The organism is Mesorhizobium sp. M0816 (genome assembly GCF_040320005.1).
Classification (GTDB): domain Bacteria; phylum Pseudomonadota; class Alphaproteobacteria; order Rhizobiales; family Rhizobiaceae; genus Mesorhizobium.
The window spans coordinates 275201-331062 of sequence record NZ_JAMYOT010000003.1 but is presented as its reverse complement, the minus strand read 5'-3'; the positions used below and the strand labels follow the sequence as shown (position 1 = coordinate 331062).

Genomic DNA, 55862 nt, shown 5'->3' with positions numbered 1-55862 from the left:
AAGCGATGGGCGGCAAGAAGACCAAGTTGCGCAAGACGACCGTCAAGGAGTCCTACGGGCTGTTGATCAGCGACGAGTCCGACAAGCTGCTCGATCAGGACGAAGTGGTGCGCAGGGCACTCGAATCGACCGAGAATGACGGCATTGTCTTCCTTGACGAGATCGACAAGATCGCCTCGCGCGAAGGCGGCATCGGTGCCGGTGTTTCGCGTGAAGGTGTGCAGCGCGACCTGCTGCCGCTGGTCGAAGGCACCACGGTTGCGACCAAATACGGACCGGTGAAGACCGACCACATCCTGTTCATCGCCTCGGGTGCGTTCCACGTCGCTAAGCCCTCCGATCTGCTGCCGGAATTGCAGGGCCGCCTGCCGATCCGCGTCGAGCTGCGGGCGCTGGAGAAGGGCGATTTCGTCCGCATCCTCACCGAGACCGAAGCCAGCCTGATCAAGCAGTATATCGCGCTGATGAAGACCGAAGGCGTCGATCTGGTCTTCACCGACGACGCCATCGATTCGTTGGCCGGCATCGCCGTGGACCTCAACGCCAGCGTCGAGAATATTGGCGCCAGGCGGCTGCAGACGGTGATGGAACGGGTGCTGGACGATATCTCCTATGACGCGCCGGACCGCAACGGCACCTCGGTGACCATCGATGCCGCCTATGTCGAGAAGCATGTCGGCGACCTCTCCAGAAACACGGACTTGTCGCGTTTCATCCTGTAGGAGACGCTTCATTCTCGAAGAGGGTCGGGGAATTGCTCCCGGCCTCCCCAATTTGGCCCAGCATTCCCGATGTGTGGCCAAATGGAAGCATCCGGCAAGCTTTCGTCCCGTCGGGTGCAGGCGTCTCTCGACTCCCGGTGGAGCATTACCTAGTTTGCCGGCGACTATTTGGGCGGCGGCGCATGAAAAAACTGATCCTCGTCATTTTGGGGCTGACGCTGGCGGCAGCCATGTTCGCCGCGCAAGCGGCAACGATGGTGCCGCCGGGCAACCGCAACACCGAGCAGCCCGACATACCGGGCGCTTCGAGCCGGCGCACCCAGGCGACCAACACCACCTTCCAGGCGAAATACCGCAAAGTCTTTGCGCTGCTCCAGAACGATGCCGAGCTGCGCGGTAAGATCAAGCAGGCAGCCGCGGCCTATGACATCGACCCAATGCATATCGTTGGAGCCATCGTCGGCGAGCATACCTATAATGTCGATGCCTATGACCGGCTGCAGACCTATTACGTCAAGGCGATCTCGTATCTGTCGAGTAAGCTCTCCTTTGCCTATGATGGCGAGGACATCACCGATTTCGTGCAACGGCCGCAATTTGCGAAATGCGCAGGGAAGTCCGACAGCTACGATCTGTGGGAGTGCCGCGAACAGGTGTGGAACCGGTCGTTCCGCGGCAAAACCGTCAACGGCGAGAGCTTTCCCAACGACCGCTTCGGCGCCACTTTCTTCCAGCCTTATTATGCCGGCCAGACTTTTGGCCTTGGCCAGCTCAATCCGCTGACGGCACTGCAGATGAGCGATCTCGTGCACAAGGTTTCCGGCCTGCCGGAACTCGACGTCGGTGACCCCAATGCGGTCTACAAGACGATCATGGACCCTGACCTGACACTGCCTTATGTCGCGGCGACGATAAGGAAGTCGATCGACGCCTATAGAAGCATTGCCGGCTTCGACATCTCAGGCAATCCCGGCATCACGTCGACGCTCTACAATGTCGGCAACCCCGAACAGCGCGCCTATGCGCTCAAGGCCGAGAACGACAAGCGCCGCGCTGCGGGCGAGCCGGAAAAACTGCCCGAGGAAAATTACTATGGCTGGCTGGTCAACGACAAGCTGCCGGAGCTGAAGGCGCTGTTCTAGCCGAACGCGCTCGGCCAATTATCCACGCGGCGGATCAAGCCGCCAGCAGCGACTTTAACTTGATGGTCTGCGAGCCTAGCGCTTCCGGCGCCGGCCTTGCCTGCTTCGCAATCAGCATCTCGGCCAGCCTTATGTCGCGGGCGACCGCGTTGCCGGGGCCGATGCCGCTTGCCGCAACCAGCCTGCCGTCCTCGGCGAGGTGGAACAGGATGAAGGCGCCGTCGCCGAGGTCGCGGCGCACGATGCTGCGGCCTTCGTCCGACAGGCCGGCGATCTGCAAGGTCAGGCCGTACTGATCCGACCAGAACCACGGCACCGCCGCATGGGACTCGCCGGCGCCAAGCATATTCCTGGCGGCAAGCGCGCCCTGCTCCTGTGCATTGCGCCAGGCTTCCAGCCGCACGCGCCGGCCGCCATAGACGGCGAGCGGAAACGAACAGCAATCGCCGGCGGCAAAGATATCCCGGTCGCTGGTGCGAAGCTCGGCGTCGACGGCGATACCATTGTCGACGGTCAGCCCCGCCTCCGCGGCAAGTCCGGTCACCGGCACGGCGCCGATGCCGATCACGGCAAGATCGGCGACAATGTCGTGTCCACCGGCGAGCGCGATGCGCACTTCGGCGCCATCATCGGCAATGGCGGCGATGCCCTCGCCGCACAGGATTTTCACGCCTTCGGCTTCATGCGCCTGATGGATGACCTCAGCGATCTCGGCCGGCACGCCGCGCATCAAGATGCGCGGCTGCGCCTCGATAACTGTGACCGCCGCACCCAGTCTGCGTGCCGCCGCGGCAAGCTCAAGCCCGATGAAGCCGCCGCCAATGATGGCGATGCGATTTCCGGCGCTGAGATGGGCGCGAATGGCCAGCGCGTCGTTGAAGGTCCGGAGGTAGACGCAGCGCCCGCCAAGGCCCGGCATCGGCAGCTTGCGCGGCACCGAACCGGTCGCCAGCAGGAGCTTGTCGTAGGCCAGGACGGAACCGTCCGAGAGGCGCACGACATGCGCCTCTCGGACGATCGCCACCGCCTGGACCGAATGGATATGCCTGATCGATCTTTCGGCCAGGACCGCCTCACTGGCGATCGCCTTGAGCAGGGGCGCGTCGGCGACCATCGCGTCTTTCGACAGCGGCGGCCGCTCATAGGGAAGATGCGGCTCGTCGCCGACCAGCGTCACCGGGCCATCATAGCCGAGCTCGCGCAGCGCAAGGGCGGCGCGCCCGCCGCATTCGCCGGCGCCAATGATGACCATTCCCTTCGTCATCATCAACCAATCCGGACAAGGACTTTGCCGGCGTCGACTTTGACCGGATAAGTTCTTAGATCGACGCAGACCGGCGCGCCCCTGGCAGCCCCTGTCTTGTAGTTGAAGCGGCCATTGTGCTTCGGGCACTCGATGATGTCGTCCATGACCAGCCCGTCGGCCAGATGCACCTTCTCATGCGTGCAAAGCCCGTCGGTGGCGAAATACTCGTCGTCGGGGCTGCGATAGATGGCAAAGGTGCGGCCGCCATGGTCGAAGCGCATCACGTCCTCTTCGTCGATGTCCTCGGCGTCACAGGCCTCGACCCAGTCGCTCATCTACGGCTCCCCCAATACTTGGCACCCTCGGCATGGGCTTGTCATTCGGCAGCCACCGCAGCGGTAGCGTTGTCGTTGTGGAAGTCCTCGCGATAGGGCCTCGCCGTCGGCGGCAGTTCGCGCTTGATGAAATAATCCTCATTGCGCAGCTGGCGCAGGAAAGCCGGTATCATCTCGCGGTAGCCGGCCAGGATGGACGATGTCGGCGTCGGCAGATCGTGCTTGATCAGTTCGTGCAGCCTGGGCAGCGCGTGATAGGGCACCATGGGAAACATGTGATGCTCGACATGGTAGTTCATGTTCCAGTAGATGAAGCGGCTTATCGGGTTCATGTAGACGGTGCGGCTGTTGAGCCGGTGATCGGTGACGTTTTCAGCCAGGCCGCCATGCTGCAGCAGGCCGACCATGACATGGTGCCAGGCACCGTAAAGCCTGGGCAGACCGACCAGCATCAGCGGCAGGAACGAGCCGGTATAGAGCGCCAGCGCAATGGTCGCGGCATAGATTGTCGTCCAGATGCGGGCAATGCGAATTGCCTTCGGCTGCTCCTGGTCGGGAATGAACGTTCTTTCGGCCGGACTGACGATACCGGCTGCATTGCGCAGCATGTCGCTCATCGCATGCCAGGCGTCGAGAATGCCGACGAAGTTGAGCACCACGCGCAGCAGATCGGGCGGACGCATCACCGAGATCTCCGGATCGCGGCCGACGATGATGGTATCGGTATGATGGCGCGTGTGGCTCCAGCGCCAGGTCACCGGGTTGCGCATGATCATGAAGCAGGCGACCTGATAGACCACGTCGTTCATCCACTGCGTCCTGAAAGCGGTGCCGTGGCCGCATTCGTGCCAGCGTGAATCGGTGGAGGAACCGTAGAGGACGCCGTAGACGAAGAAGAACGGCACGCACCACCAGCTGCCCCAGAACCAGGCGGCGCCGGCGCCGCTGAGGATCATGGCGCCGAGCCAGACGATGGTATCGCGGATCGCCGGGCCGTCGGAGCGCTGCATCAGCTCCTTCATCTGCTTGCGCGGCACGTCGGTGTGATACCACTCGGCCGCCGCCAGCCCGCTCTCGACGGCAAGCTTCGCGTCGCGGCCGATCAGGCTATAGTCGCGTCGGGACGCCGCTGCGGAGCTCGTATTCCCGGTTCGGAGTCCAATATCCACCATAGCGGAGGCCTCGATCATATTCGGTCAGCGTTCAAAATAACGCCGAGCCCTGATAGGCTCAATATCACAAAGATAGTTTCTATCATTTTCCATCAGAATGGTGTAAAAGGGCCAAACAGTGGAATGAGGCAGCGATGGCGAAACGGCCGACGATCACCGACCTGGCGCGCATTTCGGGGGTCAGCGTTGCCACCGTCGACCGGGTGCTGAACAACCGCTTGCCGGTGCGCGAGGAAACCGCGCGCCGCGTCTATGAGGCCGCGACCAGCATCGGCTATCACGCAGCCGGATTGATCAAGCAGCGGATGCGCCATGAATTGCCCGAATACCGGCTCGGGTTCCTGCTGTTGAGACGGGAGGACGTCTTCTACAGTGAATTTGCCCGCGAGCTTGAACTGGCGGTATCGCAGTCGCCGCGCTTTCGCGGCGTGGCCACCATCGACTTCGCCGCTTCGCTGGCGCCGGACGAGATCGTCGAGCGGATGCGCAAGCTGGCCGCCAAATCCAGGGCCGTCGCCCTGGTCGGGCCTGATCACCCGACGCTGACGGTCGCCGTCGAGGCTCTCAAAGCCAATGGCGTACCGGTGTTCTCCCTGCTTTCCGACTTTGCGTCCGGTATTCGCGAGGGCTATGTTGGCCTGGACAATCGCAAGGTCGGCCGCACCGCTGCCTGGATGATCTCGAAGGCCGCGAAGAGACCTGGCAAGGTTGCCCTCTTCGTCGGCAGCCATCGCTTCCATGGCCATGAGCTTCGCGAGATCGGTTTTCGCTCCTTCTTTCGCGAGCAGGCGCCGGAATTCACTCTCCTCGAGACGTTGGTCAATCTGGAAGCGAACCAGATCACGCATGATGCAATGATCGAGCTTCTGGCCCGCCACCCTGATCTCGCCGGTTGCTATGTCGCCGGTGGCGGCATGGAAGGCGCGATCTCGGCGCTGAGGGAGGCAAAGCCGGCTGAGATGCCGGCGGTCGTCTGCAACGAGATCACGCCCGACTCCCGCGCGGCGCTGGCAGATAATTTCCTGACCATGGTGATCTCGACGCCACTGGCGGCGCTTTGCCGCGAGCTTGTCGGGCTGATGGCGCATGCCATCGAGACCGGCGCTGCGAATGCGCCGGGCCAGACCTTTCTGCCCTTCGACATTTATCTGCCGGAAAACATCTGACGTCGCGGTCATCGGCGGCAGACATGATGTAATCTATCAGAACGCTTTCAGGCCTGGCTTGCGTTAGCGTCCGTCTAAAAGCGCTCGAAATGCCGAAAATCCATTCCTCATGGCGAAATCTCGCTTGACGCCCAAGCGAAATGGAATAAATATTTCACCAACTGAGAATTTTGGTTCTTTCGTTCCGGAAGATCTGTTTCAGGCAAATGCCTCCGGAACTAAAAATGGCAATCGGGAGAGAATTCCCTGCGAGATCGGGGATTCCGGGTAGATCGGTGCAGCCGGACACCAATGTGGAGGAGAAATAAAATGAAAAAACTGCTTTTGGGCGTCGCGTTCGCGGCGCTGATGAGTTCGTCCGCCTTTGCTGCCAAGATCGGCGTGTCGATGGCGTTGTTCGACGACAATTTTCTCACAGTGCTGCGCAACGGCATGATTGAACAGGCCAAGGGCATGGACGGCGTCGAGCTGCAGGTGGAGGATGCGCAGAACGACGTCGCCAAGCAACTCGACCAGATCAAGAACTTCGCCGCCTCAGGCGTCGACGCCATCATCGTCAACCCGGTCGACACCTCGGCGACTCAGGCGATGTCGGACGCAGCCGCCGCTGCCAAGATTCCACTGGTCTATGTCAATCGCGAGCCGGTCAACGTCGACACGCTGCCCGAAAACCAGGCCTTCGTCGCCTCGAACGAAGCCGATTCCGGCACGCTCGAGACCAAGGAGGTCTGCCGCCTGTTCAAGGAGGCCGGCAAGACTGAAGCCAACGTCTATGTGATCATGGGCGAGCTGTCGAATCAGGCAGCGGTGCAGCGCACCAAGGACATTGACGACGTGATCGCCACGCCGGAGTGCAGCTTCATCAAGATCATCGACAAGCAGACGTCGAACTGGAAGCGCGAAGAAGCGCAGAACCTGATGACCAACTGGCTGTCGACCGGCAAGCCGTTCGACGGCGTCATCGCCAATAATGACGAAAGCGCCATCGGCGCCATCCAGGCGATGAAGGCCGCCAACATCGACATGAAGTCGGTTGTCGTCGGCGGGGTCGACGCTACCCAGGATGCGCTTGCCGCGATGCAGGCGGGCGACCTCGATGCGACGGTGTTCCAGGACGCGGCCGGCCAGGGTGCCGGCGCGCTTGACGCAGCGCTCAAGCTGGCGAAGGGCGAGAAGGTCGAGCACAAGGTCTACATCCCGTTCCAGCTGGTCACGCCGGCAAATATCGACAAGTTCCTGAAGAAGAACTGAGGCGGACCTGTCCGATACGGAGCGGCGCGCCAAGGTAAGACAGCGCCGCTCCGCTTTTTCCCTCTCGGCCTGAACAGCGCCGAGTGGAGACCGTGGCTGACGGAGGAAGCACGATTGGCACAGACATCTCACGGCGTCGGCGGGCTCAGCTATGATGCGAAGCGGCGCGCATGGCCGGCCGAATTCAACGTCTTCCTGGCGCTCGTCATCCTGGTCGGCGCTTTCGAGCTGATCGGCCGGGTTTTCCTGGGCGACAGCTTCCTGTTCAACACCCGCGACAATATCGATGCGATCTTCAACGAAGCGCGCCTGCAGATCATCATCCTGCAGGTGTCGATAGTCGGCATCATTGCCATCGGCGTGACGCAGGTGATCATTACCGGCGGCATCGACCTGTCCTCAGGTTCGATCGTCGGCGCCACGGCGATGATAGCCATGAGCTTCGCCCAGGTGGCGACCGTCAATGGCAACCCGAACCCGAAGGCGATGTTCATCGCGCAGGGCTGGACCGACCTGCCGGTGATCGTGCCCGTGCTGGTCGCGATCGGCTGCGGCCTGCTGGCCGGCCTGGTCAACGGCGCTTTGATCGCCTACACGCGCATCCCGCCGTTCATCGCCACGCTCGGCATGATGGTCACCGCGCGCGGCATCGCCAAATGGTGGTCAAAGGGGCAGCCGATCTCGTTTCCGACCGAGAGTTTCGCCGCCATTGGCAAGGGGCTGATGCCGGTCATCATTTTCATATCGCTCGCAGTGCTGTTCCAGCTGATCCTGAGTTACACCAAATATGGCAAGCACTGCTATGCAATCGGCTCCAATGAGGACGCCGCGCGCATGTCCGGCATCAACATCGCCAACCACAAGATCCTCGTCTACGTCATTGCCGGCGTCCTCGCCGCGCTCGCCGCCGTGGTGCTGAGCTCCAAGAATCTCACCGCCCAGGCCGGCATGGGTGTAATGTACGAGCTCGACGCGATCGCCATGGCGGTTATCGGCGGCGTCTCGCTGTCGGGCGGCCGCGGTTCGATTATCGGGACAGTGATCGGCTCGCTGATCTTCGGCGTCATCATCTCCGGCTTCACCTTTCTGCGCCTCGACGCCTATTATCAGGAGATGGTCAAAGGCGTGATCATCGTCGGCGCAGTCGTACTCGACCAGTGGCGCCAACGCCTGCGGGCGATGAGGGCTTGATCATGTCAGACATCGTCCTGAAGACCGAAAACCTGACCAAGTATTATGGCGGCGTCCATGCGCTGGAGGGTGCCAACTTCGAGCTGCGCAAGGGCGAGCATGTCGCCATCATGGGCGACAACGGCGCTGGCAAATCGACCTTCGTACGCCAGATCACCGGCGTCGAGCAGCGCACCAGCGGCAGGATGTGGTTCGACGGCAAGGAAGTGAATTTTGCCGGCCCCATCGAAGCCCGCGAGGCGGGCATCGAGACGGTGTTCCAGAACCTGGCGCTCGCCGACGACCTCGACGTGCCGTCGAACCTGTTCCTCGGCCGCGAGCGGGTGCTTTTCAATCTCGGGCCCTTCTCGATCCTCGATCGCAAGTTCATGCGCAAGGCGACCGAGGCAGCCTTGGTCCGGACAGCGGTCAAGATCCCCAATCTTTCCAATACTATCCGCCACATGTCGGGCGGCCAGCGCCAGTGCGTAGCAATTGCCAGAACCGCGACCTTTGCTTCCAAGCTCATCATCATGGATGAGCCGACGGCGGCACTCGGCGTGCAGGAGACGATGCAGGTCGAAAACATCATCCGCACGCTGAAGGAGAATGGCGAACCGCTGATCCTGATCTCTCACAACATGCGCCAGGTGTTCGACCTGGTCGACCGCATCGTCGTTTTCCGGCGCGGCCGCATCGTCGCCAATTTGCGCAAGCAGGACACCGACGGCAACGATATCGTCTCCTACATCACCGGCGCCAAGACCGGGCAGGCGGAACTTGCGGCGTAACGGCCAACGCCGAGCACAGGCGCTGACACGCCCTCCCTTCCGAACCATCCTCAAAGGAAAACTCTTCATGCCTCTTCGCTTTGCTCTTCTCGGTGCCGGCCGTATCGGCAAGGTCCATGCTCGCGCCGTCGGTTCCAATCCTGAGGCCAGGCTGGTCGCAGTTGCCGACGCCTTCGAGAAGGCGGCGACCGATCTGGCCTCTGCCTATGGCGCCGAAGTGCGCAGCATCGATGCCATCGAGAAGGCCGGCGATATCGATGCGGTCGTCATCTGCACGCCGACCGATACCCATGCCGATCTGATCGAACGCTTCGCCAAAGCGGGTAAAGCGATTTTCTGCGAAAAGCCGATCGACCTCGACGCCGCCAGGGTGGAACGTTGCCTGGCCGTCGTCGACAAGGCCGGCGCCACCCTGATGGTCGGCTTCAACCGCCGCTTCGATCCGCATTTTGCCGCCGTGCGCAAGGCGATCGACGACGGCGCCATCGGCACTGTCGAAATGGTGACAATCACCTCGCGCGATCCCGGCCCGCCGCCGCTCGACTATATCGGCCGCTCGGGCGGCATCTTCCGCGACATGACCATTCATGATTTCGACATGGCGCGCTTCCTGCTCGGCGAGGAGCCGGTGGCGGTCAGCGCGCATGCTTCGGTGCTGGTCGACAAGAAGATCGGCGAGGCCGGCGACTTCGACAGCGTCAGCGTCATCCTCGAAACTGCCTCCGGCAAGCAATGCGTTATCTCCAACTCACGCCGCGCCACCTACGGCTACGACCAGCGCATCGAGGTGCATGGCTCGAAAGGCATGATTGCGGCCGAGAACCAGCGGCCGGTGTCGATCGAACTGGCCAATGAGAAAGGCTATACGCGGCCGCCGCTGCACGATTTCTTCATGACCCGTTATCTCGACGCCTATGCCAACGAGATCGCTGCCTTCATCGCGGCAGCGACGTCAGGCAAGAAGGCGGCGCCGAGCGGCAAGGACGGGCTGGTGGCGCTCAGGCTGGCGGATGCGGCGCTGAAATCGGCCAAGAAAGGCAAGACCGTCCGCCTCGACAAAACAATCTGACTATCAAGCACAGGAGCAAGGCGATGAACGGTTCAGCCGGTCGCAATTCCGAAACACGCGCCATCGTCACCGGCGGCGCACAAGGCATCGGCTTTGCCGTCGCCGAAGCGCTGGCCGATGAGGGCTGCCGGGCGCTGGCGCTGATCGGCCGCTCGCAGGAGAAGGGCGACAAGGCTGTCGCCATCCTCAAGGGGGCAGGCGTCGATGCCATCTTCATCAGCGCCGACGTCTCAAAAGTGGCCGACTGCAAGCGTGCGGTCGAAACGGCGATTGGCCATTTTGGTACCGTCAACGCGCTGGTCAACGCCGCTGCCACCTCGGCTCGCGGCTCGCTGGTCGAGACCTCCGAGGATCTGTTCGACCAGATATTCCAGACCAATGTGCGCGGCCCGTTTTTCCTGATGCAGGGCGTGGTGGCGCATTTGCTGGCGCGCCAGGTACCGGGCTCGATCGTCAACGTGCTGTCGATGTCGGCGCATTGCGGCCAGTCGTTCCTGGCGCCCTATTCGTCGAGCAAGGGAGCGCTGGCGACACTCACCAAGAATGTCGCCAATGCCTATCGCGGCAATCGCATCCGCTGCAATGCGGTGCTGCCCGGCTGGATGGACACCGAGGGCGAGGCGATCGTGCAGAAGAAATGGCACGACGCGCCGGAGGACTGGTTGGAGAAGGCCGAAGCCGCGCAGCCGATGGGCCAATTGGTGAAACCGGCGCAGCTTGCCCGGTTGATCAGCTATATGATCAGCCCGCAGTCCGGCGTCATGACCGGGTCGCTGGTCGACTACGATCAGAGCATCGCCGGGGCGTCACCGGAATAACGCCGGCAAGTCTAGCGGAACGCCGCCCATCACTTCGTCATCCACGGGCAGAGCAAGGAGCGCAGCGACGCGGCGCAGACCCGAGGATCCATGCCGTGACATCTAGGCGTCGCTACAATGCAGAATTTAGTTCCGCAGCACTCCTTGGCCAAGGCAACGGCATGGATCCCAGGGTCTCCGCGACGGAGCTCCGCTCCTGCTTCGCCCTGGGATGACGAAGTTCGGGGGGCTTCAGCCAATCGCGAATGGGCTGGAGTAAACCTCCTCCTCACCAGGCACGTGACAAGCGCATCCGCATCGACTATATCAGCCCTCATGATCAACCTGACCGCCACATATTGGTACTTTATGAGCTCGCTGGCGGCGGGAGGATTGCGCTCGATCTGAAGATTGCAGCAATAACATCCGAACAGCCGCCAGACCTGGCGGCTTTTTTGTTTCAGCCGGCAGGTCTCCCAATCAGGAGCAGAAGCCGTGTTGACGACCACAGACGATCTTCGGGTCAAGGAAATCAGAGAACTGAGCACACCCGACGAGGTGATGCGGGAAATACCGCGCACGCTGACGGCGACGCGCACCGTTGCCGCATCACGCAATGCCATCCACGCCGTGCTGACCGGCGCCGACGATCGGCTGGTGGTCGTCGTCGGCCCCTGTTCGATCCACGACCCGGCCGCCGCCGTAGACTATGCCAGCCGTTTGGCATCGCTGCGTGAAAGCCTGTCGGACCGGCTGGAGATCGTGATGCGGGTTTATTTCGAGAAACCGCGCACGACGGTCGGCTGGAAGGGCCTGATCAACGATCCCGACCTCGACGGCAGCTTCAACATCGACAAGGGGTTGCGGATGGCCCGCAACGTGCTCTCCGCCGTCAACAATCTCGGCCTTCCGGCGGCCACCGAATTCCTCGACATGGCCACCCCGCAATATATTGCCGACCTCGTCGCCTGGGGCGCGATCGGCGCACGCACGACAGAGAGCCAGATCCATCGCGAGCTGGCGTCAGGCCTGTCCTGCCCGGTCGGCTTCAAGAACGGCACCGACGGCAATCTGCGGATTGCCGCCGAAGCGGTGAAGTCCGCCGCCCAGCCGCATCATTTCATGGCGGTGACAAAGGGCGGGCGCAGCGCCATCGCGACGACCACCGGCAACGAGGACTGCCACGTCATCCTGCGCGGCGGTATTGTGCCGAATTATGACGCGGCAAGCATTGCTGCTGCCTGCGCTGAGCTCGGCCGGATCGGCGTGGCGCCGCGGCTGATGATCGATGTCAGCCACGCCAACAGCAGCAAGAAGCCGGGAAACCAGCCGCTGGTGGCGGCTGACATGGCGGGCCAGATCGCGGCGGGCGACGAGCGCATCGTCGGCATCATGATCGAGAGCAACCTCGTCGCCGGCCGGCAGGACGTCGTGCCCGGCAAGCCGCTCGTCTATGGCCAGAGCATCACCGATGGCTGCATCGACTGGGCAACCACCGAGACGGTGCTTTACGGCCTTGCCGACGCCGTCGAGCGGCGCCGGTCGGCGAGACGTGCCATGATCGCCGATCGCCCGGGAGCCGCCTGAGGCAGCCAATGCCGGCCCTGTCCCTTCTCCCCTTGTGGGAGAAGGTGGATCGGCGCGCAGGGCCGAGCCGGATGAGGGGTGCCGGAAGGATCTCGGCGTGAAAATTTGAGGGATTTGAAGCGCTTATTTCTTTGCTGTAGCGATCCGTCCAACACCCCTCATCCGACCGAGCTTCGCTCGGCCACCTTCTCCCACAAGGGGAGAAGGGGCTTACTACCGCACCTCCATCCAGCGCTGTTCCGCGAACGAGCGCGCCATCGCGTGCACCGTGCGCTCGATCTCCAGGCCTTCGTCGAAATCGATGATCCGCGCCGGCTTGCCGGCAAGCCGCGTCAACAGCTCCCGGCATTCGATGATCTTGAGATCATTAAAGCCAAGGCCGTGACCGGGCGCCGGCAGGAAGGCGTCATAAGGCTTATGATGCGGCGCCACCAGGATGGTGCGGTAGCCTTGCTCGGTCGGCCGGTCGGCCGTCAGATAGAGTTGGAACTCATTCATCCGCTCCTGGTCGTACAGGATCGAGCCCTTCGAGCCAAAAATCTGGATGGCGATCCGGCCTTTGCGGCCCCAAGCCGAACGGTTGACCAGCAGCGTGCCGGCGATGCCGTTTTCGAGATGCATCAGGATGCTGGCGATGTCGTAGGTCTCGACCGCGCGGCGCCCGCCCGAGGCGACGCGGCGGTCGGCATAGGGTTTGGCCATGTCGCACATGACGCGGGCAACGCGGCCGAACAGTACGGCGATGAGCGACAGCGGGTGCACGGCGAAATCGTCGAGCGCGCCGTAGCCGGACGCCGCCTCGTGCTTCCAGAAGAACAGCGCCTCCGGATCGGCCATGAAGTCCTCGTCCATCTCGATACGCAGATGGTTGACCTCGCCGATGATCTTCTCGTCGAGCAGCGCGCCGATATGGCGGATCGCTGGGTTCTGAATATAGTTATAGCCGAGCGCGGCCACCTTGCCGGACTTTTGGGCCGCCGCAGCCATTGCTTGCGCCTCGGCGAAGCTCGGCGCCATCGGTTTTTCACACCACAGATGCTTGCCGGCTTCGAGGATGGCGATGGCCATTTCCGGGTGGAACTGGTTCGGCGTGGTCAGCGAGATGACATCGACTTCCGGGTCGTCGACGACAGCGCGCCAATCGCCGGAGGCCTTGGCGAAGCCGAATTCGCTGGCACGGCGTTTGGCAAGATCCTCGTTGACCTCGCCCAGATGGACCAGCCTTGGCTTGGCCACTTCGGGAAAGACGGTGCCGACCGCGTTCCAGGCAATGGCGTGGCACTTGCCCATGAAACCCGTGCCGATAAGACCTACCCCGACCATCCGCTTGCCTCCCTGTGTGCAAAATTTGTGTGGATGAATTAGTCCATTTTGTCTGCAGATGGAACGCTTGTCTCATTTTTTATGGTGTTCTTGCACAGGCCCGCTATGATGGGGCACAGAGGGAACCAGACGATGAGCCTGGGCGGAGCGACGATGGACGAACGGGTGCCGCGCGATTTCGAGACGCTGCGGGCGACGATCTTGGAGCGGCGCCACAGCCTGCCGAAACGTATCGCCCAGATCGCCGCCTATGCGCTCGACAACCCAGACGATATCGCCTTCGGCACCGCTGCCAGCATTGCCGCTTCCGCCGGTGTCCAGCCTTCGACCCTGATCCGCTTTGCCCAGCAGCTTGGTTTTGATGGTTTCACCAGCCTGCAGTTGGTGTTTCGCGAGCGCCTGCGCGAGCGCAACTCATCCTATGATGAAAGGCTGGCGGCATTGCGCGCCAAGGCCGAGGAAGGCGCCGGCCACCGCGCGATTTTCGACGGTTTTGTTGCCGCAGCCAGTACCTCGCTCAACGACATTTCGCGCACGCTGAATGAAGACCATTTCGAAGATGCGATCACTGTGTTGGCCAAGGCCGAAACCATTTACGTGCTGGCCAAGCGGCGCTCCTACCCGGTCGCCTCCTATATCGCCTATGCATTGGGCAAGCTCAAGATCCGCAACCAGCTGATCGAATCGGCCGCCGGCCTCAATGCAGAGATGATCGGCTTTGCCTCTCCAAGGGACGCCGTGATCGCCATCAGCTTTTCGCCCTATGCCCCGGCCACCATTGAGGAGGCGCGCGTCATTTCGGAGCAAGGCGTGCCGATCGTGGCGATTACCGACAGCTCCTTTTCGCCACTCGCCCAATTCGCCAGGGTCTGGTTCGAGGTCGCCGAGGCCGATTTCGCCGGCTTCCGCTCGCTGTCGGCGACGATGGCTTTGGCTATGGCGCTGACCGTCGCGGTCGGCGAGAAGCGGCGCGATACTGGCAAGAAGCGCAAGCCTTAGATCACCTCTATTGCGGTTTCGCCTTCTGCCGAAAGCCGCGCTGCGTCGCGGGCAGGCAGCGACCCGAACTGGCGGGCATACTCCCGGCTGAACTGGGAAGCACTCTCATAGCCGACGGCGAAGGCGACACGTGCGACGTTGCCCGGCTGGGCAATCAGCAGATGGCGGGCTTCCAGCAAGCGGATTTGCTTTTGATACTGGATTGGGCTCATGGCCGTCGCCGCCTTGAAGTGACGATAAAACGCAGCGCTGCTCATACGGGCAATCTCGGCCAGATCGCCGACCCGGACCGGCTGATGGGGATGCGAACGGATCCAGGCGATCGCCCGGCCAATCCGGGACAGATGGCCATCGGCGCGCGCAAGTTCACGAAGCTTTCCGCCTTGGGGGCCTTGCAGGAGCCGAAACAGCATCTCTCGCTCGATCATGGTCGCGAGCACGGGAATCTCCGCTGGCCGGTCAAGCAGCCGCATCATTCGACGCAACGCGTCGAGCAGATCGTCATCAGCGGGAGAGGTGGAGAAACTGTCGCCACTGAGGGCCGGCGCGTGCTCGACGAGGAGCGCGGCGACGGCCTGCAGGTCAAGGGTCAAGCCAATGGCCAGGTAAGGACGCGCCGCGCTCGCTTCGATTATCTGGCTGATGGTGGGCGTCTCGACAGTATAGATGAAATAGCTGGCCGGATTGTAACGAAGAGCTCGGTCGCCGATCAGAACCGTCTTCGCGCCCTGCAGTACGAATAAGATCCCCGACCCCCACACCCCTGACAATGGCGGCGTGGCGACTTCGCTGCGGCCGATCGAAACGCGGGGAACCGCCGTTCTTGTTCGTCGCCCGCGCGCATGGCGGCCGGCGATCTCGATCAACTCCTGCAGCGCCTTGCTCATTGCGCCAGCATCGCGCATTCGCACCGGCGGCGCAACAGCGTGAGAGGATTAGGCAAGAGCCGGAGAATTTCCGGCGCGCAACGCCCGCTGCCTCGCACCATTTGTGGGTCTTCCACAAGAAAAATGGAGACACCGATTATGAGAACATCGAAAAGCGCGCTGGTGACCGGCGCCAACAAGGGTATAGGCCATGAAATCGCCCGGCGACTGGCGACCATGGGCTTCAAGGTCTGGCTCGGCGCCAGGAGCGCCGAACGCGGCATGGCGGCGGCGCAGGCATTGCGCGCCGAAGGCCTCGACGTGGAGTGGCTTGAGCTGGACGTCACGCGGGATGACAGGGTGAAGGCGGCAGCCGAGGCATTCAGGCAGGCCAGCCCCTGCCTCGACGTGCTGGTGAACAACGCCGGCGTCGCCATCAATTACGACCTGCCGCCGAGCCAGCAGCGGATCGCCGACATCCAGGCCACCTACGACGTCAATGTCTTCGGCCCGATCCGCGTGACCCAGGCATTCCTGCCGCTGCTGCTAGCAGCACCTGCTGCCCGGATCGTGATGGTGAGCAGCTCCACCGGGTCCATCGGCCGGGCGCTCGATCCCGCCACTGCGAACCACGCCGTTAACATGATGGGCTACGGCAGCTCCAAGACAGCCTTGAATGCCATCACGGTGGCGTTCGCCAGGGAGCTCGCGCCCCAAGGCATCAAGGTCAACGCCGCGGCGCCCGGCTACACTGCCACCGATCTCAACGGGTATAAAGGTCACCGCACGGTGCAGCAGGCGGCCGAGATCGTCATTCACCTGGCGACCTTGGACGCCGATGGCCCGACCGCCGGGTTCTTCAACGATGATGGCCCGCTTCCTTGGTAAATCAGCTGGTTTCAGCGGTAGATACTTGACGTTCGTCTGACTTCAAAGTTTCTGAACGCGCGAGCCTTGCACAGCACTTTTCAGCTTTGGGAATGCTCGTTCCATATTGACTATGGATTGGAATTATTATTTCATATTGCTGGCGCCACGCTGCCGCTCGCGCGTGTTACCCAAGACAACAAAGCCGATGGGAGGTTCGAATGGGCGAAGCCGTGGAAGCGAAATATTCGCCGCTCGACATTATCACGATCGGCCGCGCTTCCGTCGATCTCTACGGCCAGCAGATCGGCTCGCGCCTCGAGGACATTACTTCCTTTGCCAAGTCGGTCGGCGGCTGTCCGGCCAATATCGCGGTCGGTACTGCCAGGCTCGGCCTGCGCTCGGCGCTGCTCACCCGCGTCGGCAATGAGCAGATGGGCCGCTTCATCCGCGAGCAGCTGACCCGCGAGGGCGTTTCGGTCCAAGGCCTCAAGACCGATCCGGAGCGGCTGACCGCCCTGGTGCTGCTGTCGGTCGAGGATGAAGGCGTCTCGCCGATGATCTTCTATCGCAGCGATTGCGCCGACATGGCGCTTTCGAAAGACGATATCGATGAGGCGTTTATCGCTTCGGCACGCGCGGTCGTCGTCACCGGCACGCATTTTTCACGGCCCAACAGCGACGCCGCCCAGCGCAAGGCGATCCGTGTCATGAAAGCCAAGGGCGGCAAGGTGGTGTTCGACATCGACTACCGCCCCAACCTCTGGGGTCTCGCCGGCCACGCCGAAGGCTTCGAGCGCTATGTGAAATCCGACCGCGTCTCGGCGCAGTTGAAGACGGTGCTGCCCGATTGCGATCTCATCGTCGGCACCGAAGAGGAAATCATGATCGCCTCGGGCGCAGACGATTGCCTGAGCGCGCTGAAAACCATCCGCTCGCTGTCGGCGGCAACCATCGTGCTGAAACGCGGCGCCATGGGCTGCATCGTCTATGACGGGCCGATCAGCGACGACCTCGAGGACGGTATCGTCGGCAAGGGATTTCCAATCGAGGTCTACAATGTGCTCGGCGCCGGCGACGCCTTCATGTCGGGCTTCCTGCGCGGCTGGCTCGGCGAGGAAAGCCTGGCGACGGCGGCGACCTGGGCCAATGCCTGCGGCGCCTTTGCCGTGTCGCGGCTGCTCTGCGCACCGGAATACCCGACTTTCGAGGAATTGCAGTTCTTCCTGAAAAACGGCAGCAAGCATCTGGCGCTGCGCAAGGACGAGGCGATCAATCACATCCATTGGGCGACCACGCGCCGGCGCGACATCCCCTCGCTGATGGCGTTCGCCTGCGACCACCGCGTCCAGCTGGAGGATGTCGCGGCAAAAGCCGGCGCCGATCCGTCGCGAATCCCAGCTTTCAAGGTGCTGACGGTCAAGGCTGCGGCCAAGGTTGCGGCTGGCCGCGCCGGCTACGGCATGCTGCTCGACGAAAAATACGGACGCGAGGCGATGTTCGAATTCGCCCACCATTCCTTCGCCTGGCTCGGCCGGCCGGTCGAGTTGCCGGGTTCGCGGCCGCTTCGCTTCGAGTTCTCGCAAGACATAGGTTCGCAACTGACCGAATGGCCGGTCGACCACTGCATCAAGTGCCTGTGCTTCTATCATCCCGACGATCCCGCGGCGCTGAAGAGCGAACAGCAGCAGAAACTGCGCGCTTTGTTCGAGGCCGCGCGGAAAGTGGGCAGAGAACTTCTGGTCGAGATCATCGCCGGCAAGCACGGCAGGCTCGACGACATGACCATCCCGCGCGCGCTCGAGGAACTCTACGCACTCGGCATCAAGCCCGATTGGTGGAAGCTCGAACCGCAGGCATCGGCCGGCGCATGGGCAAAGATCGAGGCGGTGATCCTGAAGAACGATCCGTGGTGCCGCGGGATTGTGCTGCTTGGCCTCGAAGCGCCGCAGGACGAATTGGAAGCGGCCTTTGCTGCCACCGCCAAGGCGTCTATCGTCAAGGGCTTTGCCGTCGGCCGCACCATCTTCATCAACGCGGCCGAACAATGGCTTGCCGGCAAGATGTCAGACGATGAAGCGGTTGCCGACATGGCATCTCGCTTCGAGAGACTGACCGAGGCATGGCTTGCGGCGCGCGGCCGCAAAGCGGCATAAGAAGGCGCGGCATAAGGACTGCGGAGGAACCGACATGACCAAGACAATCCGCCTGACGATGGCGCAGGCGCTGACCCGCTTTCTTGCTCGACAGATGACCGAGATGGACGGGAGGAAAGTGCCGATCTTCGGCGGCGTCTGGGCGATCTTCGGCCACGGCAATGTCGCCGGCGTCGGCGAGGCGCTCTACCAGGTTGGCGACGAACTGCCGACCTTCCGTGCCCATAACGAGCAGGCAATGGCGCATGCGGCGATCGCCTACGCCAAGGCCAATTTCCGCCGTCGCTTCATGGCCGCGACCAGTTCGATCGGCCCCGGCGCGCTCAACATGGTGACCGCTGCGGCACTTGCGCATGTAAACAGGTTGCCTGTCCTGTTTCTGCCCGGCGACGTCTTCGCCAATCGCATTCCCGATCCCGTCCTGCAGCAGGCCGAGGATTTTTCCGACGGCACGGCGACGGTCAATGACTGCCTCCGCCCGGTGTCGCGCTATTTCGACCGCATCACGCGGCCGGAGCAGATCATGCCGGCGCTCAACCGCGCCATGCAGGTGCTGACCGATCCCGCCGAATGCGGCCCGGTGACGCTGGCGCTGTGCCAGGACGTGCAGGCCGAGGCCTATGACTACCCCGAGAGTTTCTTTGCCGAGCGACTCTGGACGCCGCGACGGCAGCGCCCGGACCGCAACGAACTGGCGGCCGCAGTCGCGGTACTCAAAGCGGCGAAAAAGCCGCTGGTGATCGCGGGCGGCGGCGTACTCTATTCGCAGGCATCCGAGGAGTTGGCAAAACTGGTGCAAGGCGCCGGCGTTCCAGTTTGTGAGACGCAAGGCGGCAAATCCTCGCTCCCGGACGATCATCCGTTGAACATGGGCGCGGTCGGCGTTACCGGCACTTCGGCGGCCAACAGGCTGGCCGAAGAGGCCGACGTCGTGCTTGCCGTCGGCACCAGACTGCAGGATTTCACCACCGGCTCCTGGGCATTGTTCAAGCATGCCGGCAGGACCATCATCGGGCTCAACGTGCAGCCTTTTGACGCCGGAAAGCACCAGGCGCTGCCGCTGGTCGCCGATGCGGCGGAAGGGCTCGCCGAACTCGCTGCGGCGCTGAAAGGCTGGAAAGCCCCTTCAGGCTGGACCGACAATGCGATCACGGGCAAGAAGAACTGGCAAGCGGATGCCGACAAGGTGACGGCGTCGACCAATGCCGCCTATCCGTCCGACGCGCAAGTGATCGGCGCAGTACAGCGCGCCATGGGCTCCGGCGTGGTACTGCTTCATGCCGCCGGCGGCTTGCCCGGCGAATTGCACAAGCTATGGCAGGCGGGCGCGCCCGGCTCCTATCACGCAGAATACGGCTTCTCGACAATGGGCTACGAAATCGCCGGCGGGCTTGGCGTCAAGATGGCCAAGCCGGACGAAGAGGTCGTGGTGATGATCGGCGACGGCTCTTACCTGATGCTCAATTCCGAGATCGCGACCTCGGTGATGCTCGGCCTCAAGCTGACCATCGTGCTGCTCGACAACCGCGGCTATGGCTGCATCAACCGGTTGCAGATGGCGACCGGCGGCGCCAACTTCAACAATCTGCTGAAGGACGCCCGTCACGAAACCTTGCCCGAGATCGACTTCGCCGCGCATGCTGCGAGCATGGGTGCGATTGCCGAAAAAGTGCCATCGATCGCCGGGCTGGAAACGGCGCTGGCGCAAGCGAAGAAGAACACGCGAACGACCGTGCTGGTCATCGACACCGACCCGCTGGTTTCGACCGAGGCCGGTGGAAGCTGGTGGGATGTCGCAGTGCCGGAAGTCTCGGCACGGCCGCAAGTGAATGCGGCGCGCAAGAAATATGAGGAAGCGCTGAGCGGGCGGGTTCTTTAGCCATCCGCGAACGCGCCTCGAATGTCTGAAACTGGAGCGACGACTTGAAAGCCAAACTGGGCATGTCCCCCATTGCATGGTGGAACGACGATCTTGCCGAACTCAGCGATGATGTGTCGCTGGAGGAGTGCCTGCGCCAGTCGCGCTCGGCTGGCTTTACCGGAATGGAAATGGGCCGCCGCTTTCCCAACGATCCGCAAATCATGCTGCCGATCCTGAAAGAGGCCGACGTGACGCTTTGCGGCGGCTGGTTCTCGGGGACGCTGGTCGACGAAGACATGGCGAAGAACAAGGATCGTATCCAGCCGATGATCGATCTGTTCAAGGCGGTGAACGCGCCATGCATCGTCTATGGTGAAGTCGGCCGCTCCATCCAGGGCGACCGCTCGAAGCCGCTCGCCAGCAAGCCCAGGCTTTCGGACGAGGAAATGAAAGCCTACGCCCGGCGGCTCACGCAGTTCGGCGAATGGTGTGCAGAGCAAGGCATGCCGCTCTCCTACCATCATCATATGGCGGCAGTAGTTGAGACCGAGCCAGAGCTAGATGCCTTCATGCGCTATTCGGGAGAAGGCATTCCATTGCTGCTCGACGCGGGTCACCTGGCCTTTGCCGGCGGCGATGTGCTGCGCGCTATTGATAACCACCACCCGCGCATCAACCATGTGCATGTGAAAGATGTGCGCATGGAGGTGATCGCGGGACTGGATCGCGAGAAGCAATCGTTCCTCGACGCGGTGGCACTTGGCGCCTTCACCGTGCCGGGAGATGGCTCGCTGGATTTTGGCGCCATCGTCCAGAGGCTCGCCGACCATGGCTATGAAGGCTGGTTCGTGGTCGAGGCCGAGCAGGATCCGAAGAAGAACCCGCCGCTCAAGATGGCGCAGGTCGGCTACAAGGAATTGATGCGGGCTATGACGGCGGCCGGCTATACGGTGGAGACACAGGGCTTTCCCAATGCTTGAGAGTTCGCAAGGAAAGGTGTTGATCCGATGAAAGACTCCGAGCACCCGTTTTTCCGGCCGCTGTGGCGGCGCGTCGCCGTTGTCGCGGTCTGCCTGGTCTGGTCGGTGATCGAATTCGCCACCGGCACGCCGTTCTGGGGCGTGATCGCGCTCGGCTTCGCCGGCTATGCCGTCTGGCAGTTTTTCTACCTCTACAAGCCGGCTGACGAGGACGAGCCATCGGCAGACGCCAAACCGAAGGAATGACCATGTCGAAACTGCTCGTCATAGCCAATAAGGGCCACGGCCGCATCGCCCATGTGACGCCGCAAAGCGCCGGCTGGACCTATGTCGGCTTCGATCTGCATCGGCTCAGGCCCGGCGAGAGCGCTTCCGGGCAAACCGCGGATCGTGAGGTCTGCCTGGTGTTCGTCACCGGCAAGGGCAAGGCCAAGGCCGGCGGCAAGGATCTCGGCTTACTCGGCGAACGCATGTCGCCCTTCGACGGCAAACCTTGGTCGGTCTATGTGCCGCAGGGCTCGGAGTGGTCGGTGAGCGCCGATACCGATCTCGAACTTGCCGTCTGCTCGGCGCCGGGACTGGGCGGCGGTCTGCCGGTCCGTGTCATCGGGCCCGACGATCTCGGCCAGGAGGTTCGCGGCAAAAGCACCAACACGCGCTATGTCACCAACATCCTGCCGGAGGGCAAGCCGGCCGATTCCTTGCTGGTGGTTGAGGTCATCACACCCGGCGGCCACACATCGAGCTATCCGCCGCACAAGCACGACCAGGACAATCTGCCGGCTGAATCCTATCTCGAGGAGACCTATTACCACCGTCTCAACCCGCCACAGGGCTTTGCTTTCCAGCGCGTCTACACCGATGCCGACGAGAACGGTGCTCGTTCGCTCGACGAGACGATGGCGATCGAGGACGGCGACGTCGTGCTGGTCCCCAAGGGTTATCACCCCTGCGCAGCCTGCCACGGCTATGATCTCTATTATCTCAACGTCATGGCCGGACCGAAGCGGACGTGGAAATTCCATAACGCGCCCGAGCACGAATGGCTGATGAAGGCCTAACCACTTCCCCTTCGCCCCAACCGCTGGTCCAAGCGAAAAATCGTCGGCTAACGACCCGGCTGTGTGGTTTTGTTACCGAAAACGCCGCAAAGCTTCGTCAATTCGTCATGGAAATCACCTATGGCAGCGGGGCTGACGAGGACTTTCGATGCGCTACGCGATCTATTTCACCCCCCGACAAGACGAACCGCTGGCACGTATCGCCGCCAACTGGCTCGGCCGCGACCCATTCGGTGCCGCCACAAAGCCGGTCGAGGCTGCGGGCGAGTTGTCGGCGGCAGAAGTTGCCTTCCATACCGCCTCGGCACGCCGCTATGGCTTTCATGCGACACTGAAGGCGCCCTTCAGACTGGCCTCCAACGAGACGGAAACGTCGCTTCGTGCAGCACTCGACGATTTTGCCGAGGCGACGCCGGTGGTTACGATCCCGCGCCTCATCGTCAGCCAGATCGACGGCTTCTTCGCGCTGTTGCCGGAAGCACCGCTGCCGGCGCTCAACCGCTTCGCCGACGACGTGGTGCGCGACTTCGACCGCTTCCGCGCGCCGTTGACGGAAGCCGAGATCGAACGGCGCAGCCCCGATTCGCTGAAGCCCGACGAGTTCCGCAATCTCTGCCAGTGGGGCTATCCCTATGTCTTCGAGACGTTTCGCTTCCATATGACGCTGTCCGGCCGGGTGTCGTCACAGGAAAGCCCTCGTCTTCGCCTAGCAATCGACAGCCTGTTTGCGGACGTGCTGCAACGGCCGGTGGCGGTGGACGCGCTGACGCTGTTTGTGGAAACTGAACCGGGCGCACCGTTCATGGTGCTGTCCCATCACGCGCTCGGGCGCCGCCCGGCCAGAAGAACTGCCTAAATGACTATTTGCTTTAACCGCATGGTGCGAAGCCAATTCATTTTCAATTGGCTGCAAAATGCTGCAAGGACTGCCTGAAATGACCGCCGAGACCGTTCTTGACAATGCCCGCATCGTGCTCGCCGACCAGATCGTCGAAGGGTCGATCGTGCTGCGCGATGGGGTGATCGCCGCCATCGATCCCGGCGCTGGCCGCAGCGGCGAGGACATGGGCGGCGACTTCATCATCCCTGGCCTGGTCGAGCTCCACACCGATCATCTCGAAGGCCATTACGCGCCACGGCCGAAAGTGCGCTGGAACCCGATCGCCGCGGTGCTCGCCCATGACGCGCAGGTGGCGACCGCCGGCATCACCACCGTGCTCGACGCCTTGCGTGTCGGCATGGACGAGGATGCCGACCTGACGGCCGCCGACATACGCAAGCTGGCCGACGCGATCGAGGACAGCGTGCAGCAGGACCGGCTCAGGGCCGACCATTTCCTCCATCTGCGTTGCGAGGTTTCGGCGCCGGACTGCCTCACGGCCTTCGCCAATTTCGACGGCGACGAGCGGGTCAGGCTGGCGTCGCTGATGGACCATGCGCCCGGACAGCGCCAGTTCGTCAATTTGGAAACCTACGCCTATTACTACCAGCGCAAGCTGAAGCTGACCGATCGCGATTTCCAGAAATTCTGCGAAAAGCGGATGGCGGAATCGGCGAGGAATTCGAGCCCGAACCGCAGCTTCATCGCCGCTGCCTGCCAAGAGCGCGGCATCGTGCTCGCCAGCCATGACGACGCAACCGTCGGCCATGTCGACGAAGCGATCGAGCAAGGTGTGCGCGTCGCCGAGTTCCCGACCACTGAGGAGGCGGCGCGGGCTTCAAAAGAGGCAGGGCTCGGCGTATTGATGGGCGCGCCGAACGTCATGCGCGGCGCGTCGCATTCGGGCAATGTCTCGGCCCGCACGCTGGCCGGCGATGGCCTGCTCGATATCCTGTCGTCGGACTACATTCCGTTCAGTCTGATCCAGTCAGCCTTCTTCCTCGGCGACGTGGTCGAGGGCATTTCCTTGCCACAGGCGGTGGCGATGGTCTCGAAGAATCCGGCCGAGGCGGTCGGCCTCACCGATCGCGGTGTCATCGAGCCCGGCCGGCGCGCCGATCTGGTTCGCGTGCGCGTCGACGACCATGTCCCGGTCGTCCGCACGGTCTGGCGGCAGGGACGCCGAGTCGCATGATGGTGTCGGCATCGGTCGAGCGTGAATTGTCCGCTACGGGATTTCCGATCCGGGACGGTGTCTTCGTCGCCGTCGTCGGGCCGAGCGGTGCCGGCAAGGACACGGTGATCGGCTATGCGCGCGCCGTGTTTGCCGACGAGAGCCGGCTGGAGTTCGTGCGCCGGGTGATCACCCGGCCGAGCGATGCGGCCACCGAGGATCACGATACGCTAGCCGATGCTGCCTTCGTCGAGGCCGAAGCGGATGGCGCCTTCGCCATTTCCTGGGAGGCGCATGGCCTGCGCTACGGCATCCCGGCCGAAGTCGACTGGTCAGTCTCCAACGGCCGTGTCGCGATCGCCAACGTCTCGCGCGCGATCATCCCGGCGCTGCGGGAGCGCTACGCCAATCTGGCTATCGTCGAGATCACGGCTACACCGGAGATCCTGGCCGAGCGGCTGGCATTGCGCGGTCGCGAGTCGCGCGGCGAAGTGCTGGCACGGCTGGCGCGCAGTGCCAATGTGGCGCTGTCCGGACCGGGTGTCACCTCGATCGACAATAGCGGCCCTCGTGAAGCCGCCGGCGAGCGCTTCGCCGAGGTGCTGCGCAAGGCCATGGCCTTCTCCGACATGTCGGGCCTTATCTAAAGTAGCGCCCATCCGATGCATTCGGTATGGGCGCTACTTGTCTAACCGATATCTTTTTGGAAACCGGTATCCACTTTTCGGGATTATGGCCTCATGCGGCGTGCCGGTCCCGACCAGCGTGACGAGTATCCGTGGCAGTGGTTGTCGAAGGCTTCGCTGGCGCATCCGCTGGTGTATCCAGAACTGCAACGTGGTGCCGATACACCATCTCCCAGCCCTTCCAGCCGGTGAACAGCAGTATGCAGACCACTATGAACGACAAGAGCGCACCCCATGGGCGGACCGCGGCTTCGGCGCCTTGCGCATAGCGAAGGTAGAAATTGATCAGTGCCACAATGACCGCGGTCAAGTTGCCCAGCATGTGGTACCAGGCGTCGGACAAGGCGCGAATGCGCGGCTCGTTGAGGAAGTCGATAAAACCGGCTGTCGCAGCGAGAAGGGCCATTACTATGGCTGCCCCGATCAGCCACATCGATGCTCGTGCCCAGAAGGCATCGGCAGTCCCCCAGAAAACCAGGTCGGTGACAAACGCACCGACAAGAAACGCGACAGGAAAAGGTATCAGCATCGGGTGGAGGGGGTGAGTTCCTACTTTGGCGGTACTAACTGGATTCGTGGGCATGGAACGCCTCCGCGCAGCAAAGCTTAAATAAACGCTCAGATACGGGTTTCGTTCCAAATAGAGACCGACCTGAACTGCTGTCGCGAAGCTCCGGCTGACTCTTTCACGCCACCTGCCATGGCAGTCGGCGTATTTCATCCAGCTATTTTTGCGTCACTCAGCGGCAGCACCCGCCACGCCCTTGCGTGTGGCTTCCAGCATCCGCCGCCGCGCCCTGAACACGCCCCATTGCTGGTCGACCAGCACGCCGATGAGGATCACCCCGCCCATGACGGCGAAGTTGAGCGAGGACGGGATGCCGAGCAGGTTGACGAGGTTCTGCAGCTCCTGCAGCAGCACGGTGCCGAGCAGGACGCCGATCAGCGAGCCTTCGCCGCCACGCAGCGAGAAGCCGCCGAGCACCGCGGCCGCGATGGCATAGAGCTCGTAGAACTGGCCGTGGCTCGCCGGCGAGATCGAGCGTGTGTACATGGCGAAATAGATAGCTGACAGCGCCGTCAGCACGCCGCAGATGACATAGGCGGCCATGACGATGCGGCCGGTGCGGATGCCGGAATATTTTGCCGCTTCCTCGTTCTTGCCGATGGCATAGAGATAGCGCCCGAACACCGACCGGTGCAGCACCACCCACATGACGACGGCGATGACGATCAGTGCGATGAAGCTGTTCGGCACGCCCCAGGACCGCCCCGCCGTCAGGAACTCGAGTTCCGGGAAGTTCTGTCCGAAGGCAAAGCCGGCGGTGCCGTCGGCGGTGTAGAAGCGCGCCACGCCGCGATAGATCAACAGGCCGCACAAAGTCACCACGAAAGGCTGCAATTTGAGCCGGGTGATCAGCCAGCCATGCGCCAGCCCGATGATGCCGCCGAGCACCAGGATCAGCGGCAGGGCGACCGGCCAGGCCATGCCGCGCGTGGCGATGAAGTCGATGAACAGCACGCCGAGCAGCGCAACCACCGAGCCGACCGACAATTCGATGCCACCGGTGATGATGACGAAGGCTTGGCCAATCGACAGGATGCCGAACAACCCGATCAGGTTCGAGGTGTTGGCGAGATTGATCGGCAGCAGGAAGCGTGGGTTGATGATCGCCACCACCGCGCCGACCACCAGGATCAGGATCAGCAGGCCGAGATCTTTCTTGCTCATCGTCTTCTCCCAATGCCTGCGAACTACTTCGGCTGCTTGCCGACCGCCAGCAGCAGCACGTTTTCCTGGCTGAACCGGTCCTTGTCGAGAATGCCGGAGATCTGGCCTTCATGCATGACGGCGATACGGTCGGAAACGCCGATCACCTCCTCCATGTCGCTGGAGATCATCAGCACGGCGACGCCGGCATCGGCCAACGCCCGCATCAGCCCGTAGATCTCGGCCTTGGCGCCGATGTCGATGCCGCGGGTCGGCTCGTCGAGGATCATCACCTTCGGCTTCATCGCCAGCCATTTGGCCAGCACGACCTTTTGCTGGTTGCCGCCCGACAGCGTGCCGGTGCGCGTCTGGACGGAGGGCGCCCTGATGCCGAGATTGGTCTTCTGCTTCTCGGCGGTGGCGGATTCCGCGCCGGCCGAGACCAGCGAGCGCCGCGAATGCGCCGGCAGATTGGGCAGCGAGATGTTCTGGGCAATCGACAGGTCGAGCAGGATGCCGGTCAGCTTGCGATCCTCGGGGACGAGGAAAATACCGTTGGCCACTGCGTCCGCAGCCGAACCTAGAACCAGATCTTTTCCGTCAAGCTGGAACGAGCCGCCAAAGCTCTTGTCGATGCCGAACAGGACGCGCGCCAGCTCCGTCCGGCCGGAGCCGACGAGACCGGCGAGGCCGAGGATCTCGCCATGCCTGACATCGAGGTCGACGGGCCGGTCGGGATAGGCAGCGGTGCGAATGGCCTTGACCGACAGCGCGACAGAGCCCGGCGGGCGCGCCGATTCCGCGGCCTTCTCGCGCTCCTTCAGCATGCGGCCGATCATCAGCTTGACCATCTGGTCGTGATTGATGGCGCTCTTCGGCAAGGTTCCGGCGAGCATGCCGTCCCTGAGCACGACGACGCGGTCGGCGACGCGCTCGACCTCGTGCAGGCGGTGCGAGATGAAAATGACGCTGATGCCGTCTGCCTTCAGCGCCTTGATGACACCGAGCAGCTTGTCGGTTTCGGCGATCGGCAGGCTCGATGTCGGTTCGTCGAGGATGACCAGCCGCGCCTTGATCGACAGCGCCTTGGCGATCTCGACCATTTGCTGCTGGGCCAGCGACAGCGCCGACACCGGAGTATCGGCCGAGAAATTGGCGCCCACGCGTTTGAGCAGCGGCGCCGCCAGCGCTCGCAGCCTGGCGCGGTCGACCAGCCTGAACGGGCCGGCGCGCAGCGGTTCGCGGCCGAAGAAGATATTGGCGGCGACGTCGAGGTTCTCGAACAGGTTGAGTTCCTGGTGGACGAAGGCGATGCCCGAACCGATGCTGGCCTCGACGGTCAGACTGTCATGGGCGACCCCATCGACGGTGATGGTGCCGGTGTCCGGCCGGGTCACGCCGCCGAGGATCTTCATCAGCGTCGATTTGCCGGCGCCGTTTTCGCCGACCAGGCCGATGACCTCGCCGGGCCTGACCTCGATCGAGAACCCGTCCAGCGCGACAACGCCGGGATAGGTCTTGCGCACGCCGTCGAGGCTCAGGAACGGAGCGGCCGTGGATGCAACGATGGATGGATCGGAATAATTCATCACGCCTGACAGCAGCCGGTGAGCCGTTTTGGCCTCAGACTGACGGGCCTTGCGAGGCGCGTCAATAGAATCGCCGGCTCAGGGCGAACCCTTGAGCCGGCGCAACTTATTCGCTCAGTTTCCCGACATCGCCTTGAGGTTGGCGGCGTAGGCGTCGACATCGTCCTTGCCGATGATCTTGGTCGGCACGATGATCAGGCCATCGGCGGGAACGCCCGACTTGTCGCCCTCGAGATAGGCGGCCATCAGCTTCATGCCCTGATAGGCCCATTCGAAAGGCTGCTGTACGACGGTGGCGGCGACGGTGCCTTCCTTGACGCCGCCCAGCGTGATCGGATCGTCGTCGAAGCCGACGACGGTGATCTGGCCGAGCTTGCCGGCATCGCGCAGCGCTTCATAGATGCGCGGCGTGTTGTAGGAGTAGAAGCCGACCATGCAGGTGACGTCGGGGCTGGCGACCAGCGCGTCCTCGACGTTCTTCTTGGCGCGGGCCTGGTCGATGTCGTCGCCACGCACGTCGACCAATTCGATCTTGGTGCCGGCGAGGCCGTCCTTCATGCCCTGGATGCGTTCCTTGGCATTGTCGGCGCCGAGCAGGCCAACGAAGCCGAGGCACTTGCCGCCGTCGGGCATTGCCTTCTTGGCGATCTCTGCCGCCTGCTTGCCGGCATCGACATTGGAAGAGCCGATATAGGCGACACGCTTGGTCTGCGGTGCGTCGCTGTCAGTGGTGAACAACGCCGTTTCCGAGGCGATCTTGTTCAGCCCGTCGGTCGACGTCTTGGGATCGACGGCCGAGACCATGATCGCCTTAACACCGGCCGTCACCAGATCGTCCATAAGGCGCTGCTGGATGGCGACCGAGGACTGCTCCGGATATTTGAGTTCGAGATTGTAATTGGGCAGTTCGCCTTGAGCCTTCTTGACGCCGGCTTCGGCAGCCTTCCAGAAATCGGAAGCGCCGTTGACGACGAAGGCCAGTGTCGGCTTGTCGTCGGCCCGCGCAATTGCGCTGACGGACAGGCCGAGCAGCAGGGCCGCAGCGGCGACGGACGCATTTCGTATCGCAGATTTCATATTCAACCTCCCATTTGACTCAGTAATTTCGCTGATGATGAACGTGCCGGCGCGGCTTGGACGCCCTCCTCCTCAGGGTTTCGGCAGCGAAGAACGACGCCATTCCAGCCGCGATCGTCGACTTTAGAGACTCATTCGTCGTTCGTAAATAGTCCGATTTGTCTGACATTTCCTCGAAACGGCAGGCGAGCTCCGGCTGACGGGAACCGTCCGACACCAGGTTGGCTCGCGTTCCGAACACGCGCGGTCCGATGTCGTCCGGGCATGATGGATTGACGTTATAGGGATGCCAGATATTAGTAAAGAGTATTAGTTGATCGGGATACTCGCCACAAACGAGAGAGGCCTCCCCAGTCACAACCGTTTTGGATTGGCGACTAAATCGTCTAAGAGGGTCGATTATATCTATTAGTGGCGCTTTGCCTTATAAATGCGAAAATTCGAGGGACTAACGCCATGAACGAACCACTTCGGGATGCGGTCCTTCAGGGTACCAGACGGCGCAAGCCGTCCGGGAAAAACCCCAAGGGCCGCGTCACCATGACCGACATCGCCAGGGCCGCAGGCTGTTCGCAGGCGACGGTCTCGTTCGTCCTCAACAACACGCCAGGCATCAGGCTGTCGCAGCAAACCCGAGAGCGAGTGATTGAGACCGCACGAACGCTGGGCTATTCGCCGCCCGTGTTTTCTGCCTTGCGAGCCCCTGTTGCCGCATTCGGCGGGCTGGATGGCGTGATCGGCTTCGCAGTCGACCAACTTGCGACCAGCCCGGAGGCGGTCGTCGCCATTGAAGGGGCGCGGCAAGCCTCATGGAACGCCGGCAATGTGCTTTTGGTGGCGCAGACCATGGGCGACGAGGTGATGGAGCCTCGCGCCATCGCGGCGCTGACCAAGCGGGGCATTTCGGCGCTGATCTACATGACCATCTTCACCCGCGAGATCGTCGCGCCGGACCATCTCTACGGCCTCGACATTCCGGTCATCCTGCTCAACTGCTACACTGCCGACTATGCCTTCCCCGCCGTGGTGCCGAGCGAGATCGCCGGCGGCCAGAGCTCCACCCGGCACCTGATCAGCCATGGCCACCGGCGTATCGCCACCATTACCGGCGAGCCCTGGATGCAGGCGGCGCAGGACCGGCTGAAGGGCTACCGCCGGGCGCTGGCGACGGCCGACATCCCGTTCGACCCGGCGCTGGTCGTCGAAGGCGATTGGTCGGCGAGCGCCGGCTATGCCGCGACCGTCAAGCTGTTGGCGTTGAAGGACCGGCCGACCGCCATCTTCTGCCAGAACGACCGCACCGCGATCGGCTGCTACGAGGCGCTGAAGGAGGCCGGCCTGCACATCCCCCGGGATATTTCGGTGATCGGTTATGACGACGAGGAGATCGCGCGGCATCTGTTCCCGCCGCTGACGACGTCGATCCTGCCGCATATGGCGATGGGACAATGGGCGATCGAGCAGCTCGAAGTCCCCGCTGCTCCCGGTCGTGGCCGCTATCCCATCACCAAGCTCGAATGCCCGCTGGTGGAGCGGGAGTCGGTTGGCGCTCTGGCGGGCTGAGGCGAGAGCGCCGGCGATCGACAATGGCACAGGCTTGACATCGGGCCCGGCATATACCCGATTGATTTCATGAGATTGCAAAGCTGCTACAATTTTCAGGACTTCCGCCGGCTGGCAAAACAGCGCCTGCCAGGTCCGATCTTCAATTATATCGATGGCGGCGCGGACGACGAGACGACGCTGCGGCGCAACACGGCGGCGTTTGAGGACTGCGATCTCGTCCCCAACGTCCTTGCCGGCGTCGGACAGGTCGACATGTCGGTCACCGTCATGGGCCAGAAGCTGGCGATGCCGGTCTATTGCTCGCCGACGGCTCTCCAGCGACTGTTTCACCATAGCGGCGAGCGCGCCGTCGCCGCGGCGGCGGAGAAGTTCGGCACGATGTTCGGCGTCTCTTCGCTCGGCACGGTCAGCCTGGAGGAAGTCCGCAAGCACAGGACGCCGCAGGTCTATCAGTTCTATTTCCACAGGGATCGCGGCCTGAACCGCGCCATGATGGAGCGCGCCAAGATGTCCGGCGTCGAGGTGATGATGCTGACGGTCGACAGCGTCACCGGCGGAAACCGCGAGCGTGACCTGCGGACCGGCTTTTCCATCCCCTTTCGGCTTACGCCCGGCGGCATGATGCAGTTCGCGATCAAGCCGAGATGGGCTATCGACTATTTGACGCACGAAAAGTTCAGCCTGCCCCAGTTGGACGGCCATATCGATCTCGGTGGCGGAGCGCTTTCCATCAGCCGCTATTTCACCGAGATCCTCGATCCATCGCTGGATTGGAAGGACGTCGAAGACATGGTCCGCTTCTGGAACGGCCAGTTTTGCCTGAAGGGGATCATGAGCGTCGCCGATGCCAGAAAGGCGGTCGACATCGGCTGCACCGGTATCGTTCTGTCAAATCATGGCGGCAGACAGCTGGACGGCTCGCGCAGCCCCTTCGACCAACTGTCGGAGATTGCCGACGCGGTGGGCGACAAGATAGACGTGATCATCGACAGCGGCGTCCAGCGCGGCACGCATGTGCTGAAGGCCCTGTCGTTGGGCGCCAAGGCCGTCGGCGTCGGGCGCTACTATCTCTTCCCGCTGGCAGCCGCCGGACAGGCCGGCGTCGAACGGGCGCTCGGCCTGATGCGAACCGAGATCGAACGCGACATGCGGCTGATGGGATGCAGGTCGGTGGCAGAGCTTTCCAGGGGGAATGTGCGGTTTAGGTAATAGAGCCGGGAAGTGGCGCACGGCATAAGCTTTTCGAAGTGCGAAACTATACCGACCTGCCGCTGCTCCTGCCGTCCGTTTCGAAGACAGCCTCGCCGGAAACAGCATCCGTATATCCGCCCTCAAGCTGCTGCAACGTATGGCGGAACCGATCAAGATTGCCCAGCATTTTGTGCCTGGCATCGACCATGTGCTGAAAAGTGTCCCACTCTCCAATCGAGAAGAAGGCGCCATCTCCCGATTTGATGAGAGCCATTTTTCGCAATCCCTCGAAATTGCGCGGAGCGCTGCTGAACAGTTCGACGAATTCGTCTTCACTACCCGGCTTGACCCGGAAGCGGACGCTGTTGAATGCCGTCATGTACGTTCCCCCGTGAAAGAACTGAAAACCTCGAATATGCGAGGCCCTAACGCACCTCGAACCCTTCGAACAGGTGTACAGGAAAATCGGAAGGTTGGCTTCAGTCACCTCTGGCCGAAAGCCCCGTTTCTGGCGCTATTTTGCCAGGAAGAGGACGACGCTCGATCTCAATCGGTACGCCCTTCCGACCGGCAATGAAACGCGCTGTTAACGCCGTTCGCGGGTGACAGGATGTTGGCCGCAGTTCGAAGGTATAATCTGCGTCTCGCTGTCAGTTGCGGAGGCGAAAATGAATTTGCTTCGGATTGCGCTCTTGTGCACGGCCATGATCGACGTTGGAATGCCGGCCGTTCGCGCTGAGGATCGGCCTGTGCCGCAGAACAATAAAGCCGCAACAACGCAGCCGCCCGTTCATTGTGAAGGCCAAAATTGTCTCCCGCCGGCGAAAGATCCCGTGCAGGAATGCACTGGCCAGGATTGCACGCCAGGCCCGCCGACTGAACCGGGCCCGGAGATTAAGCAGGCCGACTGAGCCCAGCATTAGCTGACGATCCCCTTTTTGGCATGGATGGCGCTCAGCCCTCGCGACTTTCCGGCCACCGGTGGTAGATTCTGTTACTTATGTTCCCGGGGGTAGGCATGAGTTTATTGGCGCGCCCGAAGAGATTCGAACTCCTGACCCCCAGATTCGTAGTCTGGTGCTCTATCCAGCTGAGCTACGGGCGCGCAACAGGCCATGCTTTGCATAGCCCCGCGATCCGATCCTGGCGACCGGCCGCGAATGTGAGCTGTTCCCTAGCGACTGAATTTGCGAAAAGCAAGCCGATCCTGGCCAAAAGTTTTGCCGTCATGTTTTGCCGTCATGCGCCGGCCGGCGAAGGCAAGATCGCGTCACGCGGCGGCCGAGCCGATAGGTCGTCGTCTTGGATCAGTCATTTGCCAATCGGAACGGCCCGTAACGAAAGACGCCGTTGCACGGCGGCCGAGCTGATGGCTCGTAGCCTCGGACCAACCATTTGCGAATTGAAACGGTCCGTAACGAAACGGTTCGTTACGCCGGGCGGCGCAGTCCGTTGCGGGCCTGGTCGAGCCGGACCGGCTGGTCGGGAATGGTGACCGCGAATGTGGTGCGGCCGCCGATGCTTTCGACCAGCTCCACCGTGCCGCCATGGGCGCGGATCAATTCATGGGCGATCGCCAGGCCAAGGCCGGTGCCGCCGCTGCGGGCCGAGCCGCGAAATGCCGCGAACAGGTTTTCTCTCGCCTTTGGCGGCAGGCCGGGGCCGGTGTCGGTGACGACGATGCGGCTGACGCTGCCGATGCGCTCGGCCGATATGGTCAAGCGGCGCACCACGGCGCTCTCGGTGTCGGCCGCCATCGCCTGCACGGCGTTGCGGCTAAGATTGGTGAGCACGCGGAACAGCTGGTCGGAATCGGCGTCGACCTCAAGCACCGGATCGACGGCGTTGACGAATTCGATGCCGCATTCGATGTCGAGCAGGCCCTGGACGTCCTCGACCAGCTGGCGCAGCCGCAGCCTGCGGCGCGACGGCGGCGGCTCCTGGGTGCGGCCATAGGCCAGCACGCCCTCCGAGTAGGACACCGCACGGTCGAGCGCGCGCAGCAGTTTTGGTGCGAAGGCCTGCACGGTCGGGTCCTTGACCTGGCGCAGGCGGTCCGACATCAGTTGCGCCGAGGCGAGGATGTTGCGCATGTCGTGGTTGATCTTCGACACGGCCAGGCCGAGATCGGCCAGGTGCTTCTGCTCGGTCAGCATCTTCTGCAGCCGCTCCTGCATCTGCGACAGCTCGCGTTCGGCGACGCCGATCTCGTCGGCCCGGGCGGCGGGGTGAATGATGCGACCGGGATCGTCGGGCGCCTCGGAAAAGGACAGCATCGAGCGTGTCATCGTCCTGATCGGGCCGATCATGATCAGGTCTATCGCGGCGTAGACCAGCATGGCGGTGAACAGCGAGATCAGCAGCGAGACGAAGGCGACGTTGCGCGAATAGATCAGCATGGCATTGCGCAGGCGGTGGTCGGGCATGATCAGCTCGAATTCTTTGTCGCTGTCGCCGACCGGCCCGAAAACGCGCAGCATCCGCTTGCCGCCGAAAAACAGCGTGTCCAGCGCGCCGGTCATACCCTTGATCATGCCGACATTGGCGATATCGATATGCTCGTCGACCTGCGGCGGCATTTCGGCCACGACCAGAAGCCGCGAGACGCCGCCGTCGCGCACGGCGATCGCCTTGGCGCCGATCGCCATCAGTACGTCGTTCTGGGCGGCACGCGACAGCGAGGCAGGTTCGCCCTGCACCAGGACGATGGAAACCGCGGCGGCGGTGCTCAGCCTCTCCTTCAGCCAACTCAGCCTGTAGCTGGCGATCCAGGGCACGAAGATGAGGATTTCGGCCAAGAGCACGAAGACGATGGTGAGCAGCAGCAACTTGGTCGACAGGCCGCGCGCCAGCGGCACCCTGCGGGTGGCCGCCTTCGCCTGGGCGATGCTTTCGTCGGTTGCTGGGACTTCACTCATGCTCGTCGTCACGGCTGCCTGTCATCACGGCTGCTTGTCTTAGGGACTGCTCGTCTTCACGATCGCTTGATCGGGTGAGATTAGGCGATTGCGGCTTTTTTGCCAAATTCATCCTTGGTCGAAGCCGGACAAAGGGCCGCAAGACTTCGATGCCGGTCCGACAATGCCGGCCCGACACGCTGGATTGACTTCCAAAACCCTTCTTTCTATAAGCCCGCTCACGCTCGGGCCATTCGTCCCGGCGCGGTTTCGATCGCGCCAAAACCGGCCCGGCAAAGCTCCTGTTACAAAGTGACAGAATCAAGAAGGGCCGCACCCCGCGGTATTTAAACAAATGAAGCGTACTTACCAGCCGTCCAAACTCGTTCGCAAACGCAGGCACGGTTTCCGCGCCCGCATGGCCACCAAAGGTGGCCGCGGCGTCGTCGCAGCCCGCCGCAACCGCGGCCGCAAGCGTCTCAGCGCCTGAGCACCAAGCGAGAGACAAGATCGTTGCCCGCAACCGGCAAGCCAACGGGTCCCCATCCCAAGCGGCTTCTGAAGCGCGCGGAATTCCTGGCCGTCCGCCGTGGCGAAAAGCGCCGCGGGCGGCTTTTCCTCGTCGAGGTCCTGGGCCGCGGCGACAGCGAGGCGCCGCGCGTCGGCTATACGGTCACCAGGAAGGTCGGCAACGCCGTCGTTCGCAACCGCATCCGGCGGCGGCTGAGAGAGGCCGTGCGCACGCATGCCGCGGATGACATGGTGCCCGGCAATGATTATGTCATCGTCGGGCGCGAAGACGTGCTTACGACTCCGTTCGGCCAGTTGAAGGCCGAACTCTCCCGCAGATTGCGTGGAACACGATAGGCCAAGGGCTTCGATGGAAAACAACCGCAACTTCTTCATCACCATCGCACTGTCGGTGCTGATCCTGGCGCTTTGGCAATATTTCTATGTGATGCCGCGCAGCGAGATGCAGCGCGAAGCCGCCCGCATCGAAGAGCAGCGCGTGGCGGAGCAGAAGAAGGCCGCCCAAGGCACCAGCCCGGGCGCCACCGAAACACCGGTGCAGCCCGGCGCCATTCCGAGCGCGCCTGGCGGCGACGCTGTGACGCCCGCCGGCCGCGACCAGGCGATTGCCTCGACCAGCCGCGTCAAGATCGACACGCCGAGCCTCGAAGGCTCGATCAACCTCACCGGTGCGCGCCTCGACGACCTCCGGCTCAAGCATTACAGGGAGACGGTCGACAAGACTTCGCCCGAGATCGCGTTGCTCAACCCGGCGTCCCTGCCGAACGGCTATTTCGCCGAGATCGGCTTTTCCGGCACGCCGGATGTGGGCAGGCTGCCCGGCCCCGACACGGTCTGGCAGACCGACGGCAATGCGACGCTGACGCCGGCGACGCCAGTGACGCTCACCTTCACCAACGACAAGGGCCTGACCTTCAAGCGCACCTTCTCTGTCGACAGCCAATATATGTTCACCGTGTCCGACACGGTCCAGAATGGGGGCTCGGCACCCGCGACGTTGTCGAACTATGGCCGCGTTACCCGTTTCGACAAGCCGGCTATCGCCAGCACTTATGTGCTGCACGAAGGCCTGATCGGTGTTACCGGCAGCGAAGGCCTGCAAGAGTACAAATACTCCAAGGTCGAATCGGACAAGGAATACAAGCCAGGCAAGTCGACCGACGGCTGGCTAGGCATCACCGATAAATATTGGGCGGTGACCCTGGTGCCGCCTGCCGGCCGCGAATTTCAGCCCAAATTCTCTTATTTCGAGTTCAAGAGCGGGCCCCACCCGCACAGCTACCAGTCCGATTTCCTGTCCGATCCGGTCACGATCGCTCCCGGGCAATCGACGACCGTGGAATCGGAGATATTCGCCGGCGCCAAGGAAGTTTCGACGATCAACGCCTATGAAAAGGACCGTCATATCCGCCAGTTCGACCTTCTGATCGACTGGGGCTGGTTCTATTTCATCACCAAGCCGATGTTCTGGCTGATCGACACGCTTTACAAATTCTTCGGCAATTTCGGTCTGGCGATCCTCGCCACCACCGTCATCATCAAGGCGCTGTTCTTCCCGCTCGCCAACAAGTCCTATGCGTCGATGGCTAACATGAAGAAGGTGCAGCCCAAGATGCTCGAGATCCGCGAGAAATACGCGGACGACAAGATGAAGCAGCAGCAGGCGATGATGGAGCTCTACAAGACCGAGAAGATCAATCCGCTCGCCGGCTGCTGGCCGGTGGCATTGCAGATCCCGGTGTTCTTCTCGCTCTACAAGGTGCTCTACATCACCATCGAGATGCGGCACGCGCCGTTCTTCGGCTGGATCCAGGATCTGGCGGCGCCGGACCCGACATCGATTTTCAACCTGTTCGGGCTGATCCCCGTTACCTTGCCGCACATGCTGATGATCGGCGTCTGGCCGCTGATCATGGGCGTGACGATGTTCCTGCAGATGCGCATGAACCCGACGCCGCCGGACCCGACGCAGGCGGCGATCTTCACGTGGATGCCCGTGATCTTCACCTTCATGATGGCGGGTTTTCCGGCCGGCCTCGTCATCTACTGGGCCTGGAACAACACGCTGTCGATCCTGCAGCAGGGCGTGATCATGAAGCGGCAAGGCGCCAAGATCGAATTGTGGGACAATCTGGTCGCGCTGTTCCGCAAGAAACCGTCGCCGGCGGAATAGCCGGCGCTCCGATAGTGCGAAACCAGAAAGCCCCGGCTCGTCCGGGGCTTTTTGCACAAGCTGCCCGCCTGGATTAAGCGATTGGTACTGCCGGACGGATCGCGCTATTTTGACCTGGCTGGCAGTTGCCGACGGAGCTCGATATGACCGGACCCAATCCATCGATCAAGCATCCGATCCCGTTGCACACGCGCGTCGGCTTTCTGAAGCCGCTGGTGACGGCGCCGAATATCGAGATCGGCGACTTCACCTATTATGACGACCCTGACGGACCCGACAAATTCGCCGAAAAATGCGTGCTGCATCATTATCCGTTCATCGGCGACAGGCTGATCATCGGCAAGTTCTGCGCCATTGCCGAAGGCGCGCGCTTCATCATGAACGGCGCCAATCACGCCATGTCCGGCTTTTCGACCTATCCGTTCAACATCTTTGGTCACGGCTGGGAGGAAGGCTTCGACCCGGCGACATGGTCGAAGGAGGTGCGTGGCGACACAATCGTCGGCAACGACGTCTGGATCGGCATGGAAGCGGTGATGCTGCCGGGCGTGAAAATCGGCGACGGCGCTATCGTCGCGGCAAAGTCGGTGGTGACGCACGATGTGCCAGCCTATGCGATTGTCGCCGGTAATCCGGCCAAGGTGGTGAAGATGCGCTTCGACGACAGGACCATCCGGCGGCTGCTGGCGCTAGCGTGGTGGCACTGGCCGGTGGAAAAGATCAGCCGCAATCTCGATGCCATTCGTGGCAGCAACATTTTTCTTCTGGAGGCAGCGGTTTGAACGCGTTGAACAAGACCACGATCGGCATCGAATTGTTCACGCGAGCCTGGATCTTCATCCGCGGCGTGCCGGCGATGAAATTCCTGCCGCCGGAGGGTCCACCCGAGATCGCCTTTGCCGGCCGCTCCAATGTCGGCAAATCGTCGCTGATCAACGCGCTGGTCAACCAAAAGGGGCTGGCGCGCACCTCCAACACGCCGGGCCGCACGCAAGAGCTCAACTATTTCGTGCCTGGCGGATTTTCGGGAGAAGGCGCCGATCTGCCGCCGATGGCGCTGGTCGACATGCCAGGCTATGGCTACGCCACGGCACCGAAGGAAAAGGTCGACGAGTGGACGAAGCTCGTGTTCGACTATCTCAAGGGCCGGGTGACGCTGAAGCGCGTCTACGTGCTGATCGATGCCCGCCATGGCATCAAGGCCAAGGACGACGAGGTGCTGTCGCTGCTCGACAAGGCGGCGGTGTCGTATCAGATCGTGCTGACCAAGACCGACAAGATCAAGGCGGCGGGGGTACCGCGGCTGATCGAGGAAACGCTCCAGAAGATCAAGAAACGCCCGGCGGCATTTCCCTTCGTGCTCGCCACGTCGTCGGAAAAGAGCGAGGGCCTCGAGGGATTGCGTGCGGCGATCGTGCTCGCCGCCAATGGCGGATAGGCCACCGACCCTGGCAGCCTGTCAGGCGGGGCTGGAGACCCGTTCCTGCTCTGCAAGCTGTTCGGTGCCGTAGGCCTTCAGGAACACATCGACGCCCGACCTGACGATGTGTTCGATCTCGGCCGCACTTGGCGCCTTGGTGCGATAGGCGAAAATGCACTGGCGGAAAAGACCGGCCAGGCACAGCTCGGTGAACTGATAGGCGGCAAGCTCGACGTCGTCGATCTTCAGCAGGCCGCGTTCGATAGCCATGTTGAGGAAAACGACGACCCTGTCATGGCCACGCTTCGGGCCGCGTTCGTAGAACCGGGCACCAAGCTCCGGGATGCGTTCCGACGCGCCGATCACCGTCCGCTGCGCTAGGATGACCCTCGCCGAAGTGATCTTCATGGACAGCACGATGCCGAACTTCACCAGCGTCTGGCGAAGGTCGCCAATCTGGTCGAGCACTTCGTACATGTTCTTGAAAATCGTGCCGCGCTCTTCCTCGATCAGCGCTTCGAACAGCTCTTCCTTGTTGGCGAAGTAGACATAGATGGTGCCCTTGGACACGCCGGCCTCGCGCGTAATGTCGTTCATCGACGCGGCTTCGAAGCCCTTGTCGATGAAGACACGGCGCGCACCGTCGATGATCTGGCTGCGCTTAACCGGGTCTTGCCCCGCGGCCGGGCGGCCGCGCGGCAGACTGTCCAGCAGATCGCACTGCTCCTTGCCGGCGCTGGACAATGGGCCTGAATCAGGCAAAGGAGCGGCCTTGGGGGCTTCGGCCATAATGTCACACCTCGTAAAATAATTCGAACCATCCGGTTCGATTGCTCTTGATATGGTCCTCTTTAAGCGCTAAGTCAACGTCGAGATCGAACCGAACGGTTCAGTCTGACAAAATTCAGCGCCAGTTAATTTTAGAGAGATATCATGTCCTCGAACGCGCCCACCAGTGCCGAAGTCCGCCCCTTCCCCAGTGCCAAGGTCCAGCCTGCGATCGAAGCGCCGGAAACCCCTCTCAAGCCCGCCGACGTCACCCCGCTGGCTCCCGCCAAGAAGAAGCGCTCGATGCGCTCGATGTTGCTGCCCATCATCGGCCTGGCCCTGCTGGGCGCCGGCGCCTGGTATGGCTATGATTACTGGACCGACGGGCGCTTCATGATCACGACCGACGACGCCTATGTCCAGGCCGACACGGCGTTCATCTCGCCAAAAATCTCGGGTTATGTCGATCAGGTCAAAGTGACCGAGGACCAGCAGGTGAAGGCCGGCGACCCGCTGCTGATCGTCGATGACGGCGACTACAAGATAGCCGTTGCCCAGGCCGAGGCGCAGATCGCCACGTTGAGCAAGACGCTCGACCGCATCGATGCCCAGACCGAGGCGGCGCGCGCCTCGCTCAAGCAGGCGCAGGCGCAGAAGACCGCCGACCAGGCCGCGGCCGATAATGCGAAGCGAGCTCAGGTTCGTGCCGCCCAGTTGCTCAAGACCCGCGTCGGTACCCAGGCCCAGTTGGACGATGCCCAGACGGCGGTCGAGCAAGCCAATGCCGCACTAGCCGGCGCCGACGCGCAGATCGCGGCGGCTCAGGCCAATATCGGCGTGCTTCAGGCGCAGCGGGCGGAATCGGCAAGCACGCTGGCCTCGCTGCAGCTTGCCCACGACAAGGCGGTGCGGGATCTGTCCTTCACCGTGCTGCGCGCACCCTATGACGGCGTGGTCGGCAACCGCTCGGTCGAGCAGGGCGACCTGATCAGCCCCGGACAGAAGCTCGCCGTCATCGTGCCAATGGACAAGCTCTACATCGTCGCCAACTTCAAGGAGACCCAGCTTGCCCGGCTGGTGCCTGGTGAAAAGGTCAGAGTGTCGGTCGACGCGATCGACGGTCAGGACATCGAGGGTACCGTGTCGTCGCTGGCCCCGGCTTCGGGAGCAGTGTTCTCGCTGCTGCCGCCGGAGAACGCCACAGGCAATTTCACCAAGGTGGTGCAGCGCGTTCCGGTTCGCATCGACGTGCCCGCGGATGTGCTGAAGACGGGCAAGCTGCGCGCCGGCCTGAGCGTCGTCGTCGCCGTCGACAGCCGCACGGCGCCTTCGGCATCGAAGTAAAGCGGAACCGGGAGCAAAGGTCATGGCGACCGCAACCCTAACTGCAGGATCGGCGCCGACGCCAGCCATGCCGGTGCCGGTTGACCACATCTCGACACGCCGCGTCATCGCCTTCCTGGCAATGGTGTTCGGCATGTTCATGGCCATCCTGGACATCCAGATCGTCTCGGCCTCGCTGGCCGAGATCCAGGCGGGCCTGAGCGCCAGTTCGGACGAGATTCCTTGGGTGCAGACGGCGTATCTGATTGCCGAGGTGGTGATGATCCCGCTGTCGGGCTTCCTCAGCCGGATGCTGTCGACGCGGGTGCTGTTCACAATCTCGGCGGCAGGTTTCACCGCGGCCAGCGCGCTGGCGGCGACCGCAACCAATATCGACCAGATGATCGTCTACCGCGCCGTGCAGGGCTTCATCGGCGGCGGCATGATCCCGAGCGTCTTTGCAGCCGCCTTCACCATCTTCCCGCCGTCGCGTCGCGCCATCGTCTCGCCGATGATCGGCCTGGTAGCGACGCTGGCGCCAACCATCGGCCCGACCGTCGGCGGCTATATCAGCCATGCCATGTCCTGGCACTGGCTGTTCCTGGTCAACGTCGTGCCCGGCATTCTGGTGACGACGGCCGCCTGGTCGCTGATCGACTTCGACAAACCCAATCTCAAGCTGTTCAGCAAGTTCGACTGGTGGGGGCTTGCCGGCATGGCCGCCTTCCTCGGCTGCATGGAATATGTGCTGGAGGAAGGTCCCAACAACGACTGGCTGCAGGATCAGGCGGTGTTCATCTGCGCCGTCATCATGACCTTCGGCGCGGTGCTGTTCTTCTGGCGCGTGTTCACCGCCGAGGAGCCGATTGTCGATCTGAGGGCTTTCAGCAATATCAATTTTGCCTTCGGCTCGCTGTTCTCCTTCGTCGTCGGCATCGGCCTCTACGGTCTGACCTATCTTTATCCGGTGTTCCTGGGGCGGATCCGCGGCTACGATTCGATGATGATCGGCGAGGCGCTGTTCGTCAGCGGCCTAGCCATGTTCTTCACTGCGCCGATCTCCGGCATCCTGTCGAACAAGATGGACCCGCGCATCATGATGATGATCGGCTTCTTCGGCTTCGCCACGGGGACCTGGTGGATGACGCATCTAACCGCCGACTGGGATTTCTATGAACTGCTGATCCCGCAGATCCTGCGCGGCTGCTCGATGATGCTTTGCATGGTGCCGATCAACAACATTGCGCTCGGAACCTTGCCGCCGGAGCGGCTGAAGAATGCGTCTGGCCTGTTCAACCTGACCCGCAATCTCGGCGGCGCCGTCGGCCTGGCAGTCATCAACACCGTGCTGATCGACCGCAATGCCTTCCACTACGCCAGGCTCTCCGAGCACGTGCAATGGGGAAGTGCCGCTGCGCAGCAGAAGCTGCAGAACATGACGCTCAACTTCGAGCAGACCGCCGGGCTCGACGCCTCCAAGGCGGCCATCTCCAAACTGTCAGGCATGGTCCAGCAGCAGGCGTCGCTGCTGTCGTTCATGGACGTATTCTTCATGCTGACGGTTTTGTTCGCGACGCTTGGGCTCTTCACCCTGGTGATCCGCAAGCCAGCCGCTCAGGGCGGCGGTGGCGGAGGCCATTGAGGCGCGCTGGATCCCCCGCCTGGCGCCCTCGCGCATGACCCCGAAATGCGATTTTCGGGGTCATGCGCAAAATCAACCATTACGAAGTCCTCTCGCGCTCCGACAAAGTCAGGGTCGCAGCCGTCCTCACGCCGTCGCCGGCTTGAAGGTCAAGGCAACGCCATTGATGCAGTGTCGCAACCCGGTCGGCGGCGGACCGTCGTCGAATACGTGGCCGAGATGGCCGCCGCAGCGGCGACAATGGACCTCCGTGCGGGTCATGCCCAAAGACCTGTCCACGGTCTTGCCGACGGAATTCGGGATTTCCTGCCAGAAGCTCGGCCAGCCTGTGCCGGAATCGAACTTGGTCTCTGACGAATAGACCGGCAGGCCGCAGCCGGCGCAAGCGAAGATGCCTTTGCGGTGCTCGTTGAGCAGCGGACTGGTGCCCGGGTATTCCGTGCCCTCCTTGCGCAGCACATTGAAGGCCGCGTCGGACAGGATGGCGCGCCACTCGGCTTCGGTCTTGGTAACCTCGAAAGTCTCAGCCGCGCCTGCATCCTGGGCTCCGCCCATGCGCAGCGCGGTGGCGCCTGCGACAACGCCAATGGCTGCCGCACCACTCAAAAGAAGCTCGCGACGGTTCATGGCCATTCCTCCTGTCATTGCTTGTGCCAAATTCGACCGCCACACGGAAATCAAAAGCCGGTGACGATCGCTGTCCTCAAAGCGGGACTCCGCGCCTATCCACATCTTGCGTGAACGGCGCGGAGTGTGCGCAGGGAGGCCCTTAGCGATATCTTCGCCGGCAGCGTGCGTTTGTTACATCTTCGGCAGGAGAACCTTGTCGACGACGTGGATGACGCCGTTGGACTGCTCGACATCGGCGATCGTCACATTGGCGACGTTGCCGTTCTCGTCGGTCACGGTGACCTTGCCGCCGTCGGCCTTGAGCGACAGTTCGCAACCACCGACCGTCTTGACCTTGTGGGTGCCGCCGTCGTTCTTCACCATCTTGGCCACGTCGGCGGCCATCGCTTTGGCGCCGATGACATGGCAAGTCAGGATCTTGACGAGCTTGTCCTTGTTTTCAGGCCTGAGCAGCGTCTCCACCGTGCCGGCTGGAAGTGCCGCAAAGGCCTCGTTGGTCGGCGCGAACACAGTGAAGGGGCCAGCGCTTTGCAGCGTATCGACCAGGCCGCCTGCCTTGACGGCAGCGACCAGCGTCGTGTGGTCCTTCGAGTTGACAGCATTTTCGACGATGTTTTTCTGGGCATACATGGCGGCGCCGCCGACCATCGGATTTTGAGCATAGGCAATGGTGGCGAGCGCGGAAATGGCGACCGTGCCGGCAAGCAAAATGGTGGCGAATTTACGCATGATTTCAATCTCCTCGGGTTATCGTTCCCCTCATTTGGGAACGCAAGGAGATACGCGATAGAAATGCTGGAGTTTCGCCCTCTCCGCAAAAAATATTTGTCGCTGCAATTTGCCCGGCGCGGATCGACAGCCGCCAACAAGCTTTGCATGCGTTTAAATCGCGGGAGATAGATTTCAGGTCTGCTTCCGGAGATGAGAAGCGGTCAGATGCTCTTCAGATCGCCCGCTGCGACCACCGGTCCAGTCGGCTGGCCGGTCGGTGAACCGCCGGCAGGCTCAACGCTGACCGCAAGCACGGCGCCTTGCGCCAATTTCTCCTGGACGGCGGGCGGGATGGCCAAATGCGCGGTCGCACCGGCCGGGATGACGCCCATCGACACCGGCGCCTTCTTGCCTTCGATCATCCACAGCTCGAAGTCCTTGCCGGCGGCCCGCTCGCCGGAAACGTGGGAAAGACCGACCTCGTGACGGGCGGCATCGTAGACGACGAGATATTTGACGTCGCTGCCTTCGGCCGCCAGCGAGGCGACAAGCCGCGCCTGCGGCGGTTCGGTGGACGGGCGGAAGTAAGGCACGGCGATGTAGATCGCCAGCGCCGCAATGGCGGCGGCAAGACCGCGCCAGAAGCCAAGGCTCGACCACAGGCCGGCGCGCGGCTCTGCAGCGAACAGCCGGCGGTCCAATGCTTCCTTGACCCTGATCGGAGGCTCTGTCTCCGGATAGGCGGCGGCCATCGGCGAAAGATGCGCCTCCCAGGCATCGACAAGGCGCGCGAAGGCGGCGTCCGCATCGATGCGGCGCGACGCGATCTCGCGTTCATCGGCGGCCAGAACGCCAAGAACGTATTCGGCGGCGAACAGGTCGTCGCCCCCACGTTCCGGTCCATTGTCGTCAGCCAGCGTCATCTTTCCAGGCATTCTCTCAGTTTCAACAGGCTGCGCCGCAGCCAGGTCCGCATCGTGTTCAGCGGTACGCCATAGCGCTCCGCCAGTTCGGCATAGCTTTTGCCATCCAGATAGGCGCCCCGGACGGCCGCCGCCCGGTCCTTCTCCAATTCCTTGAGACAATGGTAAATGCGTTCGGACTCACCGCCCGCCACGGCCATGGCCTCCGGCCCCGGCGCCGGATCGGCCACGTCGAGCGCGGCATCGATATAGGCGGCAGGCTCTCGCCGCGCCCTGATCCGATCGATCGCATGATTGCGCGCAATGGCCACCAGCCAGGAGATCGGGCTCAGATCCGAAACGGCGAAACGGTCCGCCTTCGTCCATATCTTGACGAAGACCTCTTGAAGCGCTTCTTCTGCATCTCCCCGATCCTTCAATACACGAAGGCAGACGCCGAAAAGTTTCGCGCTGGTCTGCCGGTAGAGCAGATCGAACGCAGCCCGGTCCTTCATCGAAGTCCGGACAATCAGGTTGCTGATGTCCTGCGGCGTCATCCGCCGCCAAATTAGGCGATTGCAATGTATTTGCAACGACTGAAATGGTCTTGCGCACCGCCAACGCCAGCGTCGATTGCCAATGAAATCGCCGCCCGCTAGCTTGCAATGAGCGGGAGGGCGACCATGTCGATCGAGCGGATTCTGTGGGAGCATGACGCAACCGGCCAGGCCGCACTCGTGCACAAGGGAGAGATCACACCGCAAGATCTCGTCGATGCGGCGATCGCCCGGGCCGAGGCCACCCTGCCGGAGATCAACGCCATCGCCGAACCGCTTTTTGAGGCGGCGCGGGCGCGAGCGAAAACCGTCGACCACAAGCTGCCGTTTGCCGGAGTGCCCTTTGCGCTGAAGGACCTCGGCATCGCCATGAAGGGCGTGCCGACGCATGGCGGCAGCCGCATCCCAGCTTTCACCCCCGATTTCAGCTCGGTGATGACGGAACGCTATCTGGCCGCCGGCCTGATCCCGATCGCCACCAGCACCGCACCCGAACACGGGCTGAGGCTGGTGACCGAATCGGTGGCTTACGGCGTCACCCGCAATCCATGGAACACCGCGCACACGACCGGCGGTTCCTCGGGCGGTGCGGCTGCGCTGGTCGCGGCCGGCGTCGTGCCGATGGCGCATGCGTCGGATGGCGGCGGCTCGATCAGGGTGCCTGCGGCCTGTACCGGGCTGATCGGGCTGAAAACCTCGCGCGGCCGCGTACCCTTGACGCCGCTCGTCACCGAAAGCTGGTACGGCTTCGTCGTCGACCATGCGTTGGCCCGCTCGGTGCGCGATACGGCCCTGCTGCTCGACCTGACCCACGGGCCTGACCCGCTGTCGCCCTACGCGGCACCCTCGCCGAACGGCAGTTTCACTGCGGCGGCTGGGCGCGATCCGGGCAAGCTCAAGCTCGCCTTCTATCGAAAATCGCCGCTCGGTCTGCCGATATCGGAAGAGACGTTGAAAGCTCTGGATGCGGCGATCGGGCTGGCGCGCGAAGGCGGACACAGCGTCGAGGAGATCGACCTGCCCTATATCGATCGCGATTTCATCGCCGATTTCGCCAGAACCGTCGCTGCGGCGGTGGCCGGCACGATGCGTGGCGAGGCCTTGCGCGTCGGCCGCTCCATCTCAGGCGACATCGAACGCGCCACGCGCGTGATGAGCCGGTTCGGTGAAATTCTCTCGGCCGGCGAAATCTATGCCGGCCTGCAGCGGCTGCACGCCACTTCGCGCCGGCTTATCGCCGAAACCGCGCACTATGATGCTGTGCTGATGCCAGTTATCGCGCACCCGCCGCTCGCCTGCGGCACCATGGACCCGAAAGGCGCCGACGAATTCATCGAGAATGTCCTGGACAGACTGCGCCTCGCCGGCCTGCTGAAGTTCAAGCCGCTATTCGGCCAGCTGATGGACAAGAGCCTGTGGTTCACCCACTGGCCGGCGATCCAGAACGTCAGCGGGCAACCGTCGATCACGCTGCCGGTTTACGTCACCGATGCCGGCCTGCCGCTCGGCGTCCAGGCCGCCGGCCGCCCCGGCGACGAGGAAACGCTTTTGTCGTTCGCCGCGCAGATGGAAAGGATCTCGGGCTGGCTGGGCCGACGGGCGCCGCTCCAGCGGCCGGCATAGGCGGTGATTTGATCGATCGTGACAGCAAAGCCGTTTGCTCCCTCGTCCAATTCCCGCTAAGACGCCGCCGTTCATGCCAAGCTGGGAACCACGCCGATGACGGATGTCGCCGCCACCGCCGAAATGCAGGCCGCGCTGCTTTCAAGGGCGCTGCCCTATATGCAGCGCTACGAGAACAAGACGGTCGTGGTGAAATATGGCGGCCACGCGATGGGCGACATCGCGCTCGGCAAGGCTTTCGCCCGCGACATCGCACTTTTGAAACAATCCGGCGTCAACCCGATCGTCGTGCATGGCGGCGGGCCGCAGATCGGCGCCATGCTCAGCAAAATGGGCATCGAATCCAAATTCGAGGGCGGCTTGCGCGTCACCGACCAGAAGACCGTCGAGATTGTCGAGATGGTGCTGGCCGGGTCGATCAACAAGGAGATCGTCGCGCTGATCAATGCCGAGGGCGAGTGGGCGATCGGCCTGTGCGGCAAGGACGGCAACATGGTGTTTGCCGAAAAGGCGCGCAAGACCATGATCGATCCGGATTCCAACATCGAGCGGGTGCTCGACCTGGGCTTCGTTGGTGAGCCTGTCGAGGTCGACCGCACATTGCTCGACCTCCTGGCGCGGTCCGAAATGATCCCGGTGCTGGCGCCGGTGGCGCCCGGCCGCGACGGCCATACCTACAATATCAACGCCGACACGTTTGCCGGCGCCATCGCCGGCGCCTGCCAGGCGACGCGCCTGCTGTTCCTTACCGACGTGCCCGGCGTGCTCGACAAGGACAAGAAGCTGATCGACGAGTTGACCGTGGCCGAGGCCAAGGCCCTGATCAAGGACGGCACTGTCTCGGGCGGCATGATCCCCAAAGTCGAGACCTGCATCGAGGCAATCGAGCGCGGCGTCGCAGGCGTCGTCATCCTCAACGGCAAGACGCCGCATGCGGTGCTGCTCGAGCTGTTCACCGAACACGGCGCCGGCACGCTGATCGTGCCGTGAGGCCGGGTGTCTGAGGGGCTCAAGCGTTTGGCGAAATAGCGGTCACGGACTGACGCGACAGGCGTTCGACAACCATCGATTCCTCTTCCTCGTCTTGCGGCGCGCCCCAGAATTCGGCGAGCGTCGGGCCATTTTTCAGGCGGCGGTCGCGGACCAGAAAGCCCCAGACTTCGCGGAACCAGACGCGGCGGCCCATTTTGGTGTACCAGCGCATCGAATGCCGTTGCTCCGGATCCTTGTGGAACAGGATGCGCGCCAGCGCCTTGGGCCGCGACTGCACGGCCAGTTCGATCAGCTTAACGGCGAAGAACAACATCCACGGCTTGAGGCGGGTCATCTGCAGGACCTGATGCTTGTAGTCCCACAGGCGGGCGTCCAGCTGGATCACCTTGCGGTCCCTGGCAATCCTGAAGAACGGCGTCCAGCGATGCGGCGTCACATAGAGCGCCTGGATCTGGTCGGGGTCATAAGCGATCAGCTGGCGGAAGCCGCGCCAGAGGTCGCGCAAACTTTCGTCCTCGAAACCGGCCACCCAGGTCGCCATCGACAAGATGCCGTTGAGGCGCAGCAGCCGTATCGCCTCGCGGTCGGATGAGGTGCTGCCGCCCTTGCGGATCAACTGGAGCGTCTGCTCGTCGGTGTTTTCCATACCAAGCAGCCAGCGGATGACGCCGGCCTTGCGATAGAGATGCAGGCTGTCGGCGTCGCGGACGATGTCGTCGGCGCGGGTCGAGCCGACGATCAGTACCGGCACATTCTCGGCGATCATCGCATCGAGAAAGGCGCGCCAGGCTTTTTTGGAGGATGTCGGGTTCTCGTCGGCGAGGTTGATCAGCTCGACGCCATGCTCGCGATGCAGCCAGGCGATCTCTTGCGCGAACTTCACGGGGTCGCGATGCCGCCATCGCGTCCAGAAGCCGCGCTGGCCGCAATAATTGCACAGATGTGGGCAGCCTCGCGAGAACTGCATGACCACCGCACGCTTGCCTCCCCAATAGCTGTAGCGACTGAAATCGATCAGTTCCCAGCCGATGCGGTAGACGTCGAGGTTGGCGATCGTTCTTGCCGGCTTGGTGGCAAAGGGCTGGCGCAAATCGTCACGAAAAGCGATCCCCGCCACGTCCGACAGCGGCTTGCGTTTCTCAAGCGCTTCGACCAGCGCGACGATTGTCGCCTCGCCCTCGCCGCGCACGATGAAGTCGAAGGCATGCGTTTCGGCCAGTATGTCGCGCCAGTGATAGGTCGGAAACACGCCGCCATAAATCAGGATTGTCGCTGGCTCGATGTCCTTGACCATGCCGGCGATCAGCAGGGCTGTCGGATGTGCAGAGGTCGAGCCGGAATGGCCGATCAGAATGCAGTCGGGATGGTCGCTCAAGGCGTCCCGGACCAGCGTGGCAAGCGCCATCGGCCCGAATTCGGCGTCCACAAGCCGTAGTTGATGTCCCGCGTCGATCAGCGGACCGCCCAGTGCCAGCAAGCCGAGCGGCGGCAGATGGTCGTCCGGCACACGGCTGCCGATGGCGGTATGCGGCGGGTTGATCAAGACGATTTTCATGGCGGGCCTTATGCAATGGCGGTCCGCATGTCGTAGTCGGCGATCTAGCTCTGGAGATTGGCTCGCTTCAGCAGTTTGTGTGCAGCTTTTCCGCAGAAATGCCTATCGTCTGAGATGTGCAAGCGGGACATGGCCGGGTCCCTTGATGTTCTGCAGCACAAGCTGCGTGTGTACGTCGCGCACGCCTTCGAGCCGCATCAGCCGGTGCATGACGAAGGCATTGAGCTCGTCGACCGACGGCACCATGACATGCAGCAGGAAATCGTAGTCTCCAGTCATCGTCCAGCACGACGACACCTCGTCCATGCGTTGCACGGCGGCGATAAAGGTTTCGGGCGAGCCGTCGCTGTGGGTTACGAGGCGCACCTGGATGAACACTTCGACCATCAGCCCGACGGCGCGGCGGCTGAGCACCGCAGCAAAGCCCTTTATGATGCCCGCTTGCTGAAGGGCCTCGAAGCGCCGCGCGCAAGGTGTCGTCGACAGCCCAATCTCCTGCGCCAATTCGGAGACCGGCTTGCGCCCGTCGCGTTGCAGGATGTCGAGCATCTTGATCTCGAATTCATCAAACTGAGGCATTTTCACTCTCCCAAAGCTCGACCGTGGAGTCTTTTACCTCCAACCCCGCATTTGAGCCACCATCAAAGCTGATTTGCCTCGCGCCATCCCGCTAGAATTTCCGGCAATCCGCTGATCATGATTTCCAGGGAGAGCAAGCCATGACAATGAACGTTGCCGACTATGCCCGCGAATGCGCTGCGCGAGGCCTTCGCGGCGATTATTCGGTCTGCCGTGCCGATTTCACCGTGGCGCAGGGCTACAATTATAGCGACCAAGAACAGGCGGTGTGGCGCACGCTGTGCGACCGCCAGACGAAGCTGACCAGGAAGCTCGCCCACCATTCCTATCTCGATGGCGTTGCGGCGCTCGGCCTTCTCGACAAGATCCCGGATTTCGGTGCGGTCAGCGAGAAGCTGCGCAAGCTCACCGGCTGGGAGATCGTCGCCGTGCCGGGGCTCATCCCCGCCCAGCCGTTCTTCGACCACCTCGCCAACCGCCGCTTCCCGGTCACCAACTGGCTGCGAACCCAAAAGGAGCTCGACTACATCGTCGAGCCCGACATGTTCCACGATTTCTTCGGTCACGTGCCGATCCTGACGCAGCCGGTCTTTGCCGACTTCATGCAGATGTATGGCAAAAAGGCCGACAGCGTGATTGCGCTCGGCGGCGACGAGATGATCACCAGGCTTTACTGGTACACCGTCGAATACGGGCTGATACGCGAGCCGGGCCAGCCGCTGAAGGCTTTCGGTGCCGGGCTGATGTCATCCTTCACCGAGCTTCAGTTCGCGGTCGAAGGCGGCGAGGCGCACCATGTCCCCTTCGACCTGGAAACCGTAATGCGCACCGGCTACGAGATCGATAAGTTCCAGCGCGCCTATTTCGTGCTGCCGTCGTTCGACGCCCTGCGTGATGCTTTCGAGACCGCCGATCTTGCGGCGATCGTGGCGCGCCGCAAAGGCGAGCCAGCGCTCGACCCGGCGAGCCTATAGGCTGTCGGCTGTTTCCAACGCCTCGGCCTTCAGCCGGGCCAGTTGGTCGCGCTGAAGGTCGAGGGACGCCGTGACGAAGCGCAGGATCGTGGCGAGCTCAGTGTCGCTGAATGTGGCGATCACCTTTTCCCCCTCCTGCGCGATCGCGCCATAATAGCGCGTCGATAGTTCTCGCGTGAGTTCCGTCGCCTCTATGACCACCTTGCGCCTGTCCTCAAGGCTGCGCGTTCGTGTCAGCAGGCCGCGCGCCTCCAGCCGGTCGATCAGCGCGGTGACCGCGGCCGGCGTCAATCCTGTTGCGGCCGCGACCTCGCCAGCCGATCGCGGGCCGCCATAGAGCAGCGCCAGGCAATGGCGTTCCGCCATACTCAGCCCAAGCCTATCGCCCACTGCCTCGTCATAAGCCTGCGTCGCGTCCTGCCAGCCCATAATGGCAAGGCTGATGGCGGTCTTCATGTCGGCCCGATTCATGCTTGACGAATTTATTTCGACCATCTAACTATCAATCTGCCTAACATTACGTCCATTATAGTAATATGCTGCATCAGGCGCAAGGCAAGGCCTGTCGCAGCCTGCAAGGAGTGAAACATGAATCAGACCCCGACGCGCGGCCCACTCACACCGGCCGAGGAGTTCAAATATGCCAAGCTGGCGATGGAGTGGTATGGCTGGGGCTCTCCCATTGGCCTTGGCATCGCTCTGGTGGCGGTGGCGGCGGCCGCCCTGCTGTTCCGCATCGCCATCTTCGGATTTTGACAGTCTGGCAGCGGCGCGGTTGAATGCAGCAGAAGGCTTAGGGCCGAGCTCAGGCGGCTTCGGAAATATCGCGGTCGATGATCGACAGATTGCGGCCGCGATGCTTGGCCTCGTAGAGCCGCTGGTCGGCGGCGCGCATTAGCTCCGACACTGCGGCGTCTCTGCCGCAGGTGATGCCGCCAATACTGACTGTCAGCGGAACCGTTCGTTCGTCGACGGGCCGGAAACGGATACGCTCGACTTCACGCCGGATGCGCTCGGCGACGCGCCTGGCCTCGTGTTCGGTGGCACCAATCAGAAGGGCGCAGAATTCCTCGCCGCCGATGCGGCCAAGCACGTCGCCGCTGCGCACGCCACGCTCTATCGCGTTTGCGATCAGGAGCAGCGCATCGTCGCCGATCAGATGGCCGTAGCTGTCGTTGATGGTCTTGAAATGGTCGGCATCGACGATCAGCAATGCCCCGCGATCGGATTTGCGCCGGGAGCCGTCGAGAGCGGCAAAGAAACTTTCGCGGTTGAGCATGCCGGTCATGTCGTCGCGGCTCGCCTTTTCCGCCAAACGCCTGTGCGCGGCGGCGAGTTGGGCATGGGCGCGGGCGAGCTCGCGATGCGCGGTCTGCAACCTTTCGCCCTGCCAGAACGTATAGGCGCCGACGCTCCAGGCAAGCGCGAGCGGGCACACGGTGGATGTCAGCCAGATGGTGCGATTGATCGGAAACCCCATTGCCGGCACGACGATCAGCGTCAGCAAAAGCGAGACCGCGACGGAGGCGAAAGCGATGGCGGCAGACTTTAGAAATATGCGATTCATCGCTTGCTCCCACTGGTCCGTCTTGGTTCCAACAAAGCGCTGAATGTCACCTTTCGGCGATGCTTAAGATTTTAATCATGGCACCATTTTTACCACCCAGGGCGCGCATAGGTTGTGGATAAACCTCCTGTTAGAAAGATCGTTTCGTGCCATAAGGACGTATGACCACACTTCCCGACCCCGCCCGCTTTGCCCATGTCACCGACTGGGTGTTCGATCTCGACAACACGCTTTATCCGCATCATTCGAATCTGTTCTCGCAGATCGATGTGAAGATGACCGCCTACGTCGGAGAATTGCTGACGCTGCCGCGCGAGGAAGCACGCAAGCTGCAAAAGGAGCTCTACCGCGAATATGGCACGACGCTGAACGGATTGATGACGCGCCACGGCATCGACCCCGACGATTTTCTCGAGAAGGTCCACGACATCGATTATTCCTGGCTGGTTCCAGATCCCGTCCTAGGCACCGCCATTCGCCAGCTTCCCGGCCGTAAATTCATCTTCACCAATGGCGATCGCCGGCATGCCGAACGCACCGCGCGGCAGTTGGGCATTCTCGAGCATTTCGATGATATTTTCGATATCGTCGCAGCCGGACTGAACCCCAAGCCGGCGCGGCAATCCTATGAGAAATTTGCCGAACTCCACGCCGTTACCGGGCAAAATGCGGTGATGTTCGAAGATCTTGCCCGCAACCTGTCGGTGCCGAAATCGCTGGGCATGACCACAGTGTTGGTGGTGCCGCGCAATTTCGAGCCGACCTTCTCGGAAATCTGGGAACGCGACCCGGCCAACGAGGACGATGTGGACTTCGTCACCGACGACCTCGCCGGCTTTCTCACGGCGATCGTGGAAGTCCCTGCTTGAGGCAGCCGGCGCGCTTCAAGTCCTTGCTTGCATGTCAAAGTTTATAGAAGCGGCTGACGATCCCCCAGGCCTCGTCGGCAGTGTCGACGAAATCGATGATATCCTGGTCGCCGGGCGTGATCGTGCCTTGCTCGGCGAGGAAATCGAGGTCGATCGCCCTTGCCCAGAAAGCCTTGCCGAACAGGATGACCGGCACGCGTTCCATGCGGCCGGTCTGGATCAGGGTCAGCGTTTCGAAGAACTCGTCCATCGTGCCGAAGCCGCCTGGAAATACCGCAACGGCCTTGGCACGCATGACGAAATGCATCTTGCGGACCGCGAAATAGTGGAAGTTGAAGCAGAGTTCCGGCGTCACGTAGGCGTTTGGCGCCTGCTCGTGCGGCAGCACGATGTTGAGACCGATCGACGGCGCGCCAACATCGTCGGCGCCACGATTGCCGGCCTCCATGACGCCCGGCCCGCCGCCGGTCACCACGACGAATTCGCGAAAGTACGAGGTGGCCGATTGCTGCGAGCAGAGGCGGGCGAATTTGCGCGCCTCCTCGTAATATTTGCTGTTTTGCTCGAGGTTCTTCTTCTGCGTCTCGTTCTTGGCCGCCCAGGCTTCGCCGCCGGGCTCGGGAATGCGGGCGCCGCCGAACAGGATGACGGTCGATTGGATGCCGCGCTCGGCCAGGATCATCTCCGGTTTCAGCAGTTCGAGCTGCAGCCTGACCGCGCGCAACTCGCGCCGCGTCATGAAATCGGGATCGTTCCAGGCCAGCCGGTATGTCTCCGCGCGCGTTTGCGGCGTGTCCGGCACGCTTCTCGACCGCTCCAGATCCTCGTCCGAATGCGGCAGCGGCGTCCATCCCGTCTTTTCCATGGGAGTCATATTTGCTTTACCCGTCCAATCATTCACCTGCGCCGTCCCGTGACGCTGCCGCGATTGACCCTCCCCAAGCCTTCACATAGGGTCCGCGCGACTTTCAAACAGGTTAAGGCGCCGGCCCTTAACAGCTTGGTAATGGAGCGAATTCATGTCGAAGCCCGATCTCGCGAGCCTCGAGGAGATTATCGAGAACGCCTTCGAGGAACGCGACACGATTTCGACCGCAACCCGCGGCGAGACGCGCGAGGCCATCCAATCGGCGCTCGACCTGCTCGACCGGGGCGTCGCCCGCGTCGCCGAGCGGCAGGCCGACGGCAAATGGCACGTCAACCAGTGGCTGAAGAAAGCGGTGCTGCTGTCGTTCCGGCTCACCCCGATGGAGATCATAAAGGGCGGTCCCGGTCAGGCGGTATGGTGGGACAAGGTGCCTTCGAAGTTCGACGGCTGGAGCGCCGTCGATTTTGAGAAGGCGGGCTTCCGCGCCGTGCCGTCGTCGATCGTGCGCCGCTCCGCCTATGTCGCGCCCGGCGCCGTGCTGATGCCGTCCTTCGTCAATATCGGCGCCTATGTCGACAGCGGCACCATGGTCGACACCTGGGCTTCGGTCGGCTCCTGTGCCCAGATCGGCAAGAATGTGCATCTGTCGGGCGGCGTCGGCATCGGCGGTGTGCTGGAGCCGATGCAGGCCGGCCCAACCATCATCGAGGACAATTGCTTCATCGGCGCCCGTTCCGAAGTGGTCGAAGGCTGCATCGTGCGCGAAGGCTCGGTGCTCGGCATGGGCGTCTTCATCGGCCAGTCGACCAAGATCGTCGACCGCGCCACCGGCGAGATCTTCTACG

General features: G+C 62.5%; 56 protein-coding genes and 1 tRNA gene (2 of these 57 running past the window's edge). 34 read left to right on the top strand and 23 right to left on the bottom strand.

The window, feature by feature from the left end:
* Positions 1-722 carry the 3' portion of an ATP-dependent protease ATPase subunit HslU gene (gene hslU / locus NKI17_RS06015; protein ID WP_352454824.1) on the top strand. The gene continues 592 nt to the left of window position 1, outside the view, so the window shows 722 of its 1314 coding nt (coding positions 593-1314); the start codon falls outside the window, past its left edge; it ends in the stop codon at positions 720-722.
* A 182-nt stretch (positions 723-904) separates the two neighbouring features.
* A complete protein-coding gene (locus tag NKI17_RS06010) occupies positions 905-1864 on the top strand; it encodes a DUF1402 family protein (RefSeq protein WP_352568496.1) in 960 nt (319 codons plus the stop codon).
* A 34-nt stretch (positions 1865-1898) separates the two neighbouring features.
* Here NKI17_RS06010 and NKI17_RS06005 read toward each other — a convergent pair whose 3' ends face one another.
* From NKI17_RS06005 to NKI17_RS05995, 3 genes are read right to left on the bottom strand one after another with little or no spacing between them, the layout of a single operon-like run.
* On the bottom strand, positions 1899-3128 hold the full coding sequence (locus NKI17_RS06005; RefSeq protein ID WP_023677525.1) for an NAD(P)/FAD-dependent oxidoreductase: 1230 nt from the start codon (positions 3126-3128) through the stop codon (positions 1899-1901).
* A gap of 2 nt (positions 3129-3130) precedes the next feature.
* On the bottom strand, positions 3131-3445 hold the full coding sequence (locus NKI17_RS06000; protein WP_023677524.1) for a MocE family 2Fe-2S type ferredoxin: 315 nt from the start codon (positions 3443-3445) through the stop codon (positions 3131-3133).
* 41 nt (positions 3446-3486) lie between these two features.
* Positions 3487-4635, bottom strand: a complete 1149-nt coding sequence (locus tag NKI17_RS05995; protein WP_502894432.1) for a fatty acid desaturase family protein — start codon at positions 4633-4635, stop codon at positions 3487-3489.
* Positions 4636-4751: 116 nt separating this feature from the next.
* On the opposite strand from NKI17_RS05995, the gene NKI17_RS05990 reads away from it, so the two are divergent.
* The 7 genes from NKI17_RS05990 to NKI17_RS05960 all read left to right on the top strand — a co-directional run bounded on the left by NKI17_RS05990 (position 4752) and on the right by NKI17_RS05960 (position 12448).
* Entirely contained in the window at positions 4752-5783 is a 1032-nt protein-coding gene (locus NKI17_RS05990) for a LacI family DNA-binding transcriptional regulator (protein WP_023677522.1), read from the top strand.
* 309 nt (positions 5784-6092) lie between these two features.
* Positions 6093-7034, top strand: coding sequence for a sugar ABC transporter substrate-binding protein (locus tag NKI17_RS05985; protein WP_352451673.1), 942 nt, complete (start codon positions 6093-6095; stop codon positions 7032-7034).
* 114 nt (positions 7035-7148) lie between these two features.
* The gene (locus NKI17_RS05980) at positions 7149-8225 is read left to right on the top strand and encodes an ABC transporter permease (protein ID WP_292655972.1); all 1077 of its coding nucleotides are present in this window, start codon (positions 7149-7151) and stop codon (positions 8223-8225) included.
* Between the two features lie 2 nt (positions 8226-8227).
* On the top strand, positions 8228-8995 hold the full coding sequence (locus NKI17_RS05975) for an ATP-binding cassette domain-containing protein (RefSeq protein WP_254815918.1): 768 nt from the start codon (positions 8228-8230) through the stop codon (positions 8993-8995).
* 67 nt (positions 8996-9062) lie between these two features.
* A complete protein-coding gene (iolG, locus tag NKI17_RS05970) occupies positions 9063-10064 on the top strand; it encodes an inositol 2-dehydrogenase (protein WP_352568500.1) in 1002 nt (333 codons plus the stop codon).
* 23 nt (positions 10065-10087) lie between these two features.
* Positions 10088-10882: an SDR family oxidoreductase gene (locus tag NKI17_RS05965; RefSeq protein WP_023677517.1), complete on the top strand. Its 795-nt coding sequence runs from the start codon at positions 10088-10090 to the stop codon at positions 10880-10882.
* Between the two features lie 474 nt (positions 10883-11356).
* Positions 11357-12448 carry a 3-deoxy-7-phosphoheptulonate synthase gene (locus NKI17_RS05960; RefSeq protein WP_352826776.1) on the top strand — a complete coding sequence of 364 codons (1092 nt, stop codon included), beginning with the start codon at positions 11357-11359 and terminating at the stop codon, positions 12446-12448.
* Positions 12449-12661: 213 nt separating this feature from the next.
* On the opposite strand, the gene NKI17_RS05955 is transcribed toward NKI17_RS05960, so the two are convergent.
* On the bottom strand, positions 12662-13771 hold the full coding sequence (locus tag NKI17_RS05955; protein WP_352691450.1) for a Gfo/Idh/MocA family protein: 1110 nt from the start codon (positions 13769-13771) through the stop codon (positions 12662-12664).
* 153 nt (positions 13772-13924) lie between these two features.
* Between NKI17_RS05955 and NKI17_RS05950 the strand changes: the two genes are divergently transcribed.
* Positions 13925-14770 (top strand): MurR/RpiR family transcriptional regulator, encoded by an 846-nt coding sequence (locus NKI17_RS05950; protein WP_023677514.1) that lies wholly within the window; start codon positions 13925-13927, stop codon positions 14768-14770.
* Here the strand turns inward: NKI17_RS05950 and NKI17_RS05945 are convergent.
* Positions 14767-15657, bottom strand: a complete 891-nt coding sequence (locus tag NKI17_RS05945) for an AraC family transcriptional regulator (RefSeq protein ID WP_352905516.1) — start codon at positions 15655-15657, stop codon at positions 14767-14769. The two genes, NKI17_RS05950 and NKI17_RS05945, sit on opposite strands and share 4 nt — an antisense overlap.
* A gap of 138 nt (positions 15658-15795) precedes the next feature.
* Between NKI17_RS05945 and NKI17_RS05940 the strand changes: the two genes are divergently transcribed.
* From NKI17_RS05940 to phnN, 9 genes are all read left to right on the top strand, one after another.
* Complete coding sequence (locus NKI17_RS05940) at positions 15796-16524, top strand: SDR family oxidoreductase (RefSeq protein WP_023677512.1); 729 nt, start codon at positions 15796-15798, stop codon at positions 16522-16524.
* A gap of 200 nt (positions 16525-16724) precedes the next feature.
* On the top strand, positions 16725-18659 hold the full coding sequence (locus NKI17_RS05935) for a bifunctional 5-dehydro-2-deoxygluconokinase/5-dehydro-2-deoxyphosphogluconate aldolase (protein WP_352826774.1): 1935 nt from the start codon (positions 16725-16727) through the stop codon (positions 18657-18659).
* A 34-nt stretch (positions 18660-18693) separates the two neighbouring features.
* Positions 18694-20538, top strand: coding sequence for a 3D-(3,5/4)-trihydroxycyclohexane-1,2-dione acylhydrolase (decyclizing) (iolD, locus tag NKI17_RS05930; protein ID WP_352826773.1), 1845 nt, complete (start codon positions 18694-18696; stop codon positions 20536-20538).
* A gap of 44 nt (positions 20539-20582) precedes the next feature.
* Positions 20583-21500 (top strand): myo-inosose-2 dehydratase, encoded by a 918-nt coding sequence (iolE, locus tag NKI17_RS05925; protein ID WP_352453010.1) that lies wholly within the window; start codon positions 20583-20585, stop codon positions 21498-21500.
* Positions 21501-21527: 27 nt separating this feature from the next.
* Positions 21528-21746 carry a hypothetical protein gene (locus tag NKI17_RS05920; RefSeq protein WP_023677508.1) on the top strand — a complete coding sequence of 73 codons (219 nt, stop codon included), beginning with the start codon at positions 21528-21530 and terminating at the stop codon, positions 21744-21746.
* 2 nt (positions 21747-21748) lie between these two features.
* Positions 21749-22561 carry a 5-deoxy-glucuronate isomerase gene (gene iolB, locus NKI17_RS05915; RefSeq protein WP_352844952.1) on the top strand — a complete coding sequence of 271 codons (813 nt, stop codon included), beginning with the start codon at positions 21749-21751 and terminating at the stop codon, positions 22559-22561.
* A 148-nt stretch (positions 22562-22709) separates the two neighbouring features.
* Positions 22710-23417, top strand: coding sequence for a DUF1045 domain-containing protein (locus NKI17_RS05910; RefSeq protein WP_352619339.1), 708 nt, complete (start codon positions 22710-22712; stop codon positions 23415-23417).
* 79 nt (positions 23418-23496) lie between these two features.
* Entirely contained in the window at positions 23497-24636 is a 1140-nt protein-coding gene (locus NKI17_RS05905) for an alpha-D-ribose 1-methylphosphonate 5-triphosphate diphosphatase (protein WP_352576376.1), read from the top strand.
* Positions 24633-25262, top strand: a complete 630-nt coding sequence (phnN, locus tag NKI17_RS05900) for a phosphonate metabolism protein/1,5-bisphosphokinase (PRPP-forming) PhnN (protein ID WP_352455997.1) — start codon at positions 24633-24635, stop codon at positions 25260-25262. The genes NKI17_RS05905 and phnN overlap by 4 nt, the downstream gene beginning before the upstream one ends.
* A 91-nt stretch (positions 25263-25353) precedes the next feature.
* Here phnN and NKI17_RS05895 read toward each other — a convergent pair whose 3' ends face one another.
* The 4 genes from NKI17_RS05895 to NKI17_RS05880 all read right to left on the bottom strand — a co-directional run bounded on the left by NKI17_RS05895 (position 25354) and on the right by NKI17_RS05880 (position 29678).
* A complete protein-coding gene (locus tag NKI17_RS05895) occupies positions 25354-25884 on the bottom strand; it encodes a DUF2231 domain-containing protein (protein WP_352620738.1) in 531 nt (176 codons plus the stop codon).
* 153 nt (positions 25885-26037) lie between these two features.
* On the bottom strand, positions 26038-27033 hold the full coding sequence (locus NKI17_RS05890; RefSeq protein WP_023677502.1) for an ABC transporter permease: 996 nt from the start codon (positions 27031-27033) through the stop codon (positions 26038-26040).
* Between the two features lie 23 nt (positions 27034-27056).
* On the bottom strand, positions 27057-28601 hold the full coding sequence (locus tag NKI17_RS05885; protein WP_352568572.1) for a sugar ABC transporter ATP-binding protein: 1545 nt from the start codon (positions 28599-28601) through the stop codon (positions 27057-27059).
* A 114-nt stretch (positions 28602-28715) separates the two neighbouring features.
* A complete protein-coding gene (locus NKI17_RS05880) occupies positions 28716-29678 on the bottom strand; it encodes a sugar-binding protein (protein ID WP_023677500.1) in 963 nt (320 codons plus the stop codon).
* Between the two features lie 456 nt (positions 29679-30134).
* Between NKI17_RS05880 and NKI17_RS05875 the strand changes: the two genes are divergently transcribed.
* Both NKI17_RS05875 and NKI17_RS05870 read left to right on the top strand, forming a co-directional pair.
* Entirely contained in the window at positions 30135-31241 is a 1107-nt protein-coding gene (locus tag NKI17_RS05875) for a LacI family DNA-binding transcriptional regulator (RefSeq protein ID WP_352568509.1), read from the top strand.
* Between the two features lie 69 nt (positions 31242-31310).
* On the top strand, positions 31311-32453 hold the full coding sequence (locus NKI17_RS05870) for an alpha-hydroxy acid oxidase (protein ID WP_352620611.1): 1143 nt from the start codon (positions 31311-31313) through the stop codon (positions 32451-32453).
* A gap of 46 nt (positions 32454-32499) precedes the next feature.
* Here the strand turns inward: NKI17_RS05870 and NKI17_RS05865 are convergent, their stop codons facing one another.
* The 4 genes from NKI17_RS05865 to NKI17_RS05850 form a co-directional block, all read right to left on the bottom strand.
* Positions 32500-32814: an antibiotic biosynthesis monooxygenase family protein gene (locus NKI17_RS05865; RefSeq protein ID WP_352701780.1), complete on the bottom strand. Its 315-nt coding sequence runs from the start codon at positions 32812-32814 to the stop codon at positions 32500-32502.
* A 271-nt stretch (positions 32815-33085) separates the two neighbouring features.
* Complete coding sequence (locus NKI17_RS05860; protein ID WP_352905515.1) at positions 33086-33355, bottom strand: hypothetical protein; 270 nt, start codon at positions 33353-33355, stop codon at positions 33086-33088.
* 108 nt (positions 33356-33463) lie between these two features.
* Positions 33464-33540 (bottom strand) — tRNA-Arg (locus NKI17_RS05855).
* Positions 33541-33865: 325 nt separating this feature from the next.
* Positions 33866-35353 (bottom strand): ATP-binding protein, encoded by a 1488-nt coding sequence (locus NKI17_RS05850; RefSeq protein ID WP_023677495.1) that lies wholly within the window; start codon positions 35351-35353, stop codon positions 33866-33868.
* Between the two features lie 334 nt (positions 35354-35687).
* Here NKI17_RS05850 and rpmH point away from each other — a divergent pair, with 334 nt between their 5' ends.
* From rpmH to yihA, 5 genes are all read left to right on the top strand, one after another.
* Positions 35688-35822, top strand: a complete 135-nt coding sequence (gene rpmH / locus NKI17_RS05845; RefSeq protein WP_008833937.1) for a 50S ribosomal protein L34 — start codon at positions 35688-35690, stop codon at positions 35820-35822.
* 23 nt (positions 35823-35845) lie between these two features.
* Positions 35846-36199 (top strand): ribonuclease P protein component, encoded by a 354-nt coding sequence (rnpA, locus tag NKI17_RS05840; RefSeq protein WP_023677494.1) that lies wholly within the window; start codon positions 35846-35848, stop codon positions 36197-36199.
* Positions 36200-36212: 13 nt separating this feature from the next.
* On the top strand, positions 36213-38036 hold the full coding sequence (yidC, locus tag NKI17_RS05835; protein ID WP_023677493.1) for a membrane protein insertase YidC: 1824 nt from the start codon (positions 36213-36215) through the stop codon (positions 38034-38036).
* A gap of 143 nt (positions 38037-38179) precedes the next feature.
* Entirely contained in the window at positions 38180-38818 is a 639-nt protein-coding gene (locus NKI17_RS05830; protein ID WP_023677492.1) for a CatB-related O-acetyltransferase, read from the top strand.
* Positions 38815-39474 carry a ribosome biogenesis GTP-binding protein YihA/YsxC gene (gene yihA / locus NKI17_RS05825; RefSeq protein WP_031211985.1) on the top strand — a complete coding sequence of 220 codons (660 nt, stop codon included), beginning with the start codon at positions 38815-38817 and terminating at the stop codon, positions 39472-39474. Before NKI17_RS05830 ends, yihA begins: the two co-directional genes overlap by 4 nt.
* 21 nt (positions 39475-39495) lie before the next feature.
* Here yihA and NKI17_RS05820 read toward each other — a convergent pair whose 3' ends face one another.
* Positions 39496-40245: a TetR/AcrR family transcriptional regulator gene (locus tag NKI17_RS05820; RefSeq protein ID WP_352620607.1), complete on the bottom strand. Its 750-nt coding sequence runs from the start codon at positions 40243-40245 to the stop codon at positions 39496-39498.
* A 144-nt stretch (positions 40246-40389) separates the two neighbouring features.
* Here NKI17_RS05820 and NKI17_RS05815 point away from each other — a divergent pair, with 144 nt between their 5' ends.
* A complete protein-coding gene (locus NKI17_RS05815) occupies positions 40390-41568 on the top strand; it encodes an HlyD family secretion protein (RefSeq protein ID WP_352620605.1) in 1179 nt (392 codons plus the stop codon).
* A gap of 67 nt (positions 41569-41635) precedes the next feature.
* Positions 41636-43189, top strand: a complete 1554-nt coding sequence (locus NKI17_RS05810; protein WP_245274730.1) for a DHA2 family efflux MFS transporter permease subunit — start codon at positions 41636-41638, stop codon at positions 43187-43189.
* A 126-nt stretch (positions 43190-43315) separates the two neighbouring features.
* On the opposite strand, the gene msrB is transcribed toward NKI17_RS05810, so the two are convergent.
* The 4 genes from msrB to NKI17_RS05790 form a co-directional block, all read right to left on the bottom strand.
* Positions 43316-43816, bottom strand: coding sequence for a peptide-methionine (R)-S-oxide reductase MsrB (gene msrB, locus NKI17_RS05805; protein WP_352588543.1), 501 nt, complete (start codon positions 43814-43816; stop codon positions 43316-43318).
* A 174-nt stretch (positions 43817-43990) separates the two neighbouring features.
* Positions 43991-44548: a fasciclin domain-containing protein gene (locus NKI17_RS05800; protein WP_352588546.1), complete on the bottom strand. Its 558-nt coding sequence runs from the start codon at positions 44546-44548 to the stop codon at positions 43991-43993.
* Between the two features lie 203 nt (positions 44549-44751).
* Positions 44752-45453 carry an anti-sigma factor gene (locus NKI17_RS05795; RefSeq protein WP_352905542.1) on the bottom strand — a complete coding sequence of 234 codons (702 nt, stop codon included), beginning with the start codon at positions 45451-45453 and terminating at the stop codon, positions 44752-44754.
* Positions 45450-45989: a sigma-70 family RNA polymerase sigma factor gene (locus NKI17_RS05790; protein WP_023677484.1), complete on the bottom strand. Its 540-nt coding sequence runs from the start codon at positions 45987-45989 to the stop codon at positions 45450-45452. Before NKI17_RS05790 ends, NKI17_RS05795 begins: the two co-directional genes overlap by 4 nt.
* Positions 45990-46115: 126 nt before the next feature.
* On the opposite strand from NKI17_RS05790, the gene NKI17_RS05785 reads away from it, so the two are divergent.
* Together NKI17_RS05785 and argB are read left to right on the top strand one after the other, a co-directional pair.
* Entirely contained in the window at positions 46116-47612 is a 1497-nt protein-coding gene (locus NKI17_RS05785; protein ID WP_352905514.1) for an amidase, read from the top strand.
* A gap of 96 nt (positions 47613-47708) precedes the next feature.
* Positions 47709-48602, top strand: a complete 894-nt coding sequence (gene argB, locus NKI17_RS05780; protein WP_023677482.1) for an acetylglutamate kinase — start codon at positions 47709-47711, stop codon at positions 48600-48602.
* 19 nt (positions 48603-48621) lie between these two features.
* Here the strand turns inward: argB and bchE are convergent, their stop codons facing one another.
* Positions 48622-50160, bottom strand: coding sequence for a magnesium-protoporphyrin IX monomethyl ester anaerobic oxidative cyclase (gene bchE, locus NKI17_RS05775; protein ID WP_352905513.1), 1539 nt, complete (start codon positions 50158-50160; stop codon positions 48622-48624).
* 102 nt (positions 50161-50262) lie between these two features.
* Positions 50263-50739 (bottom strand): Lrp/AsnC family transcriptional regulator, encoded by a 477-nt coding sequence (locus tag NKI17_RS05770; RefSeq protein WP_023677481.1) that lies wholly within the window; start codon positions 50737-50739, stop codon positions 50263-50265.
* A 140-nt stretch (positions 50740-50879) separates the two neighbouring features.
* On the opposite strand from NKI17_RS05770, the gene phhA reads away from it, so the two are divergent.
* On the top strand, positions 50880-51713 hold the full coding sequence (phhA, locus tag NKI17_RS05765; protein ID WP_023677480.1) for a phenylalanine 4-monooxygenase: 834 nt from the start codon (positions 50880-50882) through the stop codon (positions 51711-51713).
* On the opposite strand, the gene NKI17_RS05760 is transcribed toward phhA, so the two are convergent.
* Positions 51708-52208 carry a MarR family winged helix-turn-helix transcriptional regulator gene (locus NKI17_RS05760; RefSeq protein WP_023677479.1) on the bottom strand — a complete coding sequence of 167 codons (501 nt, stop codon included), beginning with the start codon at positions 52206-52208 and terminating at the stop codon, positions 51708-51710. The genes phhA and NKI17_RS05760 overlap by 6 nt on opposite strands.
* Before the next feature lie 93 nt (positions 52209-52301).
* Here NKI17_RS05760 and NKI17_RS05755 point away from each other — a divergent pair, with 93 nt between their 5' ends.
* Positions 52302-52469: a hypothetical protein gene (locus tag NKI17_RS05755; protein WP_352455979.1), complete on the top strand. Its 168-nt coding sequence runs from the start codon at positions 52302-52304 to the stop codon at positions 52467-52469.
* A 49-nt stretch (positions 52470-52518) separates the two neighbouring features.
* Here NKI17_RS05755 and NKI17_RS05750 read toward each other — a convergent pair whose 3' ends face one another.
* The gene (locus tag NKI17_RS05750) at positions 52519-53280 is read right to left on the bottom strand and encodes a GGDEF domain-containing protein (RefSeq protein WP_352568520.1); all 762 of its coding nucleotides are present in this window, start codon (positions 53278-53280) and stop codon (positions 52519-52521) included.
* Between the two features lie 161 nt (positions 53281-53441).
* On the opposite strand from NKI17_RS05750, the gene NKI17_RS05745 reads away from it, so the two are divergent.
* Positions 53442-54149: a pyrimidine 5'-nucleotidase gene (locus tag NKI17_RS05745; RefSeq protein ID WP_023677476.1), complete on the top strand. Its 708-nt coding sequence runs from the start codon at positions 53442-53444 to the stop codon at positions 54147-54149.
* Positions 54150-54183: 34 nt separating this feature from the next.
* Here the strand turns inward: NKI17_RS05745 and NKI17_RS05740 are convergent, their stop codons facing one another.
* Positions 54184-55023 carry an LOG family protein gene (locus NKI17_RS05740; protein WP_352568521.1) on the bottom strand — a complete coding sequence of 280 codons (840 nt, stop codon included), beginning with the start codon at positions 55021-55023 and terminating at the stop codon, positions 54184-54186.
* A 145-nt stretch (positions 55024-55168) separates the two neighbouring features.
* Here NKI17_RS05740 and dapD point away from each other — a divergent pair, with 145 nt between their 5' ends.
* A protein-coding gene (gene dapD / locus NKI17_RS05735) for a 2,3,4,5-tetrahydropyridine-2,6-dicarboxylate N-succinyltransferase (RefSeq protein WP_352620596.1) crosses the window boundary here: on the top strand, positions 55169-55862 show its 5' portion. Its footprint extends 161 nt past the window's final position; the window shows 694 of its 855 coding nt (coding positions 1-694); it begins with the start codon at positions 55169-55171; its stop codon lies beyond the right edge, outside the window.

Coding starts and splice junctions, on each gene's coding strand:
- NKI17_RS05975 (WP_254815918.1), top strand. CDS start 8,228: ATGTCAGACATCGTCCTGAAGACCGAAAACCTGACCAAGTATTATGGC.
- NKI17_RS06010 (WP_352568496.1), top strand. CDS start 905: ATGAAAAAACTGATCCTCGTCATTTTGGGGCTGACGCTGGCGGCAGCC.
- iolD (WP_352826773.1), top strand. CDS start 18,694: ATGACCAAGACAATCCGCCTGACGATGGCGCAGGCGCTGACCCGCTTT.
- NKI17_RS05850 (WP_023677495.1), bottom strand. CDS start 35,353: ATGAGTGAAGTCCCAGCAACCGACGAAAGCATCGCCCAGGCGAAGGCG.
- NKI17_RS05990 (WP_023677522.1), top strand. CDS start 4,752: ATGGCGAAACGGCCGACGATCACCGACCTGGCGCGCATTTCGGGGGTC.
- NKI17_RS05770 (WP_023677481.1), bottom strand. CDS start 50,739: ATGCCTCAGTTTGATGAATTCGAGATCAAGATGCTCGACATCCTGCAA.
- phhA (WP_023677480.1), top strand. CDS start 50,880: ATGACAATGAACGTTGCCGACTATGCCCGCGAATGCGCTGCGCGAGGC.
- iolG (WP_352568500.1), top strand. CDS start 9,063: ATGCCTCTTCGCTTTGCTCTTCTCGGTGCCGGCCGTATCGGCAAGGTC.
- NKI17_RS05940 (WP_023677512.1), top strand. CDS start 15,796: ATGAGAACATCGAAAAGCGCGCTGGTGACCGGCGCCAACAAGGGTATA.
- NKI17_RS05935 (WP_352826774.1), top strand. CDS start 16,725: ATGGGCGAAGCCGTGGAAGCGAAATATTCGCCGCTCGACATTATCACG.
- NKI17_RS05760 (WP_023677479.1), bottom strand. CDS start 52,208: ATGGTCGAAATAAATTCGTCAAGCATGAATCGGGCCGACATGAAGACC.
- NKI17_RS05830 (WP_023677492.1), top strand. CDS start 38,180: ATGACCGGACCCAATCCATCGATCAAGCATCCGATCCCGTTGCACACG.
- bchE (WP_352905513.1), bottom strand. CDS start 50,160: ATGAAAATCGTCTTGATCAACCCGCCGCATACCGCCATCGGCAGCCGT.
- NKI17_RS05985 (WP_352451673.1), top strand. CDS start 6,093: ATGAAAAAACTGCTTTTGGGCGTCGCGTTCGCGGCGCTGATGAGTTCG.
- NKI17_RS05945 (WP_352905516.1), bottom strand. CDS start 15,657: ATGAGCAAGGCGCTGCAGGAGTTGATCGAGATCGCCGGCCGCCATGCG.
- rpmH (WP_008833937.1), top strand. CDS start 35,688: ATGAAGCGTACTTACCAGCCGTCCAAACTCGTTCGCAAACGCAGGCAC.
- iolB (WP_352844952.1), top strand. CDS start 21,749: ATGTCGAAACTGCTCGTCATAGCCAATAAGGGCCACGGCCGCATCGCC.
- NKI17_RS05745 (WP_023677476.1), top strand. CDS start 53,442: ATGACCACACTTCCCGACCCCGCCCGCTTTGCCCATGTCACCGACTGG.
- NKI17_RS05800 (WP_352588546.1), bottom strand. CDS start 44,548: ATGCGTAAATTCGCCACCATTTTGCTTGCCGGCACGGTCGCCATTTCC.
- NKI17_RS05905 (WP_352576376.1), top strand. CDS start 23,497: ATGACCGCCGAGACCGTTCTTGACAATGCCCGCATCGTGCTCGCCGAC.
- phnN (WP_352455997.1), top strand. CDS start 24,633: ATGATGGTGTCGGCATCGGTCGAGCGTGAATTGTCCGCTACGGGATTT.
- NKI17_RS05895 (WP_352620738.1), bottom strand. CDS start 25,884: ATGCCCACGAATCCAGTTAGTACCGCCAAAGTAGGAACTCACCCCCTC.
- yidC (WP_023677493.1), top strand. CDS start 36,213: ATGGAAAACAACCGCAACTTCTTCATCACCATCGCACTGTCGGTGCTG.
- msrB (WP_352588543.1), bottom strand. CDS start 43,816: ATGAACCGTCGCGAGCTTCTTTTGAGTGGTGCGGCAGCCATTGGCGTT.
- NKI17_RS05920 (WP_023677508.1), top strand. CDS start 21,528: ATGAAAGACTCCGAGCACCCGTTTTTCCGGCCGCTGTGGCGGCGCGTC.
- NKI17_RS05910 (WP_352619339.1), top strand. CDS start 22,710: ATGCGCTACGCGATCTATTTCACCCCCCGACAAGACGAACCGCTGGCA.
- NKI17_RS06000 (WP_023677524.1), bottom strand. CDS start 3,445: ATGAGCGACTGGGTCGAGGCCTGTGACGCCGAGGACATCGACGAAGAG.
- NKI17_RS05870 (WP_352620611.1), top strand. CDS start 31,311: ATGAGATTGCAAAGCTGCTACAATTTTCAGGACTTCCGCCGGCTGGCA.
- NKI17_RS05815 (WP_352620605.1), top strand. CDS start 40,390: ATGTCCTCGAACGCGCCCACCAGTGCCGAAGTCCGCCCCTTCCCCAGT.
- NKI17_RS05860 (WP_352905515.1), bottom strand. CDS start 33,355: ATGCTGGGCTCAGTCGGCCTGCTTAATCTCCGGGCCCGGTTCAGTCGG.
- NKI17_RS05995 (WP_502894432.1), bottom strand. CDS start 4,635: ATGATCGAGGCCTCCGCTATGGTGGATATTGGACTCCGAACCGGGAAT.
- NKI17_RS05955 (WP_352691450.1), bottom strand. CDS start 13,771: ATGGTCGGGGTAGGTCTTATCGGCACGGGTTTCATGGGCAAGTGCCAC.
- NKI17_RS05950 (WP_023677514.1), top strand. CDS start 13,925: ATGGACGAACGGGTGCCGCGCGATTTCGAGACGCTGCGGGCGACGATC.
- NKI17_RS05885 (WP_352568572.1), bottom strand. CDS start 28,601: ATGAATTATTCCGATCCATCCATCGTTGCATCCACGGCCGCTCCGTTC.
- NKI17_RS05785 (WP_352905514.1), top strand. CDS start 46,116: ATGTCGATCGAGCGGATTCTGTGGGAGCATGACGCAACCGGCCAGGCC.
- NKI17_RS05790 (WP_023677484.1), bottom strand. CDS start 45,989: ATGACGCCGCAGGACATCAGCAACCTGATTGTCCGGACTTCGATGAAG.
- NKI17_RS05820 (WP_352620607.1), bottom strand. CDS start 40,245: ATGGCCGAAGCCCCCAAGGCCGCTCCTTTGCCTGATTCAGGCCCATTG.
- NKI17_RS05875 (WP_352568509.1), top strand. CDS start 30,135: ATGAACGAACCACTTCGGGATGCGGTCCTTCAGGGTACCAGACGGCGC.
- NKI17_RS05750 (WP_352568520.1), bottom strand. CDS start 53,280: ATGAATCGCATATTTCTAAAGTCTGCCGCCATCGCTTTCGCCTCCGTC.
- NKI17_RS05865 (WP_352701780.1), bottom strand. CDS start 32,814: ATGACGGCATTCAACAGCGTCCGCTTCCGGGTCAAGCCGGGTAGTGAA.
- NKI17_RS05810 (WP_245274730.1), top strand. CDS start 41,636: ATGCCGGTGCCGGTTGACCACATCTCGACACGCCGCGTCATCGCCTTC.
- NKI17_RS06005 (WP_023677525.1), bottom strand. CDS start 3,128: ATGACGAAGGGAATGGTCATCATTGGCGCCGGCGAATGCGGCGGGCGC.
- argB (WP_023677482.1), top strand. CDS start 47,709: ATGACGGATGTCGCCGCCACCGCCGAAATGCAGGCCGCGCTGCTTTCA.
- NKI17_RS05740 (WP_352568521.1), bottom strand. CDS start 55,023: ATGACTCCCATGGAAAAGACGGGATGGACGCCGCTGCCGCATTCGGAC.
- NKI17_RS05890 (WP_023677502.1), bottom strand. CDS start 27,033: ATGAGCAAGAAAGATCTCGGCCTGCTGATCCTGATCCTGGTGGTCGGC.
- NKI17_RS05880 (WP_023677500.1), bottom strand. CDS start 29,678: ATGAAATCTGCGATACGAAATGCGTCCGTCGCCGCTGCGGCCCTGCTG.
- NKI17_RS05965 (WP_023677517.1), top strand. CDS start 10,088: ATGAACGGTTCAGCCGGTCGCAATTCCGAAACACGCGCCATCGTCACC.
- NKI17_RS05755 (WP_352455979.1), top strand. CDS start 52,302: ATGAATCAGACCCCGACGCGCGGCCCACTCACACCGGCCGAGGAGTTC.
- NKI17_RS05795 (WP_352905542.1), bottom strand. CDS start 45,453: ATGACGCTGGCTGACGACAATGGACCGGAACGTGGGGGCGACGACCTG.